Annotated in this window: 54 protein-coding genes and 1 tRNA gene (2 of these 55 running past the window's edge); 25 read left to right on the top strand and 30 right to left on the bottom strand. The window is 31.9% G+C overall.

Annotated elements, in window-relative coordinates; all coding sequences use genetic code 11:
* Positions 1 to 939: the 5' portion of a hypothetical protein gene (locus ACVEGE_RS06865; protein ID WP_173855408.1), read on the bottom strand. The gene continues 354 nt to the left of window position 1, outside the view; 939 of the gene's 1,293 nt are visible here — the first part of the coding sequence; its start codon is at positions 937 to 939; the stop codon falls past the left edge of the window.
* A 124-nt stretch (positions 940 to 1,063) separates the two neighbouring features.
* Entirely contained in the window at positions 1,064 to 1,510 is a 447-nt protein-coding gene (locus ACVEGE_RS06870) for a hypothetical protein (RefSeq protein WP_173855407.1), read from the bottom strand.
* A gap of 513 nt (positions 1,511 to 2,023) precedes the next feature.
* Between ACVEGE_RS06870 and ACVEGE_RS06875 the strand changes: the two genes are divergently transcribed.
* The 8 genes from ACVEGE_RS06875 to ACVEGE_RS06910 all read left to right on the top strand — a co-directional run bounded on the left by ACVEGE_RS06875 (position 2,024) and on the right by ACVEGE_RS06910 (position 8,594).
* Entirely contained in the window at positions 2,024 to 3,172 is a 1,149-nt protein-coding gene (locus tag ACVEGE_RS06875; RefSeq protein ID WP_192500781.1) for a DNA polymerase III subunit, read from the top strand.
* A 4-nt stretch (positions 3,173 to 3,176) separates the two neighbouring features.
* Complete coding sequence (locus tag ACVEGE_RS06880; RefSeq protein ID WP_173851583.1) at positions 3,177 to 3,560, top strand: DoxX family membrane protein; 384 nt, start codon at positions 3,177 to 3,179, stop codon at positions 3,558 to 3,560.
* Between the two features lie 33 nt (positions 3,561 to 3,593).
* Positions 3,594 to 4,103, top strand: coding sequence for an acyl-CoA thioesterase (locus ACVEGE_RS06885; protein WP_173851581.1), 510 nt, complete (start codon positions 3,594 to 3,596; stop codon positions 4,101 to 4,103).
* 185 nt (positions 4,104 to 4,288) lie between these two features.
* The gene (gene recA, locus ACVEGE_RS06890; protein WP_192500783.1) at positions 4,289 to 5,296 is read left to right on the top strand and encodes a recombinase RecA; all 1,008 of its coding nucleotides are present in this window, start codon (positions 4,289 to 4,291) and stop codon (positions 5,294 to 5,296) included.
* A gap of 132 nt (positions 5,297 to 5,428) precedes the next feature.
* Entirely contained in the window at positions 5,429 to 5,836 is a 408-nt protein-coding gene (locus ACVEGE_RS06895) for a hypothetical protein (RefSeq protein ID WP_192500780.1), read from the top strand.
* Between the two features lie 165 nt (positions 5,837 to 6,001).
* Positions 6,002 to 6,421, top strand: coding sequence for a hypothetical protein (locus ACVEGE_RS06900; RefSeq protein ID WP_192500779.1), 420 nt, complete (start codon positions 6,002 to 6,004; stop codon positions 6,419 to 6,421).
* A gap of 5 nt (positions 6,422 to 6,426) precedes the next feature.
* Complete coding sequence (locus tag ACVEGE_RS06905; protein ID WP_192500778.1) at positions 6,427 to 6,969, top strand: RNA polymerase sigma factor; 543 nt, start codon at positions 6,427 to 6,429, stop codon at positions 6,967 to 6,969.
* Positions 6,966 to 8,594 (top strand): porin family protein, encoded by a 1,629-nt coding sequence (locus ACVEGE_RS06910; protein ID WP_192500777.1) that lies wholly within the window; start codon positions 6,966 to 6,968, stop codon positions 8,592 to 8,594. The genes ACVEGE_RS06905 and ACVEGE_RS06910 overlap by 4 nt, the downstream gene beginning before the upstream one ends.
* On the opposite strand, the gene ACVEGE_RS06915 is transcribed toward ACVEGE_RS06910, so the two are convergent.
* Positions 8,578 to 9,324 carry a lysophospholipid acyltransferase family protein gene (locus tag ACVEGE_RS06915; RefSeq protein ID WP_192500776.1) on the bottom strand — a complete coding sequence of 249 codons (747 nt, stop codon included), beginning with the start codon at positions 9,322 to 9,324 and terminating at the stop codon, positions 8,578 to 8,580. The two genes, ACVEGE_RS06910 and ACVEGE_RS06915, sit on opposite strands and share 17 nt — an antisense overlap.
* A 436-nt stretch (positions 9,325 to 9,760) precedes the next feature.
* Between ACVEGE_RS06915 and trpS the strand changes: the two genes are divergently transcribed.
* Positions 9,761 to 10,738: a tryptophan--tRNA ligase gene (gene trpS / locus ACVEGE_RS06920; RefSeq protein WP_192500775.1), complete on the top strand. Its 978-nt coding sequence runs from the start codon at positions 9,761 to 9,763 to the stop codon at positions 10,736 to 10,738.
* Positions 10,739 to 10,794: 56 nt separating this feature from the next.
* Here the strand turns inward: trpS and dprA are convergent, their stop codons facing one another.
* A complete protein-coding gene (gene dprA / locus ACVEGE_RS06925) occupies positions 10,795 to 11,895 on the bottom strand; it encodes a DNA-processing protein DprA (RefSeq protein WP_192500774.1) in 1,101 nt (366 codons plus the stop codon).
* Positions 11,896 to 11,998: 103 nt separating this feature from the next.
* Here dprA and ACVEGE_RS06930 point away from each other — a divergent pair, with 103 nt between their 5' ends.
* On the top strand, positions 11,999 to 12,943 hold the full coding sequence (locus tag ACVEGE_RS06930; RefSeq protein WP_192500773.1) for an HU domain-containing protein: 945 nt from the start codon (positions 11,999 to 12,001) through the stop codon (positions 12,941 to 12,943).
* A gap of 256 nt (positions 12,944 to 13,199) precedes the next feature.
* Here the strand turns inward: ACVEGE_RS06930 and ACVEGE_RS06935 are convergent, their stop codons facing one another.
* From ACVEGE_RS06935 to ACVEGE_RS06960, 6 genes are all read right to left on the bottom strand, one after another.
* Positions 13,200 to 13,868 carry a hypothetical protein gene (locus tag ACVEGE_RS06935; RefSeq protein ID WP_192500772.1) on the bottom strand — a complete coding sequence of 223 codons (669 nt, stop codon included), beginning with the start codon at positions 13,866 to 13,868 and terminating at the stop codon, positions 13,200 to 13,202.
* A gap of 42 nt (positions 13,869 to 13,910) precedes the next feature.
* Positions 13,911 to 14,225, bottom strand: a complete 315-nt coding sequence (locus tag ACVEGE_RS06940) for an EthD family reductase (RefSeq protein ID WP_173839004.1) — start codon at positions 14,223 to 14,225, stop codon at positions 13,911 to 13,913.
* Positions 14,226 to 14,422: 197 nt separating this feature from the next.
* Entirely contained in the window at positions 14,423 to 14,974 is a 552-nt protein-coding gene (locus tag ACVEGE_RS06945; RefSeq protein ID WP_173851561.1) for a carboxymuconolactone decarboxylase family protein, read from the bottom strand.
* Positions 14,975 to 15,049: 75 nt separating this feature from the next.
* Entirely contained in the window at positions 15,050 to 15,613 is a 564-nt protein-coding gene (locus ACVEGE_RS06950; RefSeq protein WP_192500771.1) for a TetR/AcrR family transcriptional regulator, read from the bottom strand.
* Positions 15,614 to 15,780: 167 nt separating this feature from the next.
* Entirely contained in the window at positions 15,781 to 16,650 is an 870-nt protein-coding gene (locus ACVEGE_RS06955; RefSeq protein ID WP_192500770.1) for a nuclear transport factor 2 family protein, read from the bottom strand.
* 101 nt (positions 16,651 to 16,751) lie between these two features.
* Positions 16,752 to 17,624, bottom strand: coding sequence for an AraC family transcriptional regulator (locus tag ACVEGE_RS06960; protein ID WP_192500769.1), 873 nt, complete (start codon positions 17,622 to 17,624; stop codon positions 16,752 to 16,754).
* A gap of 237 nt (positions 17,625 to 17,861) precedes the next feature.
* Between ACVEGE_RS06960 and ACVEGE_RS06965 the strand changes: the two genes are divergently transcribed.
* Complete coding sequence (locus ACVEGE_RS06965; protein ID WP_192500768.1) at positions 17,862 to 18,494, top strand: SDR family oxidoreductase; 633 nt, start codon at positions 17,862 to 17,864, stop codon at positions 18,492 to 18,494.
* Between the two features lie 185 nt (positions 18,495 to 18,679).
* On the opposite strand, the gene ACVEGE_RS06970 is transcribed toward ACVEGE_RS06965, so the two are convergent.
* From ACVEGE_RS06970 to ACVEGE_RS07010, 9 genes are all read right to left on the bottom strand, one after another.
* Positions 18,680 to 19,900, bottom strand: coding sequence for a multidrug effflux MFS transporter (locus ACVEGE_RS06970; protein ID WP_192500767.1), 1,221 nt, complete (start codon positions 19,898 to 19,900; stop codon positions 18,680 to 18,682).
* 125 nt (positions 19,901 to 20,025) lie between these two features.
* Positions 20,026 to 20,430: an OsmC family protein gene (locus tag ACVEGE_RS06975; protein ID WP_192500766.1), complete on the bottom strand. Its 405-nt coding sequence runs from the start codon at positions 20,428 to 20,430 to the stop codon at positions 20,026 to 20,028.
* A gap of 122 nt (positions 20,431 to 20,552) precedes the next feature.
* Entirely contained in the window at positions 20,553 to 21,077 is a 525-nt protein-coding gene (locus tag ACVEGE_RS06980) for a hypothetical protein (RefSeq protein WP_173855389.1), read from the bottom strand.
* A gap of 17 nt (positions 21,078 to 21,094) precedes the next feature.
* On the bottom strand, positions 21,095 to 23,365 hold the full coding sequence (locus tag ACVEGE_RS06985) for a helix-turn-helix domain-containing protein (RefSeq protein ID WP_192500765.1): 2,271 nt from the start codon (positions 23,363 to 23,365) through the stop codon (positions 21,095 to 21,097).
* A 181-nt stretch (positions 23,366 to 23,546) separates the two neighbouring features.
* Positions 23,547 to 24,128 carry an OmpH/Skp family outer membrane protein gene (locus ACVEGE_RS06990; protein ID WP_192500764.1) on the bottom strand — a complete coding sequence of 194 codons (582 nt, stop codon included), beginning with the start codon at positions 24,126 to 24,128 and terminating at the stop codon, positions 23,547 to 23,549.
* Positions 24,129 to 24,373: 245 nt separating this feature from the next.
* Entirely contained in the window at positions 24,374 to 25,222 is an 849-nt protein-coding gene (locus ACVEGE_RS06995; RefSeq protein WP_192500763.1) for a class I SAM-dependent methyltransferase, read from the bottom strand.
* A 307-nt stretch (positions 25,223 to 25,529) separates the two neighbouring features.
* A complete protein-coding gene (gene mnmG / locus ACVEGE_RS07000) occupies positions 25,530 to 27,401 on the bottom strand; it encodes a tRNA uridine-5-carboxymethylaminomethyl(34) synthesis enzyme MnmG (RefSeq protein WP_192500762.1) in 1,872 nt (623 codons plus the stop codon).
* A 252-nt stretch (positions 27,402 to 27,653) separates the two neighbouring features.
* A complete protein-coding gene (gene ybeY, locus ACVEGE_RS07005; RefSeq protein ID WP_173855385.1) occupies positions 27,654 to 28,073 on the bottom strand; it encodes an rRNA maturation RNase YbeY in 420 nt (139 codons plus the stop codon).
* Entirely contained in the window at positions 28,070 to 31,351 is a 3,282-nt protein-coding gene (locus ACVEGE_RS07010) for a DUF4175 family protein (protein ID WP_192500761.1), read from the bottom strand. The genes ybeY and ACVEGE_RS07010 overlap by 4 nt, the downstream gene beginning before the upstream one ends.
* 156 nt (positions 31,352 to 31,507) lie before the next feature.
* Between ACVEGE_RS07010 and gltX the strand changes: the two genes are divergently transcribed.
* Positions 31,508 to 33,013: a glutamate--tRNA ligase gene (gltX, locus tag ACVEGE_RS07015; protein ID WP_192500760.1), complete on the top strand. Its 1,506-nt coding sequence runs from the start codon at positions 31,508 to 31,510 to the stop codon at positions 33,011 to 33,013.
* 202 nt (positions 33,014 to 33,215) lie between these two features.
* A complete protein-coding gene (locus ACVEGE_RS07020) occupies positions 33,216 to 34,214 on the top strand; it encodes an SPFH domain-containing protein (protein ID WP_192500759.1) in 999 nt (332 codons plus the stop codon).
* A gap of 28 nt (positions 34,215 to 34,242) precedes the next feature.
* On the opposite strand, the gene ACVEGE_RS07025 is transcribed toward ACVEGE_RS07020, so the two are convergent.
* The 4 genes from ACVEGE_RS07025 to ACVEGE_RS07040 all read right to left on the bottom strand — a co-directional run bounded on the left by ACVEGE_RS07025 (position 34,243) and on the right by ACVEGE_RS07040 (position 37,613).
* The gene (locus tag ACVEGE_RS07025) at positions 34,243 to 34,497 is read right to left on the bottom strand and encodes a DUF6327 family protein (RefSeq protein WP_173851533.1); all 255 of its coding nucleotides are present in this window, start codon (positions 34,495 to 34,497) and stop codon (positions 34,243 to 34,245) included.
* Positions 34,498 to 34,503: 6 nt separating this feature from the next.
* A complete protein-coding gene (locus ACVEGE_RS07030) occupies positions 34,504 to 34,851 on the bottom strand; it encodes a phage holin family protein (protein WP_173851531.1) in 348 nt (115 codons plus the stop codon).
* Positions 34,852 to 34,889: 38 nt separating this feature from the next.
* Entirely contained in the window at positions 34,890 to 35,219 is a 330-nt protein-coding gene (locus tag ACVEGE_RS07035; protein WP_173851530.1) for a YtxH domain-containing protein, read from the bottom strand.
* 291 nt (positions 35,220 to 35,510) lie between these two features.
* Positions 35,511 to 37,613: a glutamine--tRNA ligase/YqeY domain fusion protein gene (locus tag ACVEGE_RS07040; protein ID WP_192500758.1), complete on the bottom strand. Its 2,103-nt coding sequence runs from the start codon at positions 37,611 to 37,613 to the stop codon at positions 35,511 to 35,513.
* Between the two features lie 146 nt (positions 37,614 to 37,759).
* Between ACVEGE_RS07040 and folB the strand changes: the two genes are divergently transcribed.
* Both folB and ACVEGE_RS07050 read left to right on the top strand, forming a co-directional pair.
* Positions 37,760 to 38,119, top strand: coding sequence for a dihydroneopterin aldolase (gene folB / locus ACVEGE_RS07045; protein ID WP_173855379.1), 360 nt, complete (start codon positions 37,760 to 37,762; stop codon positions 38,117 to 38,119).
* Positions 38,120 to 38,244: 125 nt separating this feature from the next.
* Positions 38,245 to 38,315, top strand: a tRNA-Cys gene (locus ACVEGE_RS07050).
* Positions 38,316 to 39,168: 853 nt separating this feature from the next.
* On the opposite strand, the gene ACVEGE_RS07055 is transcribed toward ACVEGE_RS07050, so the two are convergent.
* From ACVEGE_RS07055 to rnr, 3 genes are read right to left on the bottom strand one after another with little or no spacing between them, the layout of a single operon-like run.
* A complete protein-coding gene (locus tag ACVEGE_RS07055; RefSeq protein WP_173851524.1) occupies positions 39,169 to 39,852 on the bottom strand; it encodes a LysE family translocator in 684 nt (227 codons plus the stop codon).
* 37 nt (positions 39,853 to 39,889) lie between these two features.
* Positions 39,890 to 40,558, bottom strand: coding sequence for a head GIN domain-containing protein (locus ACVEGE_RS07060; RefSeq protein WP_173855377.1), 669 nt, complete (start codon positions 40,556 to 40,558; stop codon positions 39,890 to 39,892).
* 6 nt (positions 40,559 to 40,564) lie between these two features.
* Positions 40,565 to 42,754, bottom strand: a complete 2,190-nt coding sequence (gene rnr, locus ACVEGE_RS07065) for a ribonuclease R (protein WP_192501065.1) — start codon at positions 42,752 to 42,754, stop codon at positions 40,565 to 40,567.
* Between the two features lie 123 nt (positions 42,755 to 42,877).
* On the opposite strand from rnr, the gene ACVEGE_RS07070 reads away from it, so the two are divergent.
* The 4 genes from ACVEGE_RS07070 to ACVEGE_RS07085 all read left to right on the top strand — a co-directional run bounded on the left by ACVEGE_RS07070 (position 42,878) and on the right by ACVEGE_RS07085 (position 48,280).
* The gene (locus tag ACVEGE_RS07070; RefSeq protein WP_173855376.1) at positions 42,878 to 43,117 is read left to right on the top strand and encodes a DUF2007 domain-containing protein; all 240 of its coding nucleotides are present in this window, start codon (positions 42,878 to 42,880) and stop codon (positions 43,115 to 43,117) included.
* Between the two features lie 693 nt (positions 43,118 to 43,810).
* Positions 43,811 to 44,242 carry a ribose 5-phosphate isomerase B gene (gene rpiB, locus ACVEGE_RS07075; RefSeq protein WP_192501066.1) on the top strand — a complete coding sequence of 144 codons (432 nt, stop codon included), beginning with the start codon at positions 43,811 to 43,813 and terminating at the stop codon, positions 44,240 to 44,242.
* Between the two features lie 268 nt (positions 44,243 to 44,510).
* Positions 44,511 to 46,373 (top strand): DUF3857 domain-containing protein, encoded by a 1,863-nt coding sequence (locus ACVEGE_RS07080; RefSeq protein WP_192501067.1) that lies wholly within the window; start codon positions 44,511 to 44,513, stop codon positions 46,371 to 46,373.
* The gene (locus ACVEGE_RS07085; RefSeq protein WP_192501068.1) at positions 46,370 to 48,280 is read left to right on the top strand and encodes a DUF3857 domain-containing protein; all 1,911 of its coding nucleotides are present in this window, start codon (positions 46,370 to 46,372) and stop codon (positions 48,278 to 48,280) included. The genes ACVEGE_RS07080 and ACVEGE_RS07085 overlap by 4 nt, the downstream gene beginning before the upstream one ends.
* 63 nt (positions 48,281 to 48,343) lie before the next feature.
* Here ACVEGE_RS07085 and ACVEGE_RS07090 read toward each other — a convergent pair whose 3' ends face one another.
* A complete protein-coding gene (locus ACVEGE_RS07090) occupies positions 48,344 to 48,613 on the bottom strand; it encodes a DUF1294 domain-containing protein (RefSeq protein WP_192501069.1) in 270 nt (89 codons plus the stop codon).
* A 54-nt stretch (positions 48,614 to 48,667) separates the two neighbouring features.
* Between ACVEGE_RS07090 and ACVEGE_RS07095 the strand changes: the two genes are divergently transcribed.
* Entirely contained in the window at positions 48,668 to 50,791 is a 2,124-nt protein-coding gene (locus ACVEGE_RS07095; RefSeq protein WP_192501070.1) for a Tex family protein, read from the top strand.
* A 78-nt stretch (positions 50,792 to 50,869) separates the two neighbouring features.
* On the opposite strand, the gene ACVEGE_RS07100 is transcribed toward ACVEGE_RS07095, so the two are convergent.
* Complete coding sequence (locus ACVEGE_RS07100) at positions 50,870 to 51,385, bottom strand: PepSY domain-containing protein (RefSeq protein WP_173851506.1); 516 nt, start codon at positions 51,383 to 51,385, stop codon at positions 50,870 to 50,872.
* 480 nt (positions 51,386 to 51,865) lie between these two features.
* Between ACVEGE_RS07100 and ACVEGE_RS07105 the strand changes: the two genes are divergently transcribed.
* Entirely contained in the window at positions 51,866 to 52,249 is a 384-nt protein-coding gene (locus ACVEGE_RS07105; protein WP_192501071.1) for an ISAon1 family transposase N-terminal region protein, read from the top strand.
* A 22-nt stretch (positions 52,250 to 52,271) separates the two neighbouring features.
* Positions 52,272 to 53,204 (top strand): ISAon1 family transposase, encoded by a 933-nt coding sequence (locus ACVEGE_RS07110; RefSeq protein ID WP_458008650.1) that lies wholly within the window; start codon positions 52,272 to 52,274, stop codon positions 53,202 to 53,204.
* Between the two features lie 275 nt (positions 53,205 to 53,479).
* On the opposite strand, the gene ACVEGE_RS07115 is transcribed toward ACVEGE_RS07110, so the two are convergent.
* The gene (locus ACVEGE_RS07115) at positions 53,480 to 54,874 is read right to left on the bottom strand and encodes a glycosyl hydrolase family 8 (protein WP_192501073.1); all 1,395 of its coding nucleotides are present in this window, start codon (positions 54,872 to 54,874) and stop codon (positions 53,480 to 53,482) included.
* A gap of 134 nt (positions 54,875 to 55,008) precedes the next feature.
* Entirely contained in the window at positions 55,009 to 55,182 is a 174-nt protein-coding gene (gene tatA / locus ACVEGE_RS07120) for a twin-arginine translocase TatA/TatE family subunit (protein ID WP_173851494.1), read from the bottom strand.
* A gap of 216 nt (positions 55,183 to 55,398) precedes the next feature.
* Between tatA and ACVEGE_RS07125 the strand changes: the two genes are divergently transcribed.
* The 3 genes in view from ACVEGE_RS07125 to ACVEGE_RS07135 are tightly spaced (at most 37 nt apart) and all read left to right on the top strand, a layout consistent with a single transcriptional unit that may run on beyond the window.
* Positions 55,399 to 55,890 (top strand): peptidase, encoded by a 492-nt coding sequence (locus ACVEGE_RS07125; RefSeq protein WP_192501074.1) that lies wholly within the window; start codon positions 55,399 to 55,401, stop codon positions 55,888 to 55,890.
* A gap of 37 nt (positions 55,891 to 55,927) precedes the next feature.
* On the top strand, positions 55,928 to 57,415 hold the full coding sequence (locus ACVEGE_RS07130) for a GH3 family domain-containing protein (protein WP_192501075.1): 1,488 nt from the start codon (positions 55,928 to 55,930) through the stop codon (positions 57,413 to 57,415).
* 34 nt (positions 57,416 to 57,449) lie between these two features.
* Positions 57,450 to 57,671, top strand: the start of a protein-coding gene (locus tag ACVEGE_RS07135; RefSeq protein WP_192501076.1) for a DUF6909 family protein. 1,458 nt of this gene lie beyond the right edge of the window; only the first 222 of its 1,680 coding nucleotides appear in the window; it begins with the start codon at positions 57,450 to 57,452; its stop codon lies off the right edge, out of view.

Genomic DNA, 57,671 nt, shown 5'->3' on the forward strand with positions numbered 1-57,671 from the left:
TTGTATATCAGCATTAATATTTTCACTATCATTTAACATTGTAATATTGTAAGCAACAACTGAAGTGTGTTTTTTAGAAAAATCAGTTTCTTCTTTTTTATCATAAGAAGCAATTTCCATACAACGAGAACCGTCTTTATTTCCTGATAAGTAAGAAGAACGTACCGCTAGTGAATTGAAAATTTTACTTTGAACTCCTTGTGTAAATTTAAAGTCATCATTTATAGTATGAAATGAAACTAGTTTTGAAGCATTAACTTCTCCACCAATGAAAGTAAATGAGTCACCTCCAGAATAGCTAACCATCACATTCTCTAAAATAGTTTTATTACCTACTCCTGCAAAAGTTATTGCATTTAATGGTTGTGAACCTTTTACTCTTTTACCAGCAAACTCAACTCTTACAAAACGCATAACACCTGAATTACTCGCAACATTGTTACCACCATAAATAGTCATTCCTGGATTAAAGTCATATAATAACGAGGACATGTTTCCGAATTTATTAATTGGTGCGTCACCAAGAAAAACAATTCCTCCCCAATCTCCAGATTTTTTTACTCCTCTATTAGAACTAAATACAATAGGGTCTGTTTCTAAACCATCCGCCATAATTTGACTTCCTTTAGTAAAGATTAAAGTTCCTTTTGTATCAAAATCACCAATAATAACTGTTCCTGGTTCGATTGTTAAAACTGCATTGTTAGTTACATAAACATTTCCTTGAAGTAAGTAAACGTTTCTTTTTAACAACTTAGTGTTTTCTGAAATAACTCCAGCAAGTATTTGGTTCGCTTCTCCAAACTCTACTTTATTAGGTTTGAATTCAGTCCAGCCGTACAACCAGTTTGTATACCCCATAATACCTTTTTCTTGTTGAGCATTTGCGCTACAAACAACAAAAAAAGTAATCCAAATAAGATGTAATGTTTTTTTCATGAGAAGTTTAGATTTTAATAGATTAATTGCGAATATCCTTTCGAGATAATTAATATAGTTAATATAAATGAACTGTATTAAACGTTTAACCTAAATAGTTACAATAAATAATTTTATTGAAATTTTATTTATATTCATTAAATAAGTGCAAAGACTTAATTGTGCTTTCGTAAAATAAAATTCCTGCAACAAGATTTTCAGTATCAGCATAAGGAATAATTCTTCTTTGATACTCAACTGTAGATGTTAAATAAGCCTCTGCTGCCTCAGCTTGTCCATCTTGTAATTTTTTCTTATCGCCATCAAACGGAATTCCTAGATCAATCATTGTTAGACCCGGTTTTGTTGCTAACGCTATAAAAGGTAATGTTTTTGTCAATACTTTTATTCTTTCAATATATAATTCTAATAATTCCCCTTTTTGCATCCCTCTCAATTCATCTTGAGTATGATAACCACGTATAACTGCGGTTGTACTAATAATACTTTGAGGTGCATTTTTATTTTGCGATAAAATAACTTGACTAGTAAAAAACATACATAGTCCTAAAAAAATAATTTTCCCTTTCATAAAAATTGTTTTGTTTTTTGTTATAATTAAACAAATTTATACAAATTAATTCAACAAACAACTATAATACAATAAATTATAATTTTTTGTTAAAAAAAACTTTTAAAATCATCAACAATGAATGTTAATAAGTTTTTCTTGCACTCCTACTATTTAATTACTTTTTTGTTGATTTTTAAATTTAATAATTCAAAATTACTTAATTACTGGTTTTGTAAATCTTTGTTTGCCAATAACTAATAGCGACTAATGCTTACTGAACCCTTCAATAGAACTAGAGCCAATATGTTATAAACAATATCCATGCCACTATTTACATACCCAACTAAAAATAAATTAAATTGTTGAAAATAAACTAAAAATAAATTATTTAAACTATTACTTCAAATACAACAATAAGTAATTTAACTACAAAAAACCATTTTTATTGTATCAGGCAAAAACAATAAGTATAAAATTTAAACTTTCCTTATGAAAATTTTCGTCTAATCCATTTTCTATTATCTTTGCTCTATGCAATTTTCTGAAATACTAGGACAAGAACACATTAAGAACCATCTGACAAAAAGTGCCGACTTAGGAAGGATTCCGCATGCACAATTATTTGTTGGACCGGAAGGTAGCGGAACTTTAGCCATGGCAATTGCCTACGCACAATACATATTATGTAGCAATCAAAATGGTGAAAACAATGGTACAAATGAGTCCTGTAATATAAAATTCCAAAAATTATCACATCCCGACCTACACTTTGCTTACCCAACAGTGACTACTGACTCTGTAAAAAGAAGTCCAAAAAGTATTGATTTCATTACAGAATGGAGGCAATTTGTCTCTCAAAATCCTTATGGAGGTTTATTTGACTGGTATGCCATTCTAGGAGTACAAAATAAACAAGGTGAAATTAGGGTTGATGATGCGCAAGAAATATTAAAATCACTTTCGCTTAAAGCGTATGAAGGTGGCTATAAATTCATGCTGGTTTGGATGGCTGATAAATTAAATATCGCTGCCTCCAATAAATTATTAAAATTACTAGAAGAACCACCAGAAAAAACAATATTCATTCTGATTTCTGAAAATGAAGAAGATATTATTCAAACTATTCGCTCGCGTTGCCAAATACTACACTTTAATGGTTTAACCGAACCTATAATTGCCGAAGCGCTTGTAGCACGTGAACAAGTAGAACCTAAAATTGCTGCAAAAATTGCGCATCAAGCACAAGGAAATTACAATATTGCTTTGCATTTATTGCATGATGATAGCGACGCACATCCATTTGAACAATGGTTTGTAACTTGGGTTCGTGCCGCTTTTAAAGCTAAAGGAAATGCTGCAGCAATACAGGACTTAATTCTATGGAGCGAAAAAATAGCTGCACTTGGTAGAGAAGCTCAAAAGAAATTTTTGGAATTTTGTATCGAAATGTTTCGCCAAGCACTACTCATTAATTATGAAACAAAAAGTTTAGTATATTTTGAACCCAAAGTCGAAAAATTCAAATTAGAGAACTTTGCTCCTTTTGTTAATGGAAACAACATACAAGAAATTTTCACTGAAATCTCTGATGCCATGTATCATATTGAGCGTAATGGAAATGCTAAAATTATTTTAACTGATTTATCGATAAAACTCACACGCCTCATCCATAAAAAATAACGATATGAATAATGTAGCCTCCATGTTAATTTTAGTTTTTCTAGCCGTATCCTTCATCCAATCAGGATACGATAAAATATTTTATTGGAAAGACAACCTAGAATGGTTAAAAGAGCATTTCGCTCAAACTAAACTAAAAAATCATGTTCCCCTGGCGCTATTGAATGTATTAATTTTAGAAATGATCTCAGGTATACTTTGTATTGTAGGTTGCATTCAGTTAATCGTAAATAACGAAAGACTATTTGGATTCTATGGAGCTATATTTTCTTGTATTACATTGATCATGTTACTTTTTGGACAACGATTAGCAAAAGACTATGATGGAGCAAGAACCATTGTAATCTATTTTATTCCAGCTGTAATGGCTGTTTTTTGGTTAAACTAAAAATAAAAACACCTTATTTACATTTATAAAAACATGACACCAAAACATCCTTCAGAATCTATAACAATCTTAACCGATTTAGTTTTACCAAGTGAAACAAATCCGTTAAACAATCTTTTTGGTGGCGAATTGTTAGCCCGTATGGATCGCGCAGCAAGCATAGCAGCACGCAGACATTCGAGAAGAATTGTAGTAACAGCATCAGTAAATCACGTGGCTTTTAATAGAGCAATTCCTTTAGGGAGTGTGGTTACGGTCGAAGCCAAAGTATCGCGTTCGTTCAAAAGTTCGATGGAAATTTATATTGATATTTGGGTAGAAGACAGAGAATCAGGTAATAAAACCAAAGCAAATGAAGCAATTTATACCTTTGTAGCCGTTGATGACACAGGAAGACCTGTTGAAGTACCCCAGATTATACCCGAAACTCCTTTAGAAAAAGAACGTTTTGATGCCGCATTAAGACGCAAACAATTGAGTTTGCTACTAGCCGGAAAAATTAAACCCGAAGACGCCTCAGAGTTGAGAGCATTATTTATTTAAATCGTATAGAACAAGACTTTTTATCTTTAATTATTCTGAAAGGAGAAAAATTTAATTAAAAAAAAAGAACTAATTTTACGAAACATTAATCTTAAATGTAAATGAAATTTGACGAAATCAAGATGTTTCTGCTAATTTCTTAGAGCAATAAAAAAATACAAATGAAAGAAAAGGTAAAAGAGAAGATGAATACAGAGAAAGAAGCCAAATTAAAAGCCTTACAGTTAACGCTTGACAAACTAGACAAAACTTACGGAAAAGGAACCGTAATGAAAATGGGAGATAAAGCCATTGTTGAAGTAGAAACTATTTCATCTGGATCTCTAGGAATCGATTTAGCATTAGGAGTTAATGGCTATCCAAAAGGAAGAATCATTGAAATATATGGTCCAGAATCTTCTGGAAAAACAACCTTAACATTACACGCTATTGCCGAAGCTCAAAAAGCAGGTGGAATAGCTGCTTTTATTGATGCAGAGCATGCATTTGATAGAAACTATGCTGAAAAATTAGGTGTAGATATTGAAAACTTAATTATCTCACAACCAGATAATGGAGAACAAGCATTAGAAATTGCTGAAAACTTAATTCGCTCTGGCGCAATTGATATTGTGGTTATTGACTCGGTTGCTGCTTTGACTCCTAAAAGTGAAATTGAAGGAGAAATGGGAGATTCTAAAATGGGTCTTCATGCACGATTAATGTCACAAGCATTAAGAAAGTTAACTGGAACAATTAGCAAAACCAACTGTACTGTTTTCTTCATCAATCAATTGAGAGAGAAAATTGGAGTTATGTTTGGAAACCCTGAAACTACAACGGGTGGTAACGCGTTAAAGTTCTACGCTTCAGTACGTTTAGACATTCGTCGTTCTACTCAAATTAAAGATGGAGACAACGTATTAGGAAACAGAACTAAGGTGAAAGTAGTAAAAAACAAAGTGGCACCACCATTTAAAATAGCTGAATTTGATATCATGTACGGAGAAGGAATCTCTAAAACTGGTGAAATATTAGACCTTGCAGTAGAATTTGAAATTATTAAAAAAGCAGGTTCATGGTTTAGTTACGGTGAAACAAAATTAGGACAAGGACGTGATGCGGTAAAATCTTTAATTAAAGACAATCCAGAATTAGCGGATGAACTTGAGGTTAAAATCAAAGAAAGAATAAAAGAATTAGCTGATGCTTAATCTTCTATAATCGAATAATTTAAAAATTCCCGGATGAAAATTCGGGAATTTTTTTTTATAATTATTTTTGTGAAGCAACCTTTTAAATAATTTGGTATCTATAAAGAGTATTAACCAATAAAATTTAAAAAAATGAAAAATTTAAAATTAAAAGTAGTTGCATTAGTATTATTTGTTTCTGCTGGATTTACTTCCTGTAGTAAAGATGATGAACCATCACTGGTAACCAAAACAGCATTTGTAACAGTGGTTGAGGGAGCCGAAACTGCAACTGTAAATCAAGAACTAACTTTCAATCTTACTTACAACGTTGAAAACAACTGTGGTGTTTTTAATAAATTTATTGAAACAACTGCAGAAAAAACTACAACTGTAGTAGTTCAAACTAAATACGAAGGAAGCAATTGCACAACTGATGCGGCTACAAAAACAACAACATATCAATTTAAGGCTACTGCAGCTGGAACTTATATGTTGAAATTTCAAAAAAATGCAACGGAATATATCACTAAAACAATCGTTGTAACTACTGCATCTTAAAAAATTAATAGCGGCCGGACAATTTTCGGTCGCTTTATTTTTTATGTTTCTCAATTTCAATTTATAGCTTTAAAAAAAGTTGCTTTTTTAACGCAACCTTTTTTGTTTTATCGACTCTTTATAAAAAGACCTACAGGATATCTTAGCAATTATAAACTTTGTACCATGAAAAAAATTATATTATTTTTAGCTTTAATCGTTTCCTTATCAGCCTGTACACTTGATAATGATAACAACGATTATTACACATACCAAGTCCTTCCAATAACAAGTTATGTACTCCCTGAAACTTTTACATTAGGACAAACCTACAGCATTACCTTAAAATATCAAAGACCAACGGCTTGTGATCTATTTCAAGGCATTTATTACAGTAAAGACTTAAATACTAGAACAATAGCCATACAAACTGCTACTAAAAATAATCAAGCCTGCACACAGGAATTACCTGAATTATCAGAAACCAAATTTGATTTTAAAGTAACTAATACGGGATCGTATATTTTTAAGTTCTTTAAAGGGAAAGATATTGAAGGAAAAGATACCTTTGAAGATGTTGAAATTCAAGTTGTTGAAAAAAATTAAAACCTGTGATATTAGAGCAACTCATAGCTGAATGTAAAAAAAACAATCCCAAAGCACAAGAACAATTGTATAATTTGTTCTCAAGAAAGTTCTTTGGTGTTTGTTTAAAATATTCTAGCAACTATGCTGATGCACAAGATAATTTACAAGATGGTTTTTTAATTATTTTTCGAAAAATAGAACAGTACAGTGGTAAAGGTTCGTTTGAAGGATGGGCCAAAAGAATTCTAATCAACTCGGCACTGCAAAAGTTTAAAGGCGTTCGTTTTATGGAAGTATTAAACGAGAACATTCCAGAAATTGAAGTCGAAATTGACGAAGAAGGGGTACCGTTAGATTATTTGATGCAAATCATACAAGAGCTTCCTGACCAATACCGCATAGTGTTCAACTTGTATGTTTTAGACGGCTATTCACACAAGGAAATTAGCGAAATGCTCAAAATTTCGACAGGAACAACCAAATCAAATTTACATAGAGCCCGACTATTACTAAAAGAAAAAGTGGAAAACCGAATAGAAAATAAGCTAGAATCATCGGCAAAATGAAAGAGAAAAAAAACATAGACCGCTTGTTTCAAGAACAATTGAAAGATTTTGAATCGATACCAGATCCCCAAATTTGGTTAAACATTGAAGCCGAGCTAAAGAAAGATAAGAAAAAACGAATGGTTATACCGTTCTGGTTTCGCTATGCAGGAAATGCAGCAGCCTTACTATTAGGCTTTTTGCTATTTCACAATTACACTACTTCCCCAACTGATATTAATAGCACTACAGTGGTAACTACCATTGATACTATTAATAAATCGAATGCGCTTACTAATGAAAATAAAGAAAAGTCCCCCTTGCTTCCCATCAAACAAACACAGCAAGTTGTAGTAACTAATCCTAAAAACAGTAACGATGATGAAAAAGAAAACACAGTTGTTGTATCCGCTAAGGAAAACAAAAAATCAAAAAATACTAAAGCGAATTCTCCGTTTCATATCCCAAAAAATAATACATCGGTAAATCAAGCTATTGTAAGTAAAACTGAATCGAAACAAAATATTTCGAGAAAACAACCCACTTTAAAACACTCTGAACAAACTAATGATTCCGTGCTAGATCAAGCAGTTGTTAGTCGATCTGAATCGAAAGACAAAATTTTGGTAAAAAAAGCAGTTATAAATCACTCCACTTCAAATACTGATTCAGTGACAAACGAAGGAATCGCTACTAAAAATGAGTTAAAAAAAGAGACCGTAAATACTACCTCATTAGCCGAAAATCCCACACATTCGAATAACATAAAAGATAATGCAAACGTTATTATTCAAGCATCAGTAGCCAACAACAAAATCGATGAAAATTTAGCAACAACCGAAACAAAAAAAACGGAAGAAAATAACGCTACAACTCCCAATGAATTAGAAGCGATTTTAAAAAGCAAAACAACTAAAGATACACAAATAGCTCAAGTTGTATCTAAGAAATGGGAAATAGCACCTAATATTGCGCCTATTTACTTGCAATCAAGTGCTGGCGGATCGCCTATTGACAATAACTTATCAGAAAACGCAAAAACTGCTGACAAGACAATGAGTTATGGGATTGGGATTAAATATGCTTTAAATCGCAAAATAGCGCTTCGTACAGGGATAAATAAAGTTGTTTTAGGTTATAACACTAATGACGTCTATTATTCAGCTGGATTCGCCTCTAATAACATGGCGAATATTACTTATAGTCCTACTGCTGCGGTTGAACTGAAAAGTGCAACGCAATACAACTCCTTCTCTCCAACTGAAAAAGAAATCCAGCAGACAAATCTAGGTAGCATCAATCAAAAAATGGGGTATTATGAATTTCCATTAGAAGTATCATATGCACTCTTGAATAAAAAAATTGGCGTAAGCATTATTGGCGGATTCAGTACTTTGTTTCTCAATGAAAATAGTATTGCATTAGAGTCTGCTCAGGCTAATATTTCATTAGGAGAGGCCAATAACTTAAACAAAGTGCATGTTAGTTCTAATTTTGGAATCGGTTTTAAGTATCAATTTTTAAAATCTTTTCAGTTTAATTTTGAGCCAATGGTTAAATACCAACTCAATACTTTTTCTAAAAATGATAATGATTTCAAACCGTTATTTATTGGTTTGTATTCTGGAGTTAGTTACCGTTTCTAAAACGATTTAATTGATTTAAAATAGTTTCTCTAATTCCTTCGCGAAGGTCTTTCCTATCCAAACTCGTTTTGCCTAATGTGTGTACCACTTTACTAACATGAACACGCATAATTCCTGGGCTACCGCTAAGGAAGGTAAACGAAAAACGTTTTTTATTATCGGCAAACGTAATGGGAACAATTGGGATTTGGTGCTCAATTGCAAGTCTAAAAGCGCCGTCTTTAAAACTGTCTAACTCGACCGATTCATCATCAGGAACGCCACCTTCAGGAAAAATACAAACACTTAAACCGTTGTCAATGCGCTTTTGCGCCTGCTTGAAAACTTCTAATCGACTTTTTGAAGAACCTCTATCCACTAAAATACAGCTGCGTTTATAGAAAAAACCAAATAATGGAATCTTTGACAATTCTTGTTTTCCAACAAAAACAAACGGATTTTTTATAACTGCCAGCATCAACATAATATCAGTCATTGAAGTATGGTTTGCCACAATCATATAACTTTTATTAGGTTCAAGCTTTTCTTCTCTTTCTATTTTATAGTAAAACCCCATTCCGAATAGAATGAATTTTGACCAAATACGGGCCATTTTAAAAAAATAAGGATATCCTTTATCTGTGCTGATAGAAGCTACGAGTAACGGAAACATGATCAAAATAGGAATGGCCATTAATACATAAAACCAAATGCGCCAAAGTGTCCAAAGAATAATTTTTATGCCTTTCATGTGTCCAAAAATAGGAAATCAAAAGTTATATTGCGTATAAATTTTTGATTTGTAGCAAATTTCTGCGTTACGACACAATGAGAGGCAATTCGCTTGCTTTATTTTAGATTAAAATAAAACGACTATCAGCTACAAGATTTCTAATTAGAAAGGCGATCACATTTCACAAATTTTCGCAGAATATTTATAAATGATCTACTGAAATCTCTAAAATCTGTGTACTCTTTTTTTACTGTCCAAAACGGAAAGCCATAAAATTAATTTAAAATAGTTTGTACAACGATTTACAAATTGAGGCTGCTAGTTGTGCAGAGTCATAATAGCCCTAAGCAAATTCCTTGCATTCAATTTCAGCTAATGTTTGCGTAAGTTTTCAAAATTTACCTCTAAAATAGAAAAAAATTTGGCGAACTTTGCACATAAGAAAAAAATCATAATGGCAAAAATACTTACTGGTGTTCAAAGTACAGGAACACCTCATCTAGGAAACTTATTGGGAGCAATTATTCCAGCGATTAAATTATCAAATGATCCTAAAAATGAATCATTTCTATTTATAGCTGATTTACATTCGATTACTCAAATAAAAAACGGAGAAACTTTAAGAACAAATACCTATAGCACTGCCGCAGCTTGGCTTGCTTGTGGATTAGATGTTAATAAAGTGGTTTTTTACCGCCAATCAGATGTGCCACAAACAGCCGAATTATCTTGGTATTTGAGTTGCTTTTTTCCATTTCAACGCTTGACATTAGCACATTCCTTTAAAGACAAAGCAGACCGTTTAGAGGATGTAAACGCAGGATTGTTTTCTTACCCTATGTTAATGGCAGCAGACATTTTATTGTATGATGCAGAGGTAGTTCCGGTGGGAAAAGACCAATTACAGCATTTAGAAATTACCCGTGATGTTGCGTCTCGTTTCAATCACCAAATGGGTGAAACGTTTGTTATTCCTGAAGCTAAGATTCAAGAAGACGGCATGTTGATTCCGGGAACAAATGGTGGAAAAATGAGTAAGTCAGCCAATAATTTGATTAATATATTTCTTGATGATAAAGCATTGCGCAAGCAAGTGATGTCTATAGAAACAGATAGTACGCCACTAGAAGACCCAAAAAACCCAGATACTTGCAATGCTTTTGCCATTTATTCATTGATGGCAAGTGAAGAGCAGTTAGCAGCGATGCGTGCGAATTATGAAGGCGGAAACTACGGATATGGTCACGCTAAACAAGCTTTATTTGAATTAATTTGCGAAACCTTTAAAACCGAAAGAGAGAAATACAATTATTATATTAACAACCTTTCAGAAGTAGATGCTTTGTTAAAAGTAGGCGCTAAAAAAGCAGCTGTAGTTGCTGATGGTGTTCTTGCAAAAGTAAGAGTGAAACTAGGTTTTGAGGCGCTTTAAATAGTATTTAAAATTATAATAATCCCCTTTCTATTTTTATACAGAAAGGGGATTTTTTATATCGCTTCAAACAATTTCCCTGGCAGCGGCCTTACAACGCCTTTCAATTCCATATTGAGTAGTATTCCTGAAATCCTGTAAATAGGAAAATCACAGTGCAATGCAATAATATCCATTAATTCTTTTCCCGTTTTCAATAGGTAATCATATATTTTTTGTTCATCATCATCTAGTGTGACAAACAATTGTTTTTGGACCGGTTTTACTTTTTTCTCAATATCCCAATTTAAGATATACACAACATCCGCAGCGCTGGTGAGTAAATTTGCTTTTTGAGTTTTGATTAAGTTATTGCAGCCTTGACTGTACTTATCAGAGGTACGACCAGGCACCGCAAATACATCGCGGTTGTAATCATTTGCCATGTTTGCTGTAATGAGTGATCCGCCACGGTCAGCCGATTCTATGACAATAGTTGCTTCACTCATTCCAGCAACGATGCGGTTTCTACGCACAAAATTTTCTTTATCTGGATTCGACGTGCTCCAAAACTCGGTCATAAAACCGCCGTTCTCCTCTACTCTAGCCACATATTTTTTATGTGTTTTAGGATAAATTTGGTTCAAACCATGTGCCACTACACCTATTGTTTGCAATTTATATTCCATCGCTAATTGATGGGCCACAATATCTACACCATAGGCAAATCCGCTTACAATTATGGGGTCAAGCGGTGATAAGTCCTCAATAAGCTTTCGGCAGAAGTCAGTTCCGTAAGACGTGATTTGCCGTGTACCGACAATACTAATTATTTTTCGGTTTTTTAAATTGATGTTTCCGGAAGAGAACAGTAAAACTGGTCCATCAATACAATGTTTCAAGCGATCTGGATAATCCTCATCTAGAAAAAAAGAAACTTTTATATTATCAGCAGCTATGAATTCTAATTCTTTAGTGGCTTTATCAAAAACCGTTTGGTCTTTTAAGTTTTTAAGTAATGCAGCGCCTACGCCATCAATGGCAGCAAGTTGGGAGGTTTTAGTTTTAAAAACAGCCTCGGCATTACCACAATGCGTCAACAATTTTTTGGCTATTATGTCTCCTACACCCTCTACTCTTTGTAATGCTAGTAAATAAAATAAATCTTGTTCAGTCATGTTAAATTATTGGTGCTGAAATATATACATAATTTATGGGAATTGTTAATAAAAATTGTGAATAAAATTTTGATAACTATTTTCATTGCCTAACTTTGTAACTATGAACATCGACTCTTATATATCTCAGCTTTTATATCGTTATCAATGTGTTACCGTTCCTGGTTTTGGTGCATTCCTTACAGAAACACAGTCAGCACAGTGGGTTGAAAGCGCAAATTCATTTTTTCCACCAAAAAAAATGATTTCTTTCAATACCAATTTAAAAAATAACGATGGATTATTAGCTAACCACATTGCGTCTAGCGAAAACAAATCGTACAACTACGCTGTAAATGCTATTGAATACCAAGTAGTAAAATGGAAAAAAGCATTAGAAAGTAATGAAGTTTTAGTTTTAAACAACATAGGAACTTTACGTCTTAATGCCGACAGTAATTTGGTATTTAAACCATCTGAACAAACTAATTACTTATCAAGTTCGTTTGGTTTAGCCTCTTTTGTTTCTCCGGTAGTTAAAAGAGAATTATTTGAACAAAAAATAGAAGCAATTATTGAAAGAGCACCAATCACTCTGGAAACTGAAGAGGAAGAAGCAACTTCAAGTCGTTCTTATTTAAAATACGCAGCTATTTTTGTATTAGGTTTAGGCTTGACAGGAAGCATAGGCTATCCGCTTTATCAAAACCAAATTGCAACTGAGACTGTTTTAGTAGAATCTACTGTTCAAAAACAAGTTGAAACCAAGATTCAAGAAGCTACTTTTTTTATTAAAAGCCCAATGCCAGCTGTAACACTTTCTTTATCAGAAGGTAAATTACCATATCATGTAGTTGCGGGTGCTTTTAGAGATGAAAAAAATGCCATTAAAATATCTAAAAAATTAGCTAACGAAGGTTTTAAAGCACGTTTGTTAACTATAAACAAACACGGTTTATATCCCGTAGTTTATGGAAGTTATGCTACACTAGCAGAAGCTGAAAAAGCAAAACGTGAAATTCATGAAAGTAAAAATCCAGAAGCTTGGGTTTTAATTGAAGCGCTTTAATTTAAATCGAATACTATATAAAAACCTCCAATGGCATTAATTTGCTCTTGGAGGTTTTTAATTTAACAGTGTTTTCATACTTGCGTCAGTTGCGTTTAATAAGCTTGTTTAAGCGCTTTATTGTAATAAATTATTGAAAGTTACATTAGTTATAGTTATTATCAAAATCTTCTCTAAAATGACTTAAAAAACCACTAAAACGACAAAGGCGATTTAGAACTTTCTAAATCGCCTTTGTTATATGCATTGATGTTGCTTATTTACTTACTAATGTGGTATCAATAAAATTCTCTTCATCAATTACGTTCTTTAATTTTTCATTCCTTGGGATCAGGTTAAGCATCATAGAATTGACTACTCTACTCTTAGTTAAATCAGGTTTGATAATCCTTGCTTTGTGGTACAGTCCTAGCATTTCTCGATTGCTTCTTGAATTACTATTATTGATTACAAGCAATCTATAATTGTTATTATCGAATGGATCCAGCTTTATACTAAAAAGTAAAATCTCATCGTCTGACTCTTGAATTATGGGTTCGTATAGCGTTCCCTCCTCTTCTACTCCCTTTTTTTTACTACGATAGTAACTATCATAATCAGCCAAGAACATTTCGCTTTTAATTTGGCTTGGTTCATAACCTAGCATCAGTATCGATTGTTCAGAAGCATTGTCTAAATGATAGGGCGTATTTACCTGTTGATCGAACCTTCCCAGCCATTGATAATCGAGCTGCTTGTTATATCGTTCTTTAATAAATGTTGCCAAACCTTGTTTTAAACCTATCATCACGGCTCTAAATTGAGCGCTTTTGATTTGTGAACCAAAATCAAAGAGTACATAACCAGGCGTGCTGGTATTTGTTCTAAATATTTTTTGAATACTGTGGTTTACTAGGTCTTCAATACTAATTGTTTCTACTTTCATACTGTTGCTTTTAACTTGTGAAATAGAAAGCTGTAGTGCTGCTTACAAATTCACGATTTCACTAATTTGTAAGTCCCCTTTTACATTAGTATAATTAGGAATATCTGCAGCAAATTTCTCAGCGTGCGGGAAAAATGATGCCTGAAAAGATTCCATAGTATCAAATTTTAAATCTACGATCACTGCAAAAGGAGCTGGCTCTCCGGGAGCTCTTCCTGCTAAACCTACTGTTAATTCCATTCCTTTTAAAGCATCTCCTAGAGATTCACTAATCATTGGAAGGTGAGAATTTTTATAGTAATCTAAGTCAAATGTTGTGTCAGCACCGCTAGGGTACATTACGCTTACTTTTATCATGGTATTTTTTATTTAAAGTTATAAAAAAAACCTTATTTTAATTACTAGAACTTTCTCCTGTTACGTATTCCCGCAGCCCGACTTGAGTGGAGCTCTTTTTTATGTAGCGTAGCGCAGTAAAAAAAGCGGGAACGGAAGGCGGAATAGCTGCCCAAATAATTAAAATAAGGTTTTATGGAAATCTATCTAGTGACGGATTATTTTTTTGACCAAGCAAATTTTTGGAATCCAGCGTCAACAGGCGTATTTGCAATGTGATTTGTATAGTTACTAATCACTTTTTGAGATAAACCTAAGATGATATCTAGTACTTGTTGTTCCCCGTATCCTGCAGCATAAAATGCATTTAATTCATCTTCAGAAACGTTTCCACGGTTGCGAACCATGCTTAATGTAAAGGTACGTAAAGCTTCTAATTTAGCATCAGCTAATGGAGTTTCGTTACGTAAAGACTCGATAATATCGTTGTCTACTTTCATCATGTGAGCGATTCCTGTGTGTGCTGGAACGCAGTAATGACAGGCGTGCTCTACGTTGATTGCTTGCCAAACTACTGTTAACTCATCGTTGTTAAAAGACGAAGCTACAAATAATTCATGTAAAACTTGGTATCCTTTTAAAGCGCTTGGAGATGCAGCTAATACACCGTGTAATCCTGGAATCATTCCGTATGCTTTTTGAGAATCTTGTAATAATGCTTTGCTTTCTTCTGGAGCAGACTCGATAGAGTGAATTTTTAAAGTTGTCATAATTGTGATTTTTAAATTGTTGTTATTTTAATATTATATTTCTAAGCATTTGCTTAGTAATAGCACAAAAAAAAGCTAGAGGTTTTTGAACGTTAATTCAATATAATCTTCTATTTCTTGTTTATCGTTGACTCTTGATGCTGCGGCAAGTCCGTGCTTTGCTAGTAGCAAATAATTCGCTTGCTTTAATACCGTTTGTTCGTCTTTACTTTTATCAGTTCGAATTTTTTCTATGAATAACTGCTTGATGCCACCCATAAATTCTACCATTTGTGTATTAATGATTTGGTCTTCTGCTTCTGAAAATTCGTTATAAGTATTGGTCAGGAAACATCCTTTGTAATCCCCTATCTCGATTGGAACTTGAACCGAATCATAGAAAAAATCTTTGATGTCTTCGATTCCGTTTGTGCCGTTTTTAAACTTATCAAACATGCAGCTTACTTTGCTTTTATAGCATTTTAAACTTTCTAAAAAAAGCCCTTGCTTGCTACCAAAACTAGCATAAATCGAAAATTGATTAATTCCCATTTCCTTCTCTAACATACGAACAGAGGTTTTTTCATACCCATTGCGCCAGAACAAAGACATTGCTTTTTCTAATACTTCTTGTTCGTTATATTGTTTACTTCTTGCCATTACTATTTTAATACTGTACAAAACTAAGCAGATGCTTTGAAATAAAAAAACAATTAACAATCTTTAACATTATAATATAAAAAAGCGGCTTGAGTACATCTCAAGCCGCTTTCTGCAAGTTTAGTTTACAAATTATATAACCTGCAAGTTAAGCAAGCTGATGAAAATTAAAACTTTCCGTTTGTATTTTTCCAAGTGTCTTGAGATGCAATCTTCTCTACAACATCCCAGTGTTCAGCAATTTTGCCATTCTCTACTCTAAACAAATCATAGAAAGCATTATGGTCTGCGCCAAAGTGACCTTCACTAACAACTAGTACAAAATTACCTTGACCTAAAACTTTATGAATTGTATCGTATTTCATAAAAATACCTTGTTGTGCTAATGCTCCTAACGCACCACCTAAACCTGATAATTGGTCAGGAATGTTAGGATTGTGTTGGATATAATCATCACCATTAAAGTACCCTGCTAACTTTTCCATTTTACCATTAACTAAAATATCAGAAACGAAATTCTTTACTAATACTTTATTTTGTTCTGTTTTATCAAGATCTTTAAGTTCTGTTGCACCATCAATCATTGAATGTCCGCTTGGGTTTGCGGCCGCTGGAGTTTCTTGTAGGTTATCCCAATGTTCGACGATTTTTCCGTTTTCGAATCTAAAAATATCAAAACCTATTTTTGGTCCAAAGAAATTATAATCTGTTTGTGTGAAAATAAAATCACCATCTTCAAAGGCACGAACTGTATTTACTTTAGCTGAATTAGCAGGTACCATTTGTAAAAGTGCGCCAAAACCAGCTACGCCATCTGCTACCCCTAGATTGTGTTGAATGTATTTATCAGGATTTATGTAAGAAGCAGGTTCGTGAGCTCCTGTTTCAATGCTTTTCAATAAAGCAACTACTTTTTGTTTATTTGAAATTTCCATGCTGTTTTCTTTTTTGATTTTTGATTTTTTAGCTGTTTGGCTGTATGAAGTCGTTAGACCTAAGCCAAGAATTAATGCTGCGCTTACTATTACTTTGTTCATTTTTTTATTGTTATAAATTGATGATGCAAAGGTGCGACGGTAATCAAAAAATAAAAGGATACAAAAAGCACTTTCAATGGTAAATTTGTGCCAAAATAAAATTAGTGCAAGAAACTTTCTCTAAATTCAATTGGAGTACTTAAATGGTGCTTGCGAAAATATTTCACGAAGTTAGTAGGTTCGTCAAAGCCTAGACTATAGCTAATTTCTTTTACAGACTCGCTAGAATGTGCCAATAGACGCTTAGCTTCAAGCATAATACGATCGTCAATAATTTTCTTTGGGGTCGATCCCAAGATTTTTGAAGTAGCTGTATTTAGTCTTTTTTTTGTGATGTGCATTTGGTTTGCATAATTCACCACTAACTTATTATGGTTAAATTGCATCTCTAACAATTCCTTAAATTGCATAACCAAATCTAAGTCGGCTCCTTTTTTAACTTCTATAAAATCACTTTTGCGACGTTCACGCTCTAAGAGCATGAGCAAACTTCTTAAATAATTACGTAAAATAGAAGCTTGGTACTCATCATTATTGTGCCTACATTCATTTTCTAAAACAGCTAAACTATTTTTAAAAAGTATAGTGTTATCAGTCAACGAGATATGAGCCGTTTCAAACAAGTCATTAAATAGTATACTACTTTTTAAAAACTGAATATCTGACGCCTCTTTACAAAAAAAACGATCTGTAAAAAGAATCACTTTCCCTACAGCGGTGTAGGTAGTATCAAAATGCTGTACACTATTTTTGGCTATAAAAACAAAGGTGTCAGGTAAAATTGCAATAGGTTTAAAATCTACATAATGTAGCACTGCTCCTTCTTGAAACCAGAGCACTTGATAAAACTCTGCACGATGTGGTATGGTGAGCTCTGTTTTGAATTCACCGTACAGTTGGCTCATATCAAGAACTTCAAATTCATGAGGCAAACCTTCTTTAAAATCGTATTTTAATATTGTTTCACTAACCATAATCACTTTTCTAGTCACTATATAATTGCAAAGAACACATAGTTTAATAATTGAAGCAAACATACAATATACTTAGCGCAAACTAAAACTGAGCGTAAGAAGCGTTATTTTAGTATAAAACACAATAGACAATATAATTCACTAAATCGTTTCTTAATGACTGTTAAAATGTATTAAAATAGCGTTAAACGATGAATTGCAACAAGCTTGATCGCAACATTTGTTGTAATTTAGGATATGGAAAATATATTAGTAGCAGGTGCAAACGGCACCACCGGAAAACAAATAGTAGCCCTTTTACATAAATCTGAAAATTTTAACCCAATTGCAATGGTTAGAAAAGAAGAGCAACAAACCTTTTTTAAGAATCAAAATATTGAGACTGTTTTAGGAGATTTAACAAATAACGTTGACGCTGCATTTAGCAGTACTATTGATAGAGTAATATTTGCCGCTGGATCAGGTGGTAAAGACGTAATATGTGTTGATCAGGAAGGTGCGAAGAAGATGATTGATGATTCAAAGAAAGCAAATGTGAAAAAATTTGTAATGTTGAGTTCTATGGGAGCAGACAAACCTGAGGAAGCGACGCAATTAGTAGAATATCTAAAGGCAAAACACAATGCTGATGAATATTTAAAAAATAGCGGACTAAACTATAGTATTGTACGTCCAGGAACGTTAACGAATGACTCACAATTAGAAATGATTGAGCTCCAGCAAAAGTTAAATAAACATGGCGAAATCAGTAGAGCTGATGTTGCACAAACATTAGTGCAAAGCTTAGAAGATAAAACTGCTCCTAATGCAACTTTCGAAATTATAAAAGGTGCTACTTCGATTCAGAAAGCGTTGAATAAAATAAGTTAATAAAAATATATAGTACGCATTTTAGATTTATAATAGAATACCATTATTAATTCAACTCAAAAAAACCGAAAGAACTTAATTTATTTAAGTTCTCTCGGTTTTTTTATTTGTTGTTTTTAAAAAATAGTACTTCTGAAAATTTAAGTATATGTTATTACTAAATAAGCTAATTTGTCACTAGCACGCTATTCAGAAAGGGCTTTAATAACTCGTTTTTCATCACTTTTTAGATAAATAAGCAAACTGATTGCTAAGGCTGCGCATATTGAAAACCCAATAAAAAGTGGCAAAGCAGTATCATCAATAAAGCGACCAATGAAGATGCTTATTGGCACCGCCATAATAGTAGAAATACAACCTGTAACCGCTGCGGCAGTTCCAGCAATATGGCCTACTGGCTCCATAGCCATGGCACGAATATTTCCGAAAAGAAAACCAATACTAAAAAATTGCAAGGCAAAAAATAGTATCAAAATACGAACATCTGGATTTGGTGTGTTATAAAATAAGGCAACGTAAGTTGCAGAAACCACAAAGAAAGAAACTAATGCAACAGTAATTAATTTCTCCATTCCGTACTTTATGACTAGAACACCATTAGAAAAAACAGCTGCACCAATTGCAATTGCCAGTCCGGCGAAAATGTATGGAAACTCTTCCTCAAGATGGTATTGATTCTGGAATATTTGTTGGGAACTACTGAGGTACACCATAAAAGATCCGGTAACAAATCCTGAAATAATGGTGAAACCAACGGTTTTTTTGAATTTGAAAAGCTCCTTAAATTCGCCTATAAAACCAGTTGCGGAAAAAACTTTTTTATTCTCTAGGGATAAAGTCTCCGGTTGTCGTTTCCAAAACCAGAACGAAACCAAAAGGCTAATCACTACTTGGATATAAAAAATTCCATGCCAGTTGTAATAATCCAGCACAAATTTACCTAAAGCCGGAGCAATTACAGGAACCAATATAAAGACAACGGTTACAAATGACATAATACGCGCCATATAATCGCCACTGTACATATCGCGAATAATGGCAATGCTAATCGTTCTAGGAGCAGATAAGCCTATTCCTTGCAGTATTCTACCCACCACCATCATTTCTAAATTGGTGGCGTTTACACAAATGAAACTAGCAACAATGAACAAGGCAAAACCCATATAAACAACTGGTTTTCTACCTAAACTATCGGATAGCGGACCAAAAACTAATGGGCCAAATCCAAGACCCAAAAAAATCATTGTGATGAGCAGTTGATTATCAACCACATTTGTGGTACCAATCGTTACCCCAATAATCTCCAGCGCTGGTAATAAAGCATCAATTGCTAATGCTACCACCGACATCAAAGACGCCATAAGTGCGACAAATTCAAATTGAGAAGTGCGGATATTATTTTTCATCAGGCAAAAATACAGTATTGAAATGATTTCGGCACTGTTTCTGGAATTCCAAACCTTTTTAGTTTTACCTTTTTAGTAGCAAATAGTTAGTTAAAAACTATATTTATACAAGTTTGATCCTTTTTCTAATCAACTATTTTTTTAACAGTACCCGTGACTGAGCAGCACGCTTTTACTGTATTGAATATGGTTCCAAACTTTTCTATGTTCTTTTGCAACAAATCAATATTTAAGCTTTCGTCTTGACTATAGATGAGCAATTCATATTGAATTTCGTCCATTCGTGGTGGTTTATCAAGACGGACGGCATTTATTGTAAGTTCTGCTTTTGTGTACTCGAATTTCATCATTACTGAAAATCGCGCTACATTTTTAAGAATACAAGCCGACAAGGACCCAAGAAAGAGTTCGGCTGGATTAGGTAAACTAGCCTCGGTATCAGGAGAAATACCAAAAATAATCTCTGAATCCTTGATATGTATCTCTGCATCTTTAATTGCGGAAATGCTTGCATTTACTGAATAGTTCATAAATGATTGGTTTTAGTTTTAGCAATGCCTTATATAAACGTAGTGATTTATATCTATGAAGACTATGTGCACTAATGAAAATTATTGATTTCTAACACTTTAACTATGCAGTAAAAACAACACTAGAAACAAGCTTTTTTGCCATAAGGATTAGATTCAAAGTCAATTGTAAAGTTAAACTTTTTATCATCTTTGCCTCTGGTATATTCCACATAATCCCAATTTCCTGAGTGAGTTAGTTTATATTCTCCGTTTATCTCTGAACCTATTTTTTCAGAATAGTATTTTATAATTGTGGGATACGAACCACCTTTAATGAATTCTTCTTTAATAAAAATCAAATCTATAGGCGCTTTTTGACCTTTGTATTTAATTTGGATTGCATCCTCTTTATCTGTAAAGCTTATCCATATCATTCTTGAGGCCACTTTATCATCTTTGTAACAGATATAATGATCAATAATCGAACTAATACTATCCAATTTTGGTGAGTCCGTTTTTTGATTCTTTACCGTAGTTTCTAAATCTACTTTATCAGAAGTACTTTTTACTTTATTTTCTAAAGTAACTGAAGGAGTATTTTCTGTTTTTTCTTTGCAGGAAAAGATGAAAAACAGAATCATTAATGTCAATACTAGCTTTTTCATAATGATTATTTTTAAATTTAATTCAAACTTGCTTTAAACATGCGTAATTCGTCCCAACTGTATTTATCTCCAAGTTGTTCTTTCATTCCGTTCAAGGATTCTTCTTTATAATGTTTGAAAGCTTCAGTTAATTCTTGGATTTTATCTTGTGGGAGAATGTCTTGAACTTTAACTTTTTTGGCTTGGATGAGTTTAACCAAGTGACTCTCGATGGTTGCGGCAGTTAATTTCCTTATAGTAGCAATGTCTTGTATGGAATTTTTGGCTAGCCAAAGTTCGTATGTTTCCTCAACTGTAGATTTTTTTGGTGCTTTTTTAGTTGATTTTTTAGAGGTATAACGTGTAGAATCAGCGTCATCTTCGATCAAAGTCACATGAGTATCCTTAAACTGACTTTGAATCGCCTCGGTTTTTCTACTAATGTATTTCTTAATTTCATCAGAGGTTAGTTTCTCTTTAGAAATGGTTTCGCCAGCCACAACAGTTTCTATCAGTAATTTTGCTTTCATCAACCTCAAAATAGCTTTGGATTGTAACTCTTCTAAAACCATTAATTCATCATAAAATGCTTTCCCTTTTTTAACGCGTTTTACCTCTTCAATTTTCCAGAGAATTTCAAAAACCAACTCGTCCATAGGTTTTAAGAAATAGTCAAATGCAGCTTGAATTCTCTCAGAAACATGTATCAAATCAACCGTTTCATTATGGAACATTTTGTTGAGTTGCAGAATGAATTTTTTGGATGGGTCCAAAAGGGCATCTATAGCTTCCATTTGCTTTGTAGCCCAATTAGCATGTTTCGATTTAGTTGAATTTTCAGACATATCGCCGTAACTGTACTTATGGTTGCGCCATTCTTGAGCCAAATCAGCCCAATCAAAACTATTAATCAAATAGTTATGGATAAAATTCTTAGTTTCAAAATGCAAAGAATTTTTCAATAACTCATCCGTTGCTTTATTCAAAGCATAATCCATGACATCTTGATCATTAGAAATTCCGTTCATTCGCAACGGAGATAGCAAAATAAGGCCTTCTAACGAACGCAAACGTGATAATGCAACATATGCTTGTCCAGGCATAAAAACCTGCGAAACATCAATCGCTGCTTTGTCAAAAGTTAACCCTTGACTTTTATGTACAGTAATTGCCCAAGCTAATTTTATAGGATAGTGCACAAAAGTTCCTAAAACCTCCTCCTCTATTTCCTTTGTGGTAGGATCAATTTTATAACGAATGTTTTGCCATTCGTATCGATCAACCTCAATAGTTTTGTCTTCTTCAGGAAAATAAACAGTGATTTCCTGCATGCCTAGGGACTTGATAATTCCCATTTTTCCGTTAAAGTAATTTTTTTCGAAAGACAAATCATTCTTAACGAACATTACCTGTGCACCTATTTTAAGCTGCAAGCGTTCCTCAATTGGGTAAATTTTTTCTGGAAAATCACCTACAATATCTGGTTTATAAGTAATTAACTCCCCTTTTAGATCTTCTAGCGCTTGAGCGTTCATAGCATCAGCCTTAGCATTATGGGTTGTTAAAGTAATATATCCTTTGTTTTCCTTAAGGTCAAAGTTGGGTTTTACATATTTATTCAAAGCCGCAACATCAGCAGCAGTGATTTGGTTGTTTCTTAAATTATTTAAAACCGAAATGAATTCGGTGTCTGTTTGACGATAAATTTGCGATAATTCAATATACAATGGCGGACTCAATTGTACAGCATGAGAGTGGAAAAAGAATTTACCTTTGTAATAATTACGCAGTGTACGCCATTCTTCATCCCGAATTACCGGTGGTAACTGTAGTAAATCTCCTATATATAAAACTTGTACACCTCCAAACGGTGTTGCTTTTTTACGGACAGTTTGCATCATGTAATCCATCGCGTCCAATAAATCAGCGCGCAACATACTCACTTCATCAATTACAAGTAGCTCCATGTTGCGTATTACTGATTTTTTTAATCCGCTCATTTTAAAATGCCTGCGCAACGTATCTTTAGATTCAAATTTGACGGTATCTGTAAACTGTGAGTCCACATTGAAAGCAGGAATGAAACCACCAAAAGGCAATTGAAACATGGAATGTATTGTTACACCGCCCGCATTTAACGCTGCAATACCTGTAGGAGCCACAACAACTGTGTTTTTATGTGTTGTTGCAATAATTTCACGCAATAGTGTTGTTTTACCAGTCCCTGCCTTACCAGTTAAAAAAACGGATCGTTGGGTTTGATTGATAAACTGTAAAGTATAAGCAGCGGCTTCGGATATTGTTTGCATTAGGCGTGTAAATTAAAACTGAAATTAGGTTGAAACACGTAAAAAGTGCTTTCCCTATTAAAAATAGAAGTAAAAGTAAGTTTTTTTAAACTCACACAGTTACTAAGGCTTTATTTAACCAAAAAAAAACCTCCATTCTAGCAATAGAATGAAGGTTGTTTACATTATAAAAAAACAAAAATTATTTTTTTGCTTCTTCTTTCTCTTCTACTTTTTCTTCTGTTTTAGCAGTAGCTGTAGATTTATATTTATCGTTTAATGCTTTTACGATTTCTTTAGTGATATCGTATTTGTCTTCAGCATATAAAACTGAAGCTGCATCTCCTGTACCGTAGATGTAAGCGTATCCTTTTTCTTTACCGTAAGCTTTGATGAATTTTTTTACTCCAGAAACTAAAGTATCCATTTCTGCTCCACTCTCTTGCTGCAATTGTTGAGATAAAGCTTGTTGTGCATAGCTCAATTGTTGTTCTCTTTTTTGCAATTCAGCTCCTTGTTTTTGAGCCCACTCTTGACCGTTAGCTTGTGCTTGTTTTTGAAAATTAGCAGCGTCTTGTTTAAAGCGATTAATTTCTGCTTCTAGTTGTCTTCCTTTTTCTTCCGACTGTCCTTTATATTTTGCTTCAAGATCTTTTGCTTCTGTGTATTCTTTCATTAATACCGAAGTATCTACATAAGCAGTTTTTACTTCTTTAACATCTGCAGTTTTGTTACAAGCAACAACTGAAATAGAGATTGCGATAATTAATAATACTTTTTTCATTTTGGTTTATTTTGTAATTTAAAGTGTTTAGACAAAAATATAAAAAAATAGCTCGTATCCTAAAAAACTTTAGAATTTCCCTATTTTTTATACTATTAGATTTTACTATTGTTATTAAAATTTATATAATTTCAGCTTATTAAAACCGACATCAACAGCTCTTCTTAGCGCGATTTTAGAAAAAAAGGACACTTAAGACATGTTTAAAACTAAAATCAAGCTTTAAAACCACCTTAAAATCATTTTTACCTATTTTTAAGCACATAAATGTGTGATGAATACTCTAAATTTCGTTTTGCTTTTAAATTGGACTGCAATCCAATAAAAAATGCTTTTATGTAATTCATTTTTCCTGATTGGTATTTTTCAGAAAGTAAACTCACATAAAAAGAATCAAATTTCATAGGAAGTACTTTTTCTAATTCCATTCCCTCTTTTTCAAAAAGCATTTTTATTGCATTTTTAGAAAAATGCCAAAAGTGAATAGGCACATCATATGCTGCCCAAAATGTTTTGTAATGTTGTGCATCGAAAGATTTAAAATTGGGAACTGCAATAATTAAAGATCCATCAGGTTTCAACAATCTTTTTAGTTCTTTTATTTGTTCATCTAAATTAGGAACATGTTCTAAAACATGCCACATACTAATTACATCAAAAGAATGATTTCCTAACTCAGATGTTTTCTCTACAAATGAAACACCTTTACTGCTGGCAATTTGTTTTGCTTTTTCACTTGGCTCCACTCCTACCGTTTTCCAGCCATTTTGTTTTGCCACAGATAAAAAATCGCCAGTCCCTGCACCAATGTCTAAAATGCTGCCTTTTTGAGGCTGCAATGAATTAATCAGATTCAGTTTATTTTTTAAAGCAATATTTTTCACAAAGTGATACGCTTTTTCAAATAAAGAACGTTTAGAATCTGTATGCGAAATATAATCTGGACTTTCATAATATTTCCCTAGAGTCGCTAAACTTGGTTGTGGAGATGTGATTAACATATCCAATTCTTCATCGTAGTACAATTCGAAAATTTCTTTAGAAACAGAATGATCCTTTACAGTAAGGAAGTGTTTTTTATTGGCAATATCCATTAATTGAATTATATAATTTATTTATACTTTTTATACCAAACCCCAAAAATACTATTGCATTTTCAGGGTTGTATTATTTTATTTCCCAAACTATCCAGTTATAGCAAAGCTTTCGGCAATAGTTTCACGTGGAACAATTTTAACTATTCGAATTTTTTAATTCAGTATTTTATTCAGAATACTGAATCAGTTATTAATTCTGTATTACGATAATTTCATTACTCCTATTAAAATTGTTTAAGAATTGATTTCAACTTTTAGAACGCGGTATAACTGTTTACCAAAACCAGAAAAACTAAATCAATATTTACCTACCCATATAAATCAATAAAACCGAAATATCACTTGGAGATACCCCACTTATTCTTGACGCTTGTGATATAGTTACAGGACGAATCTTTGTAAGTTTTTGTTTTGCCTCAATTGACATTGATTTAATTTTATGGTAATCAAAATCATCTGGAATTTTCACATCTTCTAAACGTTTCAATTTATCTGCATTGTTTCTTTCCTTTTCAATATAACCAGAATATTTAACTTGAATTTCTGCTTGTTCAAGAATTTCTTGATCGACATCATTCTCTTCGATATAGGTTTTAACTTTCTCGAATTTCATTACATCTTCTAATTCAATTTGAGGACGAGAGAAAATTTTAAACATCTTATCACCTTGCGAAATCAAGGCTGTACCTTTTGATTCTAAAATTGGATTTGCTTCAGCCATAGTAACACTCGATTCTCTAAAAAAAGAAACCATTTTTTCAGACTCTTTTAATTTGTGTTCCATACGGCGCAATCGAGCTTCAGAAGCCAAACCAATTTCATAACCCATAGGTGTTAATCTAAAGTCGGCATTATCTTGACGCAACAACGTTCTATATTCAGCACGAGAAGTAAACATTCTATAAGGCTCTTCTGTTCCTTTAGTAATTAAGTCATCAATTAAAACACCAATATACGCTTCGTCTCGTTTTAAAATTAAAGGAGCTTTTTCATGTACTTTTAAATGTGCATTAATTCCCGCCATCAATCCCTGAGAAGCGGCTTCTTCATAACCAGTAGTTCCATTAATTTGACCAGCAAAATACAATCCCTCAACAAGCTTTGTTTCTAAAGTATGTTTTAGTTGTGTAGGCGGAAAGTAATCATATTCGATTGCATAGCCTGGACGTAAGAATTGCACTTTTTCAAAACCAGCAACAGCACGCATTGCTTTGAATTGAATATCGGCTGGAAGTGAAGTTGAAAAACCATTTACATAAACCTCACAAGTTTTCCAACCTTCAGGTTCAATAAATAGCTGGTGTCTTTCTTTATCAGCAAAACGATTTATCTTATCTTCTATAGACGGACAATATCTTGGCCCAAGACTTTTAATACGACCGTTGAACATTGGAGAACGATCAAAACCTTCTCTCAAAATATCATGAACATCAAGAGAAGTGTACGTCATGTGACAAGACCTTTGATGAACCAACGGACTAGTTATATCAGAATAAGAAAACTTATCTGGCTTTGCATCTCCTTTTTCTTCACTCATTTTTGTAAAATCCAAAGAACGTCCATCAACACGAGGAGGTGTACCTGTTTTCATTCTACCAGATTCAAATCCGGCGTTGATCAAATCTTCGGTAATTCCATAAGCAGCACTTTCACCAGCTCTACCTCCACCAAATTGTTTGTCCCCAACATGAATAACACCATTTAAAAAAGTACCGTTTGTCAATACAACAGATTTTCCTTTGATCTCAATCCCTAGAGAAGTACGCACTCCTTTTACTTTTCCATCTTCAATAATTAGTCCTTGAACCATCTCTTGATAAAAATCCAAATTAGGAGTACCTTCTAACATCAACCTCCATTCTTCAGCAAAACGCATGCGATCACTTTGAACTCTTGGAGACCACATTGCAGGACCTTTTGATTTATTCAACATCTTAAATTGAATTGCCGTACGGTCTGAAACAATTCCTGAGTACCCACCAAGCGCATCAATCTCACGAACAATTTGTCCTTTTGCAATTCCGCCCATAGCAGGGTTACAAGACATTTGCGCAATATTCTGCAAACTCATTGTAACCAATAGTGTTCTCGAACCTAAATTTGCGGCTGAAGCAGCAGCTTCAGAACCTGCGTGTCCAGCACCAACTACAATAACATCGTATTCTTCTTGAAACATTTTATATATAAATTAACCCAGCTTCGCTGGGAATAGTATTAAATTCTATTCGTAAATTTGGTTCACAAATTTACTATTTACTTGTTCCACGTGGAACTTTTAGATTGATTCTAAAAAATTAAAATGTTCCACGTGAAACATTCAATGAATGAAAACTTAAACTGAATAATTGTTTCACGTGGAACAATATTGATCATCTTAAAAAAACAGTTTAAATGTTTCACGTGAAACATAAGTTTAATCAAAAGTTGTTTAATGTTTCACGTGGAACATAGCTAACTTCTCATCTTCTTTAGAACGCATTAAACGTTCGTCTTCTTCTCCTTTGTCTTTGTAGCCACAATAATGTAACATTCCGTGAACTAAAACACGTTTTAACTCTTCTTCAAAAGTTACTTTGAAATCAATAGCATTATCAGCAACACGTTCTACAGATACAAAACAATCACCGCTAATTTCATTACCCATTGTGTAATCAAAACTAATAACATCAGTTAGTGTATCATGGTCTAAGTATTCTAAATTGATTTTATGTAAATACTCATCATCGCAAAAGATATAATTTATCTCCCCTTCTTTTTTATTTTCTGAGATAATAACCTGAGACAACCAATTTGCAATAGCAGTTTCGTTATCTAAATTAAACTCGTTTTCGTAATTAAAATTGATCATTTTTTATTAAAATATTCTTGAACCTTTTGGTTAAAATTGGAGCGCAAAGGTAATGATTGTCTGTTTAAAATCTCTATGCTATTTAAATAATCTAACAAAGCCTTAGGCAATGGTTTAGAATCATTAGTAAACTGTTTCTTGTTACTCTCAGATTGTCTTTTATTATCTTCACCTTGTTCTTTAATTGCAGTCTCTAATTTTAATAATTCTTGCTTGATATTAACGGCTTTTTGTAATGTTTCGTTTTTAAAACCTTTATTTAATAATTGCTTTTCTAACTGTTTCATTTGCTCTAAAGCGTTTAAACCTTCTCTGGATAATCCTTGTTTTTTTAATTCATTTTCTAAGGACTCTCTTAGTTGTTGTTGTTGCTTATAAATTTCAAGTATTGCTTTAGCATTTCCTTCACCATCTTCTCCCCCACTACCGTCTTTACTATTACCAGGGTTTTTATCTCCGGGGTCTTTACCAGACTCCATTCCTTTTTTTATTTTATCACCTAAACTTTCTTGTCTTTTAATTATATCCGGTAATTGCATACCTGATCCTTCTCCAGGTTTTGGTTTCCCTGATCCTGGATTAGATAATGAGGATTGTAGATTACTTAGCACATTACTTAGAAAATCACCTAATTTATTGGCTGCGGCAATAGTGTATTGTTGGTGTGAAAGCCCTTTACTAAATTGTGTTTCGGTAAAACTGTCTAGAGACTTGTCAATGTTATATTGCATATTACCTATTTCCTTAGTGACCTGTTCTGCTATTTGAGGATTGCGTAGTGACATGGCAAACAAACTATCATCAATATGTTTGAACTGTTGTTTCAAATCTTGTTGCCATTTAATGTTTTTACTAACTGCAGCTGAACCAGATTTAATATTTTTAAACTGATTCATTAACTCCTCTTGTGACATAGAAAAGGCTAGTAAATTATCTAGCACTTGACGGAGCATTTTTACATCCTCTTCCATTTGCTCTTTTGAACCTTCGGCTAGACTTTGAGACATTTTTGAAGACATGGACTTCATGCTTTTAGCAGCATTCTTTTGCTTTGGCTTAGCTTTACTTTTATTGTCTTTTTGTAATTCCTCAACTGCATTCTTTAAATCATCATCAATGCTTTTTTCTTTTTCAACATCATTAGGCAAATCAGCAGGTGCTTTTAATTCCTCATTATCCTTTTTTAAATCTTTTAATTCTTCTTGAATTTTATCATATTCTTTATTTATTTCCACTTGTTTTTCAACAGCATTCTTATCAGCAGACTCTGCTAATTTATCTTGTTTGTCTCCTAGCTTGTTCAATTTATCTGCAATTTGTTCTGCTTTCTTTTCTACGTAATACTTTTTAGTAAGCTCTACTAACTGCTTTAAATTTTTGACTTGGTTTTTACTATTCTGTTTGAACTTGTCTAATTTAGTAAGTAATTCATCATTCTTTATCTTATCATTAAGATCTTTTAACTCCTCTAAAAGTCTATTGTTTTCTTCTAAATCTTTATTGGCATTATCTAATCTTTTTTGCAAAGACTCTTTCAATACATCATTCTTGTCCGATTTAAATTGATCTAAATTCTCTTTCATCTTATCAGAGAATTGTTTCATTAAATCATCTTGTTGTTTTTGACGTTTAATAAAATCCTTAACTTCCTGTTGTTCTTTAAACTCAAATTTATCTTTTTCTTTACCTGATTTTTGAAGTTTATCTAATTCAGCTATTTGCTTGTTTTGTTTATTCAAAGAGTTTTCTAAACCCTTAATATTATCATTTTGTTCTTGCAAAATTTCATCTTGCTTTTCAGTATCCGTCAAAATACGACTTGAAAAAACCGTTGACTTAGTACTTTTAAAACTATGTAATACGTCATTATCAAAAACCTCAAAGTAGTAATCATAAACTACTCCTTGCTCAATTGAAAGATTACTTGGGAAAGAAAATACAAATTGTGCTACACTTCCTGAACTAGTATTAATTGTTCCACGTTTAACACTAGTAGGTTTTGACTTTGGATAATAAACAATTTGCAATTTTGATATTCCATAATCATCAGCAATTTGACCTAGCACAAACGATTTATCTACCTTTAAACTATCAGGCGCGGTGCTTACTTGTATAGAAGGAAACTGATCCTTGATCACTGTTAGCTGATAATTGAGCTTTTCATAATTTTTTACCTTATAATTAGACGTAATAATTTGATAATCTGTGTTTTGAAATACATTTTTGTTCAATAAAAAACTATTTTCTGATTTATTGAACTTTGAATCATTATGATCACTAGACCAAACCACATTTTGAGTTGCTTGTGTCTTAATTTTCCAAGTTACACGAGTTCCTTCAGGAATAACTGCATTACCTGTACCCTTAATAATCTCAGATTTTCGATGTAAATAAGATGGGAAATTCAATAACATTTCAAAATCAGCTATTGCGGGAACCTGAACTACTTTCAATTCGTAATCTTTAGAATATACTTTATTTGCTTCTAAATGAAAAGAGACAGAACTCGACGGATTGGTAATTTTAAATTGATATTCTCCAGCTATAGTGTTTTCAAGAAAGTAACTTTCGTTATTAATAAAAATCATCACATTTTCAGGAACAACATTACCTATTGTTTTTACACGGATAATAAAATCTTTATTCTGTTCCGTTTGTAAATTGTTATTTAAAACCACAAAAGAAAAAGGTGCTGGCGGAGAAAAAGCGGTATTAAAATGCACTACCCTATTTAAACTTTGAGAGATGATTGCTTTATTTCCTGTTAAAAAGAAAACTGCAAATAGCAAAATTGGAATAATAGCTAGCGGTAAATATTTTTTATTAGTGTTGAGATTAATTGCATTACCAAAAGGAATTGGTTGCAATGCATTTGCTTTTTGATTTATCGATGCAACTAACAATTCAGATTTTTCATGGGAAACGCTACCTGCTGAAAGCTGTAAAAAGTTTGTCAAAGTATCCTGTACATCATTAAAATGATTTCCAATAATTTTAGAAGCGTCGTTATAAGACAATCCTTTTTGCAGTTTAAATAATTTAAAAACTGGGAATAGTATAAAACGCAACAATAAGAATGCTTCGACAATTATAAAAGTCCAAAATAATAAGGTCCTTGCCATTGGCTGTAGCCAAAGAAAATATTCTACAAATAGCGTAAATAGAAAATACAATAATCCTAAACCAATAAAGAAAATGATTCCTCGTATCAGTTCGTTCCAATAAAATTTTCTAATGAATGCTTCTAGCTTTTGATAAATAAAATTTGATCTCTCCAAAACTTATAATTCTTTTTATATAACCAATAAAAGTAACAATTTATATGATACTAAAATGGTTAAAAAGAAGCAATCTAATTATTGTTGTAATTATCTCATAATCTGATTAACTAAATGCGTATTTGAAATCGTATCTTTGCATGAAAAATTACAAAAATGTCAAAGCAAGTTCGTGTGCGTTTTGCACCAAGCCCAACGGGACCATTACATATTGGCGGTGTACGTACTGCCCTATTTAATTATTTATTTGCCAAAAAAAATGGCGGAACATTCTATTTAAGAATTGAAGATACAGATCAAAATCGTTTTGTACCTGGAGCTGAAGCTTACATCATGGAAGCATTAGAATGGTTAGGAATAGCCCCTGATGAAACTATTGGAAAAAATGAAAAGTTTGGTCCTTATCGTCAAAGCGAAAGGAAACACATGTACAAAGAATATGCTGATCAGTTAATAAATTCTGATTGGGCATATTATGCATTTGATACTCCAGAAGCTTTAGACGCTCAAAGAAAAGCAGATGAAGAACAAGGTAAAACTTTTATTTACAATCATACAAATAGAGAGAAACTTGATACTTCCTTAGTTTTAACAGCAGATGAAACTGCTGCTAGAATTGCAAAAGGTGATGCTTATGTAGTTCGATTTAAAACACCTGTTGATGAAACACTACATTTAAAAGATATAATTCGTGGCGATGTCAAGTTTGAAACAAGCTTACTTGATGATAAAGTTTTATTTAAGAGTGATGGAATGCCAACCTATCATTTAGCTAATATAGTTGATGATCATCTAATGGAAACGTCACATGTTATTCGTGGTGAAGAATGGTTGCCATCAATGCCATTGCATGTTTTATTATACAGAGCCTTTGGTTGGGAAGCACCAGAATTTGCTCACTTACCTTTAATTTTAAAACCTGTAGGAAACGGAAAACTATCTAAACGTGACGGAGATAAATTAGGGTTTCCAGTATTTCCTTTAGAATGGAATACTACTGAAGGAGTTTCTAGCGGGTACAGAGAAAAAGGATTTTTCCCAGGAGCAGTTGTTAACTTCTTAGCTTTACTAGGTTGGAATGATGGAACCGAAAAAGAAATATATTCTTTAGAAGAATTAGTAGCCGCTTTTGACTTAAATAGAGTCCATAAAGCAGGAGCTAAATTTGATCCAGAAAAAAACAAATGGTTCAACCACCAATATTTGATTACTCAAGAAGACGAAGATTTGGCGAAAGCCTACTCCCCTATTCTATCAGATAAAAATATTGATGCAACTAAATTTGATCTTGTTAAGATAGTTTCATTAATAAAAGAAAGAGCACATTTTGTATCAGAGTTTTGGGAAATGAGTGATTTCTTTTTTCAAGCACCAACAGAATACGATGCTAAAGCAAGCAAAAACTGGAAAGAAGAAACACCAGCTTTAATGAAGCAACTAATAGAAATAGTTGAAACAATTGAAGATTTTACATCAATAAATATTGAAACTGTTGTAAAGGAATGGATGACCACAAATGAAATTGGTATGGGAAAAGTAATGCAGCCTTTTAGACTTAGTCTTGTAGGAGCTTTAAAAGGTCCTCACCTATTTGACATTATTGAAGTCATAGGCAAACCAGAAACGATTAGCAGAATTAAAAAAGCAATTGCAAAATTATAATTAAATCAGGCTCCTTTACAAAGGGGCCTTTTTTTATAGAAAATCTAAAAACTAGAAATTTAAAATTTCGTTTTTAATACAAGATAATAAGCTAAACTTAAATAAAGAAATAGTTACGCTTTAGCGAAAGCCTAAATAAATGATTTGAATACTAAAGAAATTTCGTAATTTAACAGTAAATTTTAAACTAAATATCAAAACTATGAACACTGCATTAGTAATTATTCTTGTATTTGGACTCTTTATTCTATTCTCCTCCTTCTTTACTGTTAGACAGCAAACAGCTGTAATTATAGAACGATTTGGAAAATACTTAAGTATTAGACAATCTGGATTGCATCTTAAAATTCCGTTGATTGATAGAATTGCAGGACGTGTAAATCTAAAAATCCAACAGTTAGATGTTATTATCGAAACAAAAACTAAAGATAATGTTTTTGTAAAACTTAAAGTATCCGTACAATTTATGGTTGTTAAAGAAACGGTTTACGATGCCTTTTACAAATTAGAATATCCACATGATCAAATTACTTCTTACGTTTTTGATGTAGTACGTGCCGAAGTTCCTAAATTAAAACTAGATGATGTATTTGAAAGGAAAGATGATATTGCCATTGCGGTAAAAAGAGAATTGAATGAAGCAATGACTACTTACGGTTATACTATTATCAATACATTAGTAACAGATATTGATCCAGATATTCAAGTTAAAAACGCGATGAATAGAATTAATGCTGCTGATAGAGAAAAAACAGTTGCTGAATTTGAAGCTGAAGCATCTAGAATTAGAATTGTAGCTAAAGCAAAAGCGGAAGCTGAAAGCAAAAGATTACAAGGTCAAGGTATTGCTGATCAAAGAAGAGAAATTGCTAGAGGATTAGTAGAAAGTGTAGATGTATTGAACCGTGTGGGTATCAACTCACAAGAAGCCTCTGCCCTAATTGTTGTAACACAACATTATGATACATTACAAGCTATAGGTGCTGATTCAAACTCTAACTTGATATTATTACCAAATTCACCACAAGCAGGAAGCGAAATGTTGAATAATATGGTTGCTTCATTTAGTGCATCAAACCAAGTAGGTGAAATGATGAAAAAAGGAAATCGAAAAAAGTCTAAATCAAAATCAGATTATAAAGAGGAAACTCCTGTAATTGAATTGAATGAAGATGGACAAGAAAATGATGATGAAGATTAAATTATCATTTAAATAGAAAAAAGAGGCTTTAACGGCCTCTTTTTTTGTTTATGTACCATTTAACTACAAATGGAATAACAATGTTTATAATTTGTGAATAAGAGCCTGTAAAGCCACTTTTAAACGATCCTATGAAACTGTTCACAATATGTTTAGGCTTTAATGCTTCTTTCGTTTTTTGAAAAGTTAAAACTAACCTTTGATGGCTAATTTCCTTTTCTAACTTAAGAATTTCTAATTCACTATCAATTTGATCGTAAGAAGTATATTTTTTTATCTCCATAATGTATTAGTTAAAAAATATTTTAGAGAATTTTGTTAATATCGGACCTTCGATAATTTTATCTTTCAGTAAGTATAAAATTAGAGTAACAACTAAATATATAGCCCCTACCAATAAGAAACCATACGCATTACTATCTAACATATTTCCCAAACCAAGCGCTAATGCAATTGAACAAAATAATAGTACCATACCAAAACACAGGGCAATAAGTATAAACTTTAAAATTGCCGTTGTTGATTTCATGGCTACTCTAAATATTCTTAATTTGTGGTAAGCAAGATTAGTATCAATATAAGATTGTACTTGTTCTTGAATATGTTCCGTATTTTCTTTTAATTCTTCAAAAGCCATACATTAATTGTTTATTATCAAATTTTAAAACTTCTAAATTATTTTTGAAGCTTTGCGTTTTTATCTTTCAGTTCAGCAAGTTTACTTTCAAGAAAAGTAATTACATCTTCTGTTTTATGACTCATGCTTGACACTAGATCTTCATAACTTCCTTCAAAATCAACTTTTGCAGATGAAAATTTTGTTTTTACTTCTTCAGATAAACTATCGTATTTTTTTTGTAAATCTTTTTGTGCGTCTTTGTAACCGTCTTTAATTTTAACTCTAGTTTTTGAACCTTTATCCGGAGCAAATAATATTCCTACACCAGCTCCAATTGCTGCACCAGTTAAAATCGCTAAAATCGTGTTACCTGTATTCTTTGACATAATATTTTTTATTTAATTAATAATACATTAAAGATACGAATAATTTTAACATTTTCAGGCTAACAAAGAATTAAATTCATCTAAAAATCAAAATAAAGCTCATTATTAAACGAAAACACTACTAGATATACTAATTAGTAGCTTAAATTTTAAAATAGCTTAATCATTCGCTATGAAGCTTGTTTTTAATATAAAAAATCAATGTAATAATATATATCTATAGATTTTAACAATAATAAAAAAAGCACCCTAATAAAGGTGCTTTAAATTGATTAAATCTATTATTGTAAATTATAATGTAATGGTATCTAATAAAGCTAAAACTTTTTCATTTTTCTCTTTTTCTATCATTTCAAGAATTTGAGTTTTGAAATCTTTCAAATTAATATTTTCAGATTTTAAATTTTCAAGACCTAAAATTCTAACAGCAGCTAACTGACTTTTTAAAGACATATTAAATAACTTAGTTAATGAGTCGGCATCAATATCATTAGCGGTAATTTTATCAGAATTTTGTAAAATCAATTGTGCAAATAACAAAGCATTATTGTCATTCTTTACATTTTTTACAATAGTTTGATTAATTAAACTGTAATTATCAATACTTTTAATGTTTGTAATGATGCTTAAAAGGATATTTTGAGCAGCATTTTCATCCTTTTCTTTTACATATTTATTGATCTCTTTTTGTGTAGCCATCAATAAATTAGCTTCTTTTTTTCCTTTTTCTTCCCAAGCATCTTTTAATCCTACCGTTTTATTAAACACTAAATTAGTACTTGTGGATGCTTTATCAACATTAAAATAACCCAAGCGTTGAAATTGGAATTTATCCTCAGGATTAGCAGCAGCAAGGCTTGGTTCCATATACCCTACTACAGTTTGCAAAGAGTTTTTGTTCATAAAGTCAAGAAAATTTTTCTCCTTATGACTGTCTGGTGCTTCATCAATAAATAAACGGTCGTACAATCGAACTTCGGCCTTTACAGCATGTGCAATTGAAACCCAATGAAGTGTACCCGCTACTTTACGTTGGCTTGCTTCACTCCCACTTCCGCTACGACTATCTTCATCATAAGAAACATGAATTTCAGTAATATTTCCATCAGCATCTTTTACAACTGATTCTCCTTTAATAATGTAGGCATTTTTAAGACGCACTTCATTACCAAGACTCAATCTAAAAAATTTAGCTGGAGCTTCTTCTAAAAAGTCTTCTCTTTCTATGTATAATTCTCTTGAAAAAGGAACTTGTCTATAACCAGCAGCTTCATCTTCTTGATTATTTTCAGCTTCTAATGATTCTTCTTTTCCTTCTGGATAATTAGTAATTACCACTTTTACTGGATCTAAAACTGCCATAACTCGTGGAGCCGTCTTGTTTAGATCTTCGCGTAAGCAAAATTCTAAAAGAGAATAATCAATAACATTTTCACGTTTAGCAACCCCTATGATTTCGCAAAATTTACGAATAGAATTAGCTGTATACCCTCTTCTTCTTAATCCAGAAATAGTAGGCATTCTAGGATCATCCCAACCATTTACAATGTTTTCTTGAACCAGTTGCAACAGCTTACGCTTACTCATAACGGTATAATTCAAGTTCAAACGTGCAAATTCATATTGATGTGGTCTTACCTTATTGTCATCATAAATTTGATCTAGAAACCAGTTGTATAACTCTTTGTGCATTACAAATTCAAGCGTACAAATAGAATGTGAAACTTGCTCGATGTAATCACTTTCTCCATGAGCAAAATCATACATAGGATAGATTTTCCAATCGTTACCCGTTCTATGATGATGACGGTGTAAAATACGATACATCAAAGGATCACGCATTAACATATTGGTAGATTTCATATCAATTTTAGCACGTAAAACATGACTTCCCTCAGGAAAATCACCATTTTTCATTCCTTCGAATAAAGCTAAATTCTCGTCTATAGAGCGGTTTCTATAAGGCCCATCAACACCAGGTTGCGTAGGAGTTCCTTTTTGAGTAGCCATATCTTCTGACGATTGACTGTCAATATAAGCTTTACCATTTTTAATCATTAAAACAGCCCAATCATACAATTGTTGAAAGTAATCAGAAGCATAACGCTCTTCGGCCCATTGAAAGCCTAACCATTGCAAATCTTCTTTGATAGCATCAACATACTCCTGCTCTTCTTTGGCTGGGTTAGTATCATCAAAACGTAAGTTTACTGGTGCATTGTAACGCAATCCTAAACCAAACTGCAAGCAAATTGACTTGGCATGGCCAATGTGTAAGTACCCATTAGGCTCTGGTGGAAAACGAAAACGTAAATTATCTTGAGGAAAACCGTTTGATAAGTTCTCTTCAACTATTTGTTCTATAAAATGGAGTGATTTTTCTTCTGTTGACATCTTGTTGTATTAAAAAAGCAAAGTTATCAAAAATGTTGGTTAATTCATGAATCAGAGATTTGGTTATTCAGTAATTAGTACATAAAACTTAAAATTCTTCGTACTTTTATCAAATAAATGAACATTAAAATTATAATTACACTTAAATGGGAACTATAAAACTTAAAAACATACGCACCTACTCTTACCACGGTTGTTTAATTGAAGAAGGAAAAATAGGATCAGATTACTCTGTAGATTTAGAAATAAAAACAGATTTAAGAAAATCATGTATCTCAGATGATTTACAAGATACGGTTGATTATGTGTTATTAAATCGCATTGTTGAAGAAGAAATGGCTATAAGATCACATTTACTAGAGCATGTAGGACATAGAATTATTACCAGAGTATTTAATGATATCCCAGAAATATCTAGAATATTGTTAGGTGTTTCTAAATTAAACCCCCCAATTGGTGGTGATGTTGAGGCAGTAACTATTGAATTAGAAGAATATAGAAGTTAATTGACATCATAAAACTAAAAATAAAGCATTCATACTGTGTATGATACCACATTTTTAAAAAAAAAGTATGAGATAACCTTTTTAAAACTAAAGATTTTAAGTACTTTTGCCATCCATTCATTAATGGCGTCGTGGCCGAGTGGCTAGGCTGGGCTCTGCAAAAGCTCCTACTGCGGTTCGAATCCGCACGATGCCTCTAAAACCTTCAAAGCAATTTGGAGGTTTTTTTTATGTTTAATTTTTATAAAAAATTAGATAAAGATAAACTGCGGTTCAAATAATTTACTGAAAATAAAGATACCTATAAAACCTCCAAAGCAATTTGAAGGTTTTTTTATGCTTAATTTTTATAAAAAATTAGATAAAGTTAAACTGCGGTTCGAATAATTTACTGAAAATAAAGATGCCTATAAAACCTCCAAAGCAATTTGGAGGTTTTTTTTATGTTTAATTTTTATAAAAAATTAGATAAAGTTAAACTGCGGTTCGAATAATTTATTGCAAATAAAGATGCCTATAAAACCTCCAAAGCAATTTGGAGGTTTTTTTTATGCTAAATTTTTATAAAAAATTAGATAAAGATAAACTGCCGTTCGAATAATTTACTGAAAATAAGATACTTATAAAACCTCCAAAGCAATTTTTAAGTTTTTTATGTTTAATTTTTATAAAAAATTAGATAAAGATAAACTGCGGTTCGAATAATTTACTGTAACTAAATATTCTTCTATGCTTTAAAATAAATTTGAAGTCTTTTTTATGTTTAATTTATAGAATACAGTTAAACTGACCACCACAAAGAACACTCACATAATCATAAAAAATAAACATTTTTGACTTAAAAATTAATTAACACTAATTAAAAAATTTAAAGAAAACTGTTACATACTTTCTCAAAGTAAACGCAAAGATTCACAAAATCAAATGATAAAAATTGGTTTATAAATCTTAATTACTGCTAATTTCTTAATGTAAAATAAAAAATTTAATTTTTAAACATAAAAAAAACCGCTCAAAATGAACGGTTTAAATTTATTGTATATTAAATACTATTCTTGTTTTTCTATTTTTTGGAAAGCTTTTTTAACCATTTCTTTTTCTTTTGGAAACCATCCCTGAGTGATTAAAACCAATCCGAAAACCATAAGTACAATACTAATTCCTTTTTTAGTTTTTAGTATATTAGTTGGTGTCATCTTAGTTTTTAATTGCTTAGCTAAAAGTATTTTAATGCAATCAATCAACAAATAAGTAATAATTACAGCACTAAAAAAAGTAATCATTCGCGAGTTTTCCATTTCTAGTTTAGGACCTACTGATATAATAACAGCCATCCAGAAACCTAAAACACCTATGTTAATAACATTCAATAAAAAGCCTTTTATAAAAAGACTCATGTAGTTTTTCTTTATTATTTCTTTGTCGATTTCGTTAGTATTTATTTTCTTTTCTTTTCGTAAACTTAAGAAAGAAATCACACCATAGGCTAACATTAAAATACCTCCAAAAATAAATAATGCCGGTTTGTCTTGTAAACTTTGGATTAATCTATAACTTCCTAAATAAGCCACTGCAATAAAAAATACATCACCTAGAACTACGCCTAAATCAAAAACTAAAGCTGCTCTAAATCCTTTTAAAATACTAGTTTCTAGTAATATAAAAAATACAGGTCCAATCATGAAACTTAAAAAAATTCCCCAAGGAATACCTAATAAAATATCGTTAATCATTAATAATTGAAATTTAGATAACTAAAAAGAATGCAATTTAATTTTTTTCTTCAATTGTTCCGCCAAGTACCGTCTTTTTATTAATTTGCTTAGGCTTACCGTAAATATATACAGACCCTCCTGCTTTGACTTTTGCATCAACTAAAACACTAGCATTAACTTCGGCAGATCCTCCAGCAGAAACGCTTATAGTAGTTTGATTTGTCATTAAATCTTTGGATTCTAAAACACCACCTGTCATAATAGTAACTTCTTGATTAGTTGCTTTTCCTTGTAAAGTAATTATTCCGCCAGTAACCGACTTAATATTTACTTTATCAACATCTAAAATTAAATGTATCTCTGCTCCTTCTCTAGCATTCAAATCCATGATAGTAGCATCAAAAGTATCGTCACTAGAAACATAAGCTCCTTCATTAGCATCTACTCCATCAATTTTTTTATAATACAATTGAATCTTAATATCATTTCCTGACAAAAGTTTTGGAAAAGGCATTCTTAGTTTTAATTCGCCATTATTATTTACAGCTTCCACTTCTTGTTCTCTAGAACCAGAGATAATTACTTTGTTTTCTGATCCAGCAATTAATTTTACATTTAGTTTATCATACACTTTTACGGTATTAAAATCTCCTAAATTTTTAGTAACCTGAGCAACCGCAGTTTGCATGACAAACGCGATTGCAAGAATGAACACTTTTTTCATAATTTTTTAATTTACGGATTCTCCACTACGTCTTAAAAAATTAAAATCTAATTGTTTTTTAACTAAATCAGCGTTTTTAACTTTGACGTAAATTTCGTCTCCTAATTGTAATAATTGATTAGAAGTAGCTCCAACTAATGCGTATTGTTTTTCATCAAAAGTATAATAGTCGTCTTTAATATCTCTAATTCGAACCATACCTTCGCATTTATTCTCTATGATTTCAACATAGATTCCCCACTCGGTAACACCAGAAATAACACCCAAAAACTCTTGATCTTGATGATCTTGCATGTATTTAACTTGCATGTATTTGATCGAATCTCTTTCGGCATTTGTTGCTAATCCTTCCATGGTTGAACAATGCAAACATTTGGTTTCATACAATTCCTCATCAACTGATTTACCACCGTCTAAATAAAACTGTAGCAAACGGTGTACCATAACATCAGGATAACGACGAATAGGTGAAGTAAAATGAGAATAATAGTCAAATGCTAATCCATAATGACCAATATTATCCGTTGAATATTTGGCTTTACTCATGGAGCGAATAGCCAATGTATCAATTAAATTTTGTTCTTTTTTTCCGTTTACATCAGCCATTAACTGATTTAAAGCTTTGGAAACATCCCCTTGTTTGAAATCAATTTTATATCCAAATTTTGATATAACAGCTTGCATAGCAAAAAGTTTGTCTTCATTAGGTTCATCATGAATTCTATAAATAAAGGTCTTCTTTTGTTTACCAATAAATTCAGCTACTTTTTTATTAGCTAAAAGCATGAATTCTTCAATCAAATGATTAGCATCTTTGGAAACTTTAAAATAAACACCTTCAGGTTCACCGTCTTGATTTAAGTTGAATTTTACTTCTACTTTATCAAATGAGATGGCACCATCATTCATTCTTTTACGTCTTAAAATTTTAGCTAGCTCATCTAATTTAAGCGTCGCTGCGACAATTTCAGGCGAAACTTGATAAGAACTACCCGTTATCGAAGTTTCTTCCGGAATAGTATCGTCTTTTGTCTCTATGATGTATTGTGCTTCTTCATAAGCAAAACGTTGGTCAGAGAAAATTACTGTTCGACCAAACCATTGGTTCACAACCTCTGCTTTTTCGGAAATTTCGAATACCGCTGAGAAGGTATATTTTTCTTCCTGTGGGCGTAATGAACACGCAAAGTTAGAAAGTACTTCTGGTAACATGGGTACTACTCTATCTACAAGATATACAGATGTTGCACGTTGATACGCCTCATCGTCTAGAATAGTTCCTTCTTCAAGATAATAAGAAACATCGGCAATGTGAATTCCTATTTCGTAGTTTCCATTCTCTAGTTTTTTGAATGACAAGGCATCATCAAAATCTTTTGCATCTTTTGGGTCAATAGTAAAAGTTAGGGTATCACGCATGTCTCTACGATTAGCGATCTCACTTTCAGTAATTGAGGTATCTATTTTTTGTGCATAAGTCTCTACTTCAATTGGGAATTCAGATGGTAAACCATATTCGGCTAAAATAGCATGAATCTCTGTATCATGTTCTCCTGGTTTCCCAAGTACTTTGATTACTCTACCAAAAGGACTATCGGCTTTTTTAGGCCAATCTTCAATATGTACTAAAACAACATCTCCTTGCTCAGCATCTCCAATGTTATCCTTTGGAATAAAAATATCGGTGTACATTTTTGGGTTGGCTGTAGATACAAAAGAAAAGTTCTTTTGAATATCAATCACCCCTACAAAGTCGGTTTTATTTCTTTCAACTACTTCAATAACCTCACCTTCAGGACGTTTTCCTTTACGGCGGTTATAAACATATACTTTTACAATATCCTTGTCTAGTGCATGGTTTAAATTATTGGTAGGTATAAACACATCTTCCTCTAATTCAGCACATACAAAATAGGCGGTCTTGCGTCCTGTCATGTCAATTTTACCTTCGTAGTAATCTTGGCTTGCAGCTTTTATTAAATATTTACCTGGTTCACTCTCTATAATCTTGTCTTGAGAGGCAAGAATTTTTAAATCTTTTATAATTTGATTTCTACTTTGTGTATCATCAAGCTCAAGCTTTGCTCCTATTTGTTTATAATTGAATGCTTTATTAGCACTTTGCGATAGTATTTTTATAATTTTATCTGAGAAATCTTTCTCTTTCTTTACCGGCTTTCTTAATCTTTTACTCATAAATCTTTTCTTAAAGGTCGAAAATTACAAAATAGTTAACAGTTATGATAAAATAACAGTGAGTTTTAAACAAAATATAACTTTCAATAGGATAATTGTATCTTTATAAAAAGAAAAAATACTATGGAAAGATTTATCACTATTGCAGTCTTTGACTACATCCATGAAATTGAAATTTTGAAACACAGATTAGATCAAGAAGAATTGCAGTATTTTTTTGAAAACGAAATCATGTCTTCGTTTGCTCCAATGTATTCAACAGCCTTAGGAGGAATCAAACTTAAAATTCATCCTAATGATTTTACAACCGTAAAAACAATTCTTCATGAAATGAAATACGATAACAATCTTAGAATTGTTTAATTTTTTTGAAAGTTGTCAACACATATATAATTAAACAAAAAGAAAAATTAAATTTAAATTATTTATTAATGGGTATTATAGCTTGTTAATAGTGGCTATAAAATTATTAGAAAAAGGTTTGAATTGTAGTTTTACTCTTTTATATGGAGTTATTAACAATTGTATTTAGATTTAAAACGCTTATTTACAACTGTTATCCCAATTTAATTAACAACGGTTGATAAACTAAAACTCTTTAAAATTGTAAATAAGTATTTTTAAATTTTATGTTGATAAACCTACTTTAAGTATTAATAACTTTTATAAAAATTCAATAAACTTAATTAGGTTTTTAAAAGTGGGTTTTGGATTAGCGTTTTTTTAGAAACTTCCAAAAAATAGTTCTTATTTTCTTTCTCAACTTATCAACAATTTGTATTAACATAACGTTAACTGAATATCAAGCAATTAGCGTACGCTATTAACAATGGAAAAATTTAAGCCTTTTAAAAATAATTAACTACTGATTATTAGTTAATTATATACTTATTAATATTGTTGATAACTAGTTAAACAAATGTTAATGTGTTAGTTACAAAATTTATTGCGCTTTGTTTGAATAGTAAAGTTATTTTTTACCAAATAAATAAATTCAAATTTATAAATACAAAATTGTTTTGGTAAATTTGCCTCACACAACTTAATACATATACAATGAAAATTTCAATAGGAAACGATCACGCAGGTCCAAATTATAAAAAAGCAATCGTTGAAATGCTTAACGCCAAAGGGTACCAAGTTACTAATTACGGTACAGATACAACAGATAGTGTTGATTACCCAGATTTTGGACATCCCGTAGCCACAGATGTGACTGAAGGTAAAGCAGATTTTGGGATTGTTATTTGCGGAAGCGGTAACGGAATTGCTATGACAGTAAACAAACACGCAGGAGTAAGAGCTGGTTTATGTTGGACAAAAGAAATTGCTTATTTAACACGTTTACATAACGATGCTAATATTGTAAGTATTCCAGCGCGTTTTACGTCAATTGAACAAGCGGTTGAAATTGTTACCACTTTTTTAGAAACAAAATTCGAAGGAGGAAGACATCAAAATAGAGTAGATAAGATTGCTTGTAAATAAGTGATTTTGATTTTAAATTTAGGCGCGAATAGACTTTTATTATAAGTTTTTTCGCGTTTTTTTTATAAAAAAATCTAATTTTTTGGATTTTAAAAGCTACAACTTTTAAAAGTATCTTCTATATAAAATCGTTTAGTTGCTGCTGTTTACAATTGCTATTCTAGCTAAAAAATATCAAAAATATCTTTGTAATAAAAGCCTTAAATTTTGTTAATATTAATGCGTCATTTTATAAAACTAAATTTATATTTTTGGCAAAAAAATATTGATGAGACTTTTAGCGGTTACTTTATTATTTTCGACGTTGATATACGCTCAGGAAAAATCTAAAATTATTACTAGTAACGAAACGATTGTAATAAGTTATAATAAAAATTTCGACATAGAATCATCGGTAAATGAAAGCCGCTTGATTGCTAAAAGTAAAAATACTGAAGAATACAATATCCAGATTCCGTTTGATAGTTTCAATGAAATATCAGACATCAAGGGATCCACTTTTATAGTTAGCAAAAACAAAAAAAAGAAATTATCTTCAGCTTTTATAGGCACTTACGATGTTAAACAAGATGATATTTTTAAAAGTGATTATAAATTTAAAAATTTTGTATTACCTGATGTAGAAGATAATTCGGTTATTGAGTATTCGTATAAAAACAAATATAAAGAACCACGATTTTTATCTTCTTTTCGTTTTCAAAACTATCTAAAAACCGAAGCATCGAGTTTTATAATTAAATGTGATTCTAAAATTGAAATAGGATTTAAGTTATTTGGAAATTTTCAAGATAAAATTGTTTTTACAAAAACTAAAGAAGGTGATTTAGATGTATACACCTGGGAAGCTAAAGATTTACCTGAATTTGAGCCTGAAGAGGACATGCCAAGTAGTAGTAATTTTATGCCTCATATTATTTATTATATAAAATCTTATAATGATAATGGTGTTACAACTCCATTGTTAGGTACACCCGGAAATTTATATAATTGGTATACCATGTTATTAAAAGACATTAATAAAGTGGATGAAAAGGCTCTAAAAGAAAAAACATTAGCTTTAATCAAAGATGATAAAAATGATTATGATAAAGCAAAAACTATTTATAATTGGGTACAGTACAACCTTCATTATGTAGCGTTTGAAAACGGAATGAATGGTTTTGTCCCTCGAGATGCTGCTGCAGTTTTTGAAAAACGATATGGGGATTGTAAAGATATGGCTAATTTATTGAATCAAATGCTTCATTATGCAGGTTTAGAATCAAGCTTAACTTGGTTGGGTACAAGATCAAAACCATATACTTATAATGATGTGCCTACACCACAGGTTGATAACCACATGATAGTCAATACACAAATAGGAGGTAAGAGTTATTTTCTGGACGCCACAGATAAGTTTTGCCCTTTTGGATACCCTTCATCAATGATCCAAGGTAAAGAAGCATTAATTGGTAAAGGAAACAAGGATTTTAAAATTGAAACTATTAGTGTTGTAGATCCTAATAAAAATAAAATCGAAATTGCTTTGCAATTAGAATTCATAGATACTAACCTGGTTGGTGAGGCAACTACACTTACTTCAGGTTTATTTAAAAGTGATTTATTAAATAGTATTAGTGCTTATAATCAAAAAACTACTGAATTATGGAAATATGCTATAACTGCAAATAATAAACGTATTGCATTAGAACCTAAAGAAACCATAAAAAATGACTATTCTGAATTACCTTCTAAAGCGGTACATCAATTAAAACTAGAGAAAGGATTGATAACGTTAAATGATAAATTATTATTTAAACCCATTATTATTTTACCTTTTAAAGATGCAAATATTGATACTCAAAAAAGAAAATTTTCTATAGAAAGTGATTACGCTCAAACGTATGATATTCAATACCAAATTAAATTACCAGCAGGCTATAAAGTAGAATTACTACCTGAAAATAAAAAAATGAGTAATGATCTTGCCAGTTTTGATTTTCAATACAAACTAGAAAAAGGAATTTTAAAGGTGAGTCAAAAAATACAAACTAAAAAAATAATTTTAGAAAATAAAGATTTTGATCAATGGAACACCTTCATAAAAGAATTAAATAAACAATATAACCAATCAATATTACTCATCAAATGATAAAAAAAGCAATTGCAGTTTTGGTGCTACTTATTTCTATTGTAGCTAATAGTCAAGAAATTAAAAGTTATACTTGGGATGAAAAACCCGTTTTTAAAACCATTCCTGAAGAGTATAAAAATGAAGCAGCAGTAGTGTTGCTAGACAAGCGCTGGATACATACCAGAGTAGGTAATTATGCATTTGCCAGTTTCGTAATGAATCATTTTGCTATAAAAATTAATAAAGCCGAAGAGATAAACAAATATAACAAAATTAAAGCTGAGGATAACGGTTTAGTTCGTACGTTACGTGATTTTCACGCTCGTATTATCAAACCTAACGGTGAAATTCAAGTATTACCAAAAGAACGTATTGTTGAAACCGAATCAGATAAAATAAAATCAATTGTTTTTGAAGGAGTAGAGGCAGGAGATATTTTGGAGTATTATTTTATTCTAAAGGAAAATCCTAATCCTAGTGGTGTAGAAATTTTTCAGAAAGATATTCCCGTTTTAGAAGCTCAATTTTCTCATAGTGCTGAGGGGGCAATTATAAATACATTTCAATCACCAAATTTTACCTATACGTCTTCAGGTAGAATATACACTTATACTGCCACTAATATTGCCCCATACAAAGAGGAAAAATATGCAACAAATATTAAAAATCTAGTAAAACTAATTTATCTTGTTTATACTCCTGCTTATGATAATTATAACTGGAGAAAGCATTTTCTTGCCTATTACACAAAACCTAAGTTTCAATATTTTAAAAAAAATCAAGCTAGAGAGTTTATAGAAAATTTAGATATTAAAGATATTCCTACCGATGAAAAAATGATTAAAATTGATAACTATATCAAAGAAAATTTTGATTTTGTATGGAGTGGAGAGAAAGCGAATAAAGTGACAGATCTTAATGACGGAAAGCAAAAATTGAAAGCATCAGATATTTTTGATTTATATGCTTTTGCTTTCAAAGAACTAAAAATCCCCTATCAAGTAGTTGTAGGTATGTCTCGTTATATGGGTGATGTTGATAATGAATTTTACGTAATGCCTTTAACTCACGAGTTCATGTATTATATTCCTGAAACTAAGAAATTCATTTCTCCTTATGAAAAATATTTATCTTATGGTTACCCAATGTATGAAATTCAAGGAAGCCATGGTGTTGCTTACGACCCAAAAGAAAAAGTAGTTTCTAATCAATTCTATTTTCCAACAGCTCCAGCTAATTATACAGTAAATGAAACTAAAAATACCGTAACTTTATCTAAGGATCTAAGTGAAGCAACTATTGAAAAAACCTATTCAAATTCAGGTTATGAAGGACAATTAGATCGAAACCGAATTCGTTATTTTAAAGAAAACAAAGAAGAAAAAGACTTGAAAGAGTATTTCCAAAATAGAATTTTTGGTGAAGACAGCGGTTTAAAATTAGACAATTACACACTATCTAATGAAGAATTTAAGTACAATCAAGACAACACGCCATTTATTGTAACTACAAATGCTACAGCAAATGAAGGTTTAGTAGACAAAGCAGGAAAACTAGTTTTAATTAATCTTGGAAAAGTTATAGGTAAACAATCTAATTTATATCAAGAAACTATAAGAACACATGATATAGCAATTGACTATACTAAAACATACAAGCATAAAATAGTATTTAATATACCAGCTGGCTATGTTGTAGAAAGTTATAAAGATCTAGTAATTGACCGAAAAATGAAAGGTGATGAAAGTAAGATTTGTTCTTTTAAATCTACCGTATCTATTCAAGGAAATCAATTGATAGTTACAATTTTAGAATCGTATAATGCAATAGATTATCCTAAAGATCAATACCAAGAATACCGTAATGTAATTAATGCAGGCTACGATTTTTCTAAAGCGGTTTTAGTTTTAAAACCAAAAAAATAATAGTAAACGAATTAGAATATAAGTAAATAAAAAAATGGCATGATTTTATTAAAATCATGCCATTTACTTTTTAAAATAAAACCAATAGCAACCTGTTGCAATTTGCAAAATGACTATTCCCAAAAACTTTAAAAGATAACTTCTCTTTGCTGTTTTATGTCTAAAAATTTGCATTGCTACTCCAGAACCAATTGTACCACCAATCAATACAAAACCTAAAAGTGTTTTCTCTGGAATGCGTCTTTTTTTGTTTTTGGCAAGACTTTTATCATAGCCAATTAGTATAAAAGCAATTGCATTAATAATTAAAAATAGGTAGAATAAAAATGTCATTTAACTTAATTTAAGTTTCAAAGATATTATTTTAGCTGTTCGAAAAAAACTAAAATGACTAACATACAATACATATCCAAATCGATTGCTACAGCGGCAATCAATATTCAAAAAACAGTTCAATTACTACAAGAAGATTGTACGATTCCGTTTATTTCCAGGTACCGAAAAGACACTACAGGAAACCTAGACGAAGTGCAAATTGAAAACATAGCCAAGCTTCAAAAAGAGTACGAAGTAGTCGTGAAACGTAAAGAAGCCATCTTAAAATCCATCATGGAGCAAGGCGCGATGAACGAAACTTTGTTTGCTAAAATTGATAAAAGTTTTGATTTACAAGAACTAGAAGATTTCTATTTACCTTATAAAAAGAAGAAAAAAACAAAAGCTGATGTTGCTCGTGAAAACGGATTAGAACCTTTGGCAAAAATTATCATGGCTCAAAACAATGATGACGTTGATTTTCTTTCGACTAAATATCTAAATGCAAATGTGATCAATGAAGATGCTGCTTTGCAAGGAGCACGTGATATTGTAGCCGAATGGATTAACGAAAATATTTATGTTCGAAAGCAATTGCGTCGCTTATACGAGCGTAAAGCAACCATTACTACCAAGGTTGTCAAAAGCAAAAAAGATGACGAAGCAGCCCAAAAATTCAATCAATATTTTGAGTGGTCAGAGCCGTTGACCAAAGCGCCTTCGCACCGATTAATGGCGATGTTACGTGCAGAAAATGAAGGTTTTATTAAGTTTAAAGTCGAAGTAGACATTGATGATGCATATAATATTATTGATGAAGTGATTTTGAAAGGACAAAGCGCGAGTACGCCACATGTGCAATTAGCCATTGAAGACAGTTATAAACGATTACTGAATCCAGCGATTTCTAATGAAGCGCTGCAAGAAGCCAAAGCTAAGGCCGATGCTAATTCGATTCAGGTTTTTGCTAATAATTTAGGGCAGTTACTTTTGGCGCCACCATTGGGAGAAAAACGTATTTTGGCTATTGACCCAGGATTTAGAAGCGGTTGTAAAGTAGTCTGTTTGGACGAAAAAGGAGATTTATTATACAACGAAAATATTTATCCGCATGCGCCACAGAATGAAACAGCCATGGCGATGAAAAAGATAAAATCGATGGTGAACGCTTATAAAATTGATGCCATCTCGATAGGAAACGGAACCGCATCTCGTGAAACCGAATTCTTCATCAAGAAAATTGCTTTTGATAAACCAGTACAAGTATTTATCGTTTCAGAGGCGGGCGCATCGGTATATTCTGCATCTAAAATTGCTCGTGAAGAATTTCCAGATTATGATGTTACTGTTCGAGGTTCGGTTTCAATTGGGAGAAGACTTTCAGACCCATTGGCAGAGCTGGTAAAAATTGACCCAAAAGCTATTGGAGTAGGGCAGTACCAACATGATGTGGACCAAAATAAATTAAAAGATGAATTAGATAGCACGGTAATTCGTTGCGTGAATTCGGTTGGAATCAACATTAATACGGCAAGTAAACATTTGCTAAGTTACGTGAGTGGAATAGGAGAGAAGCTAGCTGAAAATATTGTCACTTATCGTTCTGAAAACGGACCTTTCGAAAACAGAAAACAATTGAAGAAAGTGCCTCGCTTAGGCGAAAAAGCCTACCAACAAGGAGTAGCATTTATCCGAATTTCGAATGCTAAAAATCCGTTGGACAACTCGGCAGTGCATCCTGAAGCCTATTCGATTGTTGAAAAAATGGCCAAAGATTTGAAACTTACAGTTAATGATTTGATTGCTAATAAGGAGAAGACAGCTTTAATTAAACCCGAAAATTACATTACTCCAGAAATTGGTTTGTTGACGCTAAAAGACATTATTAAAGAATTAGAAAAACCAGGATTAGACCCAAGAAAAGCCGCTAAAGTTTTCGAATTTGACCCGAATGTAAAAACCATAAAAGACGTAAAATCAGGAATGATTTTACCTGGAATTGTGAACAATATCACTAATTTTGGTTGTTTTGTTGACATCGGTGTCAAAGAAAGTGGTTTAGTACACATCTCTCAACTAAAAGTAGGCTTTGTAAGCGATGTAAATGAGGTAGTGAAGCTACACCAACATGTAACCGTAAAAGTAACTGAAGTGGACGAGGATCGAAAGAGAATTCAGTTGACGATGGTGATTTAAGAATTGAGTTACTATAAGTATAAAAAAACCATCTTTACTAAAGATGGTTTTTTCATTTAAAGTTATAAAAGTATTGTTTTACAAAAACAACATGATTAAAGTCAGTACAATTCCGGCTGCGGTAAAGTACATACCTTTTTTGAAAATGGTAGTTTTTGGTGTAAACATCCAGAAGGTTGAAATCACAAAAAAGAATAGGGATACTCCAAAGAAGATGTTTAAAAAGAACAAAGGATCACCAGTTTTTGCTTTGTGCAAATGGTTCATCTTTTCGATTATGAAGGGTTGGCTTGTGGTTTTGTAATCGGCAACTCCTGTTTTTTTATTGTAGGTTCCTTCTTTGAAAAAAACGATATCTCCTTCTTCACGTTCTGCTTTTAATTTTTTAAGATGCAATTCTTTTCCTAAATCTTCCTCATTCAAATTGGGAGCTATGGTTTTGACAATATTCTTGTCTTGTTTTAGAAAATCAGTATCTCTAAAAATTAAAATAATTCCGCTTAAGGCATACACTGCCATTATTCCCGCGAGGAAAAAACCTAAATAACGGTGGATGATGCGCATTAAATTGCTTGATTTCTTCTTCTTTGTCATTTGAATATAAGATTGCTTGTTTGTATTTATTTTTTTCAGGGGCTAAAATAGGTAATTAAGATTAATTCTAGATAAGACTTAAGGAATTTTAAAAGGTTTAATTGACTTTTTTATTTTGTGAGTAAATCAATTGTATATATTATAAAAATGGATTCTGTTACAAACAATTTAGAAATATGTGAATAGGTAAGAAAACAAAAAAACAATTATATCGTGAGATAACTAGATCTTTTAATTAGTGCTAAATTATCTTTTGCGGAAAATTTGAAATATATACAAACTTTGGTTTACCATTATTTATGATGAAGGCGTTAAAATAGGTCAAATCTTTGATAAAGGAAGTATGCAAACTAACCATTATAGATCAAGTAATATTTCCTATTATTTTGGAAATATAGGGGATGAAAATTTAGTTTTCGGGTTTAATTGGCTCAGATAAAAAAGTTGGGGATAAATTTTAAATTAGCAAAAAAAAAGCAAATGGATTTTTCGATATTTTCTTCCTTTCTACCCGAAGGACTATTATTTCATTTTGATATTGTTGATTTCAAAGAGTTGGGAAATTTTCAAACAAAGAAAGATTGTTTCTTTATTTATTTGGATGAGAAGAACATTCTTCCCAAAGACTACAATCCTAATAAATTTGAATCTAAAGGGTTTTATGAACGAGCTTTAATACAAGACTTTCCAATAAGAGGAAAAGCAGTTTATTTAGTTATTCGAAGACGAAGATGGCGTAATAAAATAGATAGAAGTATAGAAATCAAAAGTGATTATTCTTTTATAGCTGAAAGTTCAAAATTAACAGGTGAGCTTTCAGATTTTTTAAAAGATACAGGTCGAGACCCGAGAAGATACGATTAGTAATATTGCTAGTTACTATGGTATTAAAGCTAATTTATTACAACGTCATTACAAGAAAAAAATCAGTGGTTTTAAAGATTGGGAACAATTTAATCAGGCCGAAGATTATTTGATATATCCTGAAAACATTGGAGAAAATCTTAGTATTGATCAATTGAGTTTGTCAAAAGGTGAGCTTTATACCTTTGTAACCAATAAAAAAGGAAGAGGAAAGAAAAACACATTAGTAGCAGTTATAAAAGGGACTAAAAGTCAGGATATCATTGATGTTTTGAATAAAATTCCATTAGATAAGAGAAAATCGGTAAAGGAAATAACCCTTGATATGGCTAATAATATGCAATTGGCCGCAAGAATGAGTTTTCCTGAAAGTAATTTAGTTACCGACCGATTCCATGTTGTAAAATTGGTAATGGAAGCTTTGCAGCATCAAAGAATTAAATTGAGATGGGACGCAATAGAAAAAGAGAATCAAGCAATTAAACAGGCCAAAGAACTGGGGACAAAATATATTCCAATTACTCTTGAGAACGATGATACTCCTAAGCAGTTATTAGCTAGAAGTCGTTACATTATTGCTAAAAAGGAAAACCAGTGGACAACAAACCAAAAAATAAGAGCAGCACTGTTATTTAAAAATTACCCTTTATTGCATCAAGCTTACAAACACACCCTAGAGTTTAGAAACATTTATGAACAAACCTCAAAAGAAATAGCAAAAGACCAAATTATAAACTGGATAGAGCAAACTAAACGATTAAAGTTAAATGATTTTAATACCGCTGCAAACAGCTTGAAATATCATTTAGAAACCATTTTGAACTTCTTTATTAAAAGACATACAAATGCAAATGCAGAATCGTTTAATTCTAAGATAAAACTATTCAGAGCTAATCAAAGAGGCGTAGTAGATGTGAAATTCTTTCTCTTTAGAATGGAAAAGCTGTTTGCTTAATCCCCAGAAAATTTATGTGAGCCGTTTAATTCTATGGGAAATGTTATTAAAAAGTATGCTTCAGATTCCACTATAAAGAAAATGTCAAAAGTCGTTTTTGTTAATTGTTCCAACATAAATGAAGCGATTGAAAATAAAACATTTAAACTTGAAACTGCATTAGACCAACTGATCACAATTTTTGACAAGATAAAGTGTAAATAAAGTGAATTAATAAATCATAAAAAAACCCAAATTACACTAGTAATTTGGGTTTTTTTAGTTTTGAAAAACTATTAGTTCAATATTATTTTTTTTGTAACTGTTTTACCTTCAGAGGTTATTTTTATAAAATAGATTCCTGCTGCTTTATTGCTAAGATTAATTTCAGTGGTTTCAGTTTTTGTTTTCAGTTGAGAGATTATAGCGCCTTGAGTGGATATAATTGTTAACTGGGCATTTTCGGGTGCCGATACCATAAATGTGTTTGTACTTGGATTTTGGTATACCGTTACCCTCGATTTTTCTAAGTCAAAGTCAGTTGTTGCCAAAGTTGTTGAAGGAGGTAAATAAAAGTTACCAGTTAGAGTAAACAAATACAAAGTTTTAAGTGTTTGATTAAAGTAACTGTTAGGTTCATTTAAATTTTTCAAATCTGTGTAAGAAGCATCTAAATGGGTTTGATTTTCACCTGCCATAGCTGCCGTTGCAAAAGCACCTACAAAAGTTGCATTATGATACTGCCCTTTCAAACTTCCGTCTTGATTGTAACCGTCTTTAATATTTGCAGTTCCATTAAGTGTGATTCTTACAAAATCAGAAGATTTTTTAGCATACGCTTTTGCATCAGCAGTACCATACCATAAATAATCAAGAGCAATACGCCAAGGTGTTCTAGCGGCATCATAAGTATATGATTTTCCTCCATTAAAATAACCGGTCGCTTGCGTTGAATAAGCTCCAGTATCTGTGCACCAATCAGAAACTAAACCGCCTTTAGCATTATTTGTTGTTAAGTTTTTATTGATAATGGTGTATGCTTTTGTGGCAACTGAATTCCAAAAATTTATATCGGCAGTAAAATTTCCAAAAGCCCTATAATAAGCAGGAGCAAAATAAGAAGGATTTGTGATTGCGCTTCCGCCAAATGCATCGCCAGGTTTTAAAACAAAAGTACTAGCTTCGATCTCATGCGTTTTAATTGCAGTTATTAATACTTTAGCATCACTTTTATAATTTTGAGAGCCTAGACTTCCCCATTGATAGTCAGCAATGATAAGTGCAAAGGCAGCATCTAGTTCGGCATCAGTAGCGCCATTTTGACCATCTGTACCAGAGCAACCATTAATTTTCCAATTCATTACCCCGTTGCCATTTCTATTGTCTTTATAATACAACCAAAGTCCATCAAATAATGTTTGATCGCCTTTATATGCAGCTAATAGCATTCCGTATCCAATTCCTTCAGAAACGGTCTTAGAACCGTCATCAAATTTTACACGATAACGACCGTTTGAACAGCCTTCTACAAAGTTAGTTTTCCAGATATCATAATTATCTGATGCGTCTTGACTATTTTTAGTAATAGCCATGGTTCCGTTAGTGTAAATTACATTAGCAGGAAAAGGTTTTGTTTGCGCATTACCACACAAACCCGTTGCAAAAAGGACACTTAAGATGAGTTTTTTCATTTTTATAGTTGATTTAGGTGTCACAAAAGTAAGTTTTTTTTGTAATAACCATAAAAAAATCCCAAATACCAATAATTGGGATTTGGGATTACCTTATTTAAACGGACTTAGCTGTTTAAATGCAATAGTAAGAATTACTCTTTAGTCTCTTCTTTTTTATCAGCAGTCTGATCATCTTTAGCGGCATTCTTGAATTCTTTAATTCCGCTTCCTAATCCTTTCATTAATTCTGGAATTTTTTTACCTCCAAAAAGTAATAAAACAACTGCTAAAATAACTAGGATTTCTGTAACACCAAATCTTCCCATGATTGAATAATTTATTGCCGAAGCAAATTTTTAATAAATGTAGCGACAAAGGTAAATAGAATAATTTTACGTGCGCTCATATTAAGTCATTTATTTATTATAGGTAAAGTTAAATATATATTAAAAATAGATTATTCCTATGCTTTGTATGCGAAGTAAGCCTAGGAAGTCCTTTGATTGAGTTTAATTATTATATTTGTAACATAAAGAAAAAAAATGGCAGGTAAAAGATTAAAAAGAAAGAAACTTCACAATAAATTATTCAATAAAAACCGTTTGGTGATACTGAATGAGGATACTTTTGAGGAAAAATTTTCTTTAAAACTTAATTTGATGAATGTTTTTGTAGTTGCCTCATTAGGCGCTATAGTATTGGTTTCGATTACAACACTTATTATTGCCTTTACGCCACTACGAGAATTTATACCCGGTTATTCTTCAACTAAACTAAAAAAAGACGCTACAGAGCTCGCTTTAAAATCAGACTCTTTGGCGATTGCTTTAAAGAAAAATGAAGCATATATAAAATCAATTCAAAAAGTACTTAATGGGGAGTTAGACTATGCAAAATTCAATAAAGATTCTATTTTAGTTGCTGACAAAGAGCCTGTTGCTCCAGTAAAGCTGTCAGCTTCAGAAGTAGAAATAGAGTTGCGTAAAGAAGTAGACAAAGAAGATAAAAAGATCCCTTCAAAAAAATCAAAATAAGAGCAGTTGCCTCTATATTTAAAAGACCCAAACCAAAATGTCAATAAAATCAATTGCTGCAAAACTATTTGCTAAAAAAATATATAACGAGACTCAAGCTTGGTCAATGCACCCTGTTGCAAGTCAAGAAACTGTTTTTAAAGCATTAATTAAGCAAGCAAAAGAAACAGAATTTGGTAAAGATCATCATTTTGATGCCATAAAAACTTTTGCTGATTTTGCTAATCAGGTTCCAATAAGAGATTATGAAGACTTAAAGCCGTATGTTGAAAAAGTAGTAAAAGGTGAGGAAAATATTCTCTGGAAAGGAAAACCACTTTACTTTGCTAAAACATCAGGAACTACCTCTGGGGCAAAATATATTCCGTTGACTAAGGAATCGATGCCTTATCATATTCAAGCAGCTCGAAATGCTATTTTGCATTATATACATGAAACGGGTAAAGCTGATTTTGTAGACGGTAAAATGATTTTTTTACAAGGAAGCCCTATTTTAGAAGAAAAACACGGAATACAATTTGGACGCTTATCTGGAATTGTAGCGCATTTTGTTCCTAAATATTTACAAAAAAACCGCATGCCATCATATGAAACCAATTGTATTGAGGATTGGGAGAAAAAAGTAGACGCCATTGTTGCCGAGACCTACAATGAGGATATGACGGTAATATCTGGAATTCCGTCTTGGGTTCAAATGTATTTTGAGCGTTTGCAACAAAAAGGTGGAAAGCCAGTTGGGGATATCTTTAAAAACTTCAATTTGTTTATTTACGGAGGAGTAAACTACGAACCTTACCGAGCAAAATTTGAAAACTTAATAGGTAGAAAAGTAGACAGTATCGAATTATTTCCAGCTTCGGAAGGGTTTTTTGCTTACCAAGATTCGCAAAATGAAAAGGGGATGTTGCTGCTTTTAAATGCGGGAATTTTTTATGAATTTGTAAAAAGCGAGGAGTTTTATAATGAAAAACCTAAACGCTATACAGTAGGAGAAGTAGCACTTAACGTGAACTATGTTATGATTATTTCTACAAATGCGGGGCTTTGGGGATATAATTTAGGTGATACGGTTCAGTTTACCTCATTAAGACCCTATCGTGTGATCGTTTCTGGAAGAATAAAGCATTACATCTCTGCTTTTGGAGAACACGTAATTGGTAAAGAAGTAGAATGTGCTTTGCAAGAAGCTATGGAAGGAACTAATGCAAGAGTTAATGAGTTTACCGTTGCTCCTCAAATCACACCTAGTAATGGCTTGCCCTATCATGAATGGTTTATTGAGTTTGAAGAGGAATCACAAGACGAAGTAGCTTTTGCGGAAGCGATAGACAACGCTATGCGCAAGCAAAACATGTACTACGATGATTTGATCGTGGGCAATATATTGCATAAAGTAGTCGTGACTAAAGTAGTCAAGAACGGTTTTCAAGACTACATGAAATCAATAGGAAAACTAGGCGGTCAAAATAAGATTCCGCGATTATCCAATGATAGAAATATTGTTGATTTATTAAATACAAAATAAAAAATTACCTTTGAAGGTTAGAAAATTATAAGAAATGAAAGAGACTAAAAACATATCAAGATCAAGAGCACAAGAATCATCGGCTGCTATTGAAAAAATGTATATCACCATGCGCCATTTATTCAATAGAGGTTTTTACAAACCAATGGGAATTTCTGGAGATACTTTACGTGAAGCTTTATTAGCATTACGTCCTGAAATTTATGGAAATATAGCAGAAGAAAAAGTAGAATTAAACGGACTTTTATACGTTATT

Source organism: Flavobacterium sp. PL002, from assembly GCF_054165825.1.

Bases quoted from the DNA above. Each gene is read 5' to 3' on its own strand.
- ACVEGE_RS07040 (WP_192500758.1), bottom strand. From the start codon at position 37,613: ATGTCAACAGAAGAAAAATCACTCCATTTTATAGAACAAATAGTTGAA.
- ACVEGE_RS06940 (WP_173839004.1), bottom strand. From the start codon at position 14,225: ATGATAAAAGTAAGCGTAATGTACCCTAGCGGTGCTGACACAACATTT.
- ACVEGE_RS06995 (WP_192500763.1), bottom strand. From the start codon at position 25,222: ATGGATATTGCCAATAAAAAACACTTCCTTACTGTAAAGGATCATTCT.
- ACVEGE_RS07060 (WP_173855377.1), bottom strand. From the start codon at position 40,558: ATGAAAAAAGTGTTCATTCTTGCAATCGCGTTTGTCATGCAAACTGCG.
- tatA (WP_173851494.1), bottom strand. From the start codon at position 55,182: ATGGGAAGATTTGGTGTTACAGAAATCCTAGTTATTTTAGCAGTTGTT.
- ACVEGE_RS06955 (WP_192500770.1), bottom strand. From the start codon at position 16,650: ATGAACAAAGTAATAGTAAGCGCAGCATTAATTCTTGGCTTAGGTCTA.
- ACVEGE_RS06945 (WP_173851561.1), bottom strand. From the start codon at position 14,974: ATGACAACTTTAAAAATTCACTCTATCGAGTCTGCTCCAGAAGAAAGC.
- ACVEGE_RS06960 (WP_192500769.1), bottom strand. From the start codon at position 17,624: ATGGTTAGTGAAACAATATTAAAATACGATTTTAAAGAAGGTTTGCCT.
- ACVEGE_RS07115 (WP_192501073.1), bottom strand. From the start codon at position 54,874: ATGAAAAAACTCATCTTAAGTGTCCTTTTTGCAACGGGTTTGTGTGGT.
- ACVEGE_RS07090 (WP_192501069.1), bottom strand. From the start codon at position 48,613: ATGACATTTTTATTCTACCTATTTTTAATTATTAATGCAATTGCTTTT.
- ACVEGE_RS06975 (WP_192500766.1), bottom strand. From the start codon at position 20,430: ATGAACTATTCAGTAAATGCAAGCATTTCCGCAATTAAAGATGCAGAG.
- trpS (WP_192500775.1), top strand. From the start codon at position 9,761: ATGGCAAAAATACTTACTGGTGTTCAAAGTACAGGAACACCTCATCTA.
- ACVEGE_RS06915 (WP_192500776.1), bottom strand. From the start codon at position 9,324: ATGAAAGGCATAAAAATTATTCTTTGGACACTTTGGCGCATTTGGTTT.
- ACVEGE_RS06910 (WP_192500777.1), top strand. From the start codon at position 6,966: ATGAAAGAGAAAAAAAACATAGACCGCTTGTTTCAAGAACAATTGAAA.
- gltX (WP_192500760.1), top strand. From the start codon at position 31,508: ATGTCAAAGCAAGTTCGTGTGCGTTTTGCACCAAGCCCAACGGGACCA.
- ACVEGE_RS07130 (WP_192501075.1), top strand. From the start codon at position 55,928: ATGTCAATAAAATCAATTGCTGCAAAACTATTTGCTAAAAAAATATAT.
- rnr (WP_192501065.1), bottom strand. From the start codon at position 42,754: ATGAGTAAAAGATTAAGAAAGCCGGTAAAGAAAGAGAAAGATTTCTCA.
- mnmG (WP_192500762.1), bottom strand. From the start codon at position 27,401: ATGTTTCAAGAAGAATACGATGTTATTGTAGTTGGTGCTGGACACGCA.
- ACVEGE_RS06900 (WP_192500779.1), top strand. From the start codon at position 6,002: ATGAAAAAAATTATATTATTTTTAGCTTTAATCGTTTCCTTATCAGCC.
- ACVEGE_RS07035 (WP_173851530.1), bottom strand. From the start codon at position 35,219: ATGTCAAAGAATACAGGTAACACGATTTTAGCGATTTTAACTGGTGCA.
- ACVEGE_RS07105 (WP_192501071.1), top strand. From the start codon at position 51,866: ATGGATTTTTCGATATTTTCTTCCTTTCTACCCGAAGGACTATTATTT.
- ACVEGE_RS06895 (WP_192500780.1), top strand. From the start codon at position 5,429: ATGAAAAATTTAAAATTAAAAGTAGTTGCATTAGTATTATTTGTTTCT.
- ACVEGE_RS06985 (WP_192500765.1), bottom strand. From the start codon at position 23,365: ATGCAAACAATATCCGAAGCCGCTGCTTATACTTTACAGTTTATCAAT.
- ACVEGE_RS06970 (WP_192500767.1), bottom strand. From the start codon at position 19,900: ATGAAAAATAATATCCGCACTTCTCAATTTGAATTTGTCGCACTTATG.
- ACVEGE_RS07070 (WP_173855376.1), top strand. From the start codon at position 42,878: ATGGAAAGATTTATCACTATTGCAGTCTTTGACTACATCCATGAAATT.
- ACVEGE_RS06965 (WP_192500768.1), top strand. From the start codon at position 17,862: ATGGAAAATATATTAGTAGCAGGTGCAAACGGCACCACCGGAAAACAA.
- rpiB (WP_192501066.1), top strand. From the start codon at position 43,811: ATGAAAATTTCAATAGGAAACGATCACGCAGGTCCAAATTATAAAAAA.
- ACVEGE_RS07030 (WP_173851531.1), bottom strand. From the start codon at position 34,851: ATGGCTTTTGAAGAATTAAAAGAAAATACGGAACATATTCAAGAACAA.
- ACVEGE_RS06950 (WP_192500771.1), bottom strand. From the start codon at position 15,613: ATGGCAAGAAGTAAACAATATAACGAACAAGAAGTATTAGAAAAAGCA.
- dprA (WP_192500774.1), bottom strand. From the start codon at position 11,895: ATGACTGAACAAGATTTATTTTATTTACTAGCATTACAAAGAGTAGAG.
- ACVEGE_RS07020 (WP_192500759.1), top strand. From the start codon at position 33,216: ATGAACACTGCATTAGTAATTATTCTTGTATTTGGACTCTTTATTCTA.
- ACVEGE_RS06885 (WP_173851581.1), top strand. From the start codon at position 3,594: ATGACACCAAAACATCCTTCAGAATCTATAACAATCTTAACCGATTTA.
- ACVEGE_RS07100 (WP_173851506.1), bottom strand. From the start codon at position 51,385: ATGACAAAGAAGAAGAAATCAAGCAATTTAATGCGCATCATCCACCGT.
- ACVEGE_RS07055 (WP_173851524.1), bottom strand. From the start codon at position 39,852: ATGATTAACGATATTTTATTAGGTATTCCTTGGGGAATTTTTTTAAGT.
- recA (WP_192500783.1), top strand. From the start codon at position 4,289: ATGAATACAGAGAAAGAAGCCAAATTAAAAGCCTTACAGTTAACGCTT.
- ACVEGE_RS06870 (WP_173855407.1), bottom strand. From the start codon at position 1,510: ATGAAAGGGAAAATTATTTTTTTAGGACTATGTATGTTTTTTACTAGT.
- ACVEGE_RS07095 (WP_192501070.1), top strand. From the start codon at position 48,668: ATGACTAACATACAATACATATCCAAATCGATTGCTACAGCGGCAATC.
- ACVEGE_RS07080 (WP_192501067.1), top strand. From the start codon at position 44,511: ATGAGACTTTTAGCGGTTACTTTATTATTTTCGACGTTGATATACGCT.
- ACVEGE_RS07025 (WP_173851533.1), bottom strand. From the start codon at position 34,497: ATGGAGATAAAAAAATATACTTCTTACGATCAAATTGATAGTGAATTA.
- ACVEGE_RS06880 (WP_173851583.1), top strand. From the start codon at position 3,177: ATGAATAATGTAGCCTCCATGTTAATTTTAGTTTTTCTAGCCGTATCC.
- ACVEGE_RS06980 (WP_173855389.1), bottom strand. From the start codon at position 21,077: ATGAAAAAGCTAGTATTGACATTAATGATTCTGTTTTTCATCTTTTCC.
- ACVEGE_RS06990 (WP_192500764.1), bottom strand. From the start codon at position 24,128: ATGAAAAAAGTATTATTAATTATCGCAATCTCTATTTCAGTTGTTGCT.
- ybeY (WP_173855385.1), bottom strand. From the start codon at position 28,073: ATGATCAATTTTAATTACGAAAACGAGTTTAATTTAGATAACGAAACT.
- ACVEGE_RS07085 (WP_192501068.1), top strand. From the start codon at position 46,370: ATGATAAAAAAAGCAATTGCAGTTTTGGTGCTACTTATTTCTATTGTA.
- ACVEGE_RS06935 (WP_192500772.1), bottom strand. From the start codon at position 13,868: ATGAAAGTAGAAACAATTAGTATTGAAGACCTAGTAAACCACAGTATT.
- ACVEGE_RS06930 (WP_192500773.1), top strand. From the start codon at position 11,999: ATGAACATCGACTCTTATATATCTCAGCTTTTATATCGTTATCAATGT.
- ACVEGE_RS07125 (WP_192501074.1), top strand. From the start codon at position 55,399: ATGGCAGGTAAAAGATTAAAAAGAAAGAAACTTCACAATAAATTATTC.
- folB (WP_173855379.1), top strand. From the start codon at position 37,760: ATGGGAACTATAAAACTTAAAAACATACGCACCTACTCTTACCACGGT.
- ACVEGE_RS06875 (WP_192500781.1), top strand. From the start codon at position 2,024: ATGCAATTTTCTGAAATACTAGGACAAGAACACATTAAGAACCATCTG.